This is a genomic window from Streptomyces sp. NPDC028928 (assembly GCF_055564915.1).
Map to the genome: position 1 here is coordinate 115,344 of NZ_JBVHVI010000002.1, position 54,295 is coordinate 169,638.

The 54,295-nt window shown below is 71.0% G+C and carries 55 protein-coding genes, 1 tRNA gene and 1 riboswitch (1 of these 57 running past the window's edge); of the genes, 33 read left to right on the forward strand and 23 right to left on the reverse strand.

Features of this window, described 5'->3' with window-relative positions; translation table 11 throughout:
* Nucleotides 1–1,022, reverse strand: partial view of a tetratricopeptide repeat protein gene (locus ACZ4U1_RS06335; protein ID WP_467900297.1) — the 5' portion only. 457 nt of this gene lie to the left of the window's left edge; the window shows 1,022 of its 1,479 coding nt (coding positions 1–1,022); the start codon lies at nt 1,020–1,022; its stop codon lies off the left edge, out of view.
* 92 nt (nt 1,023–1,114) lie between these two features.
* On the opposite strand from ACZ4U1_RS06335, the gene ACZ4U1_RS06340 reads away from it, so the two are divergent.
* Nucleotides 1,115–2,521: an FAD-binding oxidoreductase gene (locus ACZ4U1_RS06340; protein ID WP_467900299.1), complete on the forward strand. Its 1,407-nt coding sequence runs from the start codon at nt 1,115–1,117 to the stop codon at nt 2,519–2,521.
* Nucleotides 2,522–2,538: 17 nt separating this feature from the next.
* On the opposite strand, the gene ACZ4U1_RS06345 is transcribed toward ACZ4U1_RS06340, so the two are convergent.
* On the reverse strand, nt 2,539–2,952 hold the full coding sequence (locus ACZ4U1_RS06345) for an SsgA family sporulation/cell division regulator (protein WP_467900301.1): 414 nt from the start codon (nt 2,950–2,952) through the stop codon (nt 2,539–2,541).
* Nucleotides 2,953–3,187: 235 nt separating this feature from the next.
* Between ACZ4U1_RS06345 and ACZ4U1_RS06350 the strand changes: the two genes are divergently transcribed.
* Together ACZ4U1_RS06350 and ACZ4U1_RS06355 are read left to right on the forward strand one after the other, a co-directional pair.
* Complete coding sequence (locus ACZ4U1_RS06350) at nt 3,188–4,801, forward strand: RDD family protein (protein ID WP_467900303.1); 1,614 nt, start codon at nt 3,188–3,190, stop codon at nt 4,799–4,801.
* Nucleotides 4,802–4,867: 66 nt separating this feature from the next.
* Nucleotides 4,868–5,494 (forward strand): RDD family protein, encoded by a 627-nt coding sequence (locus ACZ4U1_RS06355; protein WP_467900305.1) that lies wholly within the window; start codon nt 4,868–4,870, stop codon nt 5,492–5,494.
* A 124-nt stretch (nt 5,495–5,618) separates the two neighbouring features.
* Here the strand turns inward: ACZ4U1_RS06355 and ACZ4U1_RS06360 are convergent, their stop codons facing one another.
* Nucleotides 5,619–5,855, reverse strand: a complete 237-nt coding sequence (locus ACZ4U1_RS06360) for a hypothetical protein (RefSeq protein ID WP_467900307.1) — start codon at nt 5,853–5,855, stop codon at nt 5,619–5,621.
* A gap of 365 nt (nt 5,856–6,220) precedes the next feature.
* Between ACZ4U1_RS06360 and ACZ4U1_RS06365 the strand changes: the two genes are divergently transcribed.
* Together ACZ4U1_RS06365 and ACZ4U1_RS06370 are read left to right on the forward strand one after the other, a co-directional pair.
* Nucleotides 6,221–8,578: an immune inhibitor A domain-containing protein gene (locus ACZ4U1_RS06365; RefSeq protein WP_467900309.1), complete on the forward strand. Its 2,358-nt coding sequence runs from the start codon at nt 6,221–6,223 to the stop codon at nt 8,576–8,578.
* Between the two features lie 121 nt (nt 8,579–8,699).
* Nucleotides 8,700–9,020, forward strand: coding sequence for a hypothetical protein (locus ACZ4U1_RS06370; RefSeq protein WP_467900311.1), 321 nt, complete (start codon nt 8,700–8,702; stop codon nt 9,018–9,020).
* A 4-nt stretch (nt 9,021–9,024) separates the two neighbouring features.
* Here the strand turns inward: ACZ4U1_RS06370 and ACZ4U1_RS06375 are convergent, their stop codons facing one another.
* On the reverse strand, nt 9,025–9,618 hold the full coding sequence (locus tag ACZ4U1_RS06375; protein WP_467900313.1) for an isochorismatase family protein: 594 nt from the start codon (nt 9,616–9,618) through the stop codon (nt 9,025–9,027).
* Between the two features lie 109 nt (nt 9,619–9,727).
* Nucleotides 9,728–11,074: a nicotinate phosphoribosyltransferase gene (locus tag ACZ4U1_RS06380; protein WP_467900315.1), complete on the reverse strand. Its 1,347-nt coding sequence runs from the start codon at nt 11,072–11,074 to the stop codon at nt 9,728–9,730.
* Nucleotides 11,075–11,139: 65 nt separating this feature from the next.
* Between ACZ4U1_RS06380 and clpS the strand changes: the two genes are divergently transcribed.
* The 8 genes from clpS to ACZ4U1_RS06420 all read left to right on the forward strand — a co-directional run bounded on the left by clpS (nt 11,140) and on the right by ACZ4U1_RS06420 (nt 16,435).
* On the forward strand, nt 11,140–11,448 hold the full coding sequence (clpS, locus tag ACZ4U1_RS06385; protein ID WP_467396984.1) for an ATP-dependent Clp protease adapter ClpS: 309 nt from the start codon (nt 11,140–11,142) through the stop codon (nt 11,446–11,448).
* A 10-nt stretch (nt 11,449–11,458) separates the two neighbouring features.
* Entirely contained in the window at nt 11,459–12,064 is a 606-nt protein-coding gene (locus ACZ4U1_RS06390) for a DUF2017 domain-containing protein (RefSeq protein WP_467900318.1), read from the forward strand.
* A 330-nt stretch (nt 12,065–12,394) separates the two neighbouring features.
* Nucleotides 12,395–13,828 (forward strand): amino acid permease, encoded by a 1,434-nt coding sequence (locus ACZ4U1_RS06395; protein ID WP_467900320.1) that lies wholly within the window; start codon nt 12,395–12,397, stop codon nt 13,826–13,828.
* Nucleotides 13,829–13,976: 148 nt separating this feature from the next.
* Entirely contained in the window at nt 13,977–14,399 is a 423-nt protein-coding gene (locus ACZ4U1_RS06400; protein WP_467900322.1) for a M67 family metallopeptidase, read from the forward strand.
* Nucleotides 14,400–14,476: 77 nt separating this feature from the next.
* A complete protein-coding gene (locus ACZ4U1_RS06405; protein WP_311737150.1) occupies nt 14,477–14,572 on the forward strand; it encodes a putative leader peptide in 96 nt (31 codons plus the stop codon).
* 84 nt (nt 14,573–14,656) lie between these two features.
* Nucleotides 14,657–14,935, forward strand: coding sequence for a MoaD/ThiS family protein (locus ACZ4U1_RS06410; protein WP_356149907.1), 279 nt, complete (start codon nt 14,657–14,659; stop codon nt 14,933–14,935).
* Between the two features lie 17 nt (nt 14,936–14,952).
* Nucleotides 14,953–15,903, forward strand: coding sequence for a PLP-dependent cysteine synthase family protein (locus ACZ4U1_RS06415; protein ID WP_467900325.1), 951 nt, complete (start codon nt 14,953–14,955; stop codon nt 15,901–15,903).
* Between the two features lie 67 nt (nt 15,904–15,970).
* Nucleotides 15,971–16,435, forward strand: a complete 465-nt coding sequence (locus ACZ4U1_RS06420) for a hypothetical protein (RefSeq protein WP_467900328.1) — start codon at nt 15,971–15,973, stop codon at nt 16,433–16,435.
* Here the strand turns inward: ACZ4U1_RS06420 and ACZ4U1_RS06425 are convergent.
* Nucleotides 16,432–16,890 (reverse strand): type II toxin-antitoxin system PemK/MazF family toxin, encoded by a 459-nt coding sequence (locus ACZ4U1_RS06425; RefSeq protein ID WP_467900330.1) that lies wholly within the window; start codon nt 16,888–16,890, stop codon nt 16,432–16,434. The two genes, ACZ4U1_RS06420 and ACZ4U1_RS06425, sit on opposite strands and share 4 nt — an antisense overlap.
* Nucleotides 16,891–17,127: 237 nt before the next feature.
* Between ACZ4U1_RS06425 and ACZ4U1_RS06430 the strand changes: the two genes are divergently transcribed.
* Nucleotides 17,128–17,880 (forward strand): MBL fold metallo-hydrolase, encoded by a 753-nt coding sequence (locus ACZ4U1_RS06430; RefSeq protein WP_467900332.1) that lies wholly within the window; start codon nt 17,128–17,130, stop codon nt 17,878–17,880.
* 60 nt (nt 17,881–17,940) lie between these two features.
* On the opposite strand, the gene ACZ4U1_RS06435 is transcribed toward ACZ4U1_RS06430, so the two are convergent.
* Nucleotides 17,941–19,206: a PTS transporter subunit EIIC gene (locus ACZ4U1_RS06435; RefSeq protein WP_467900334.1), complete on the reverse strand. Its 1,266-nt coding sequence runs from the start codon at nt 19,204–19,206 to the stop codon at nt 17,941–17,943.
* A 178-nt stretch (nt 19,207–19,384) separates the two neighbouring features.
* Nucleotides 19,385–20,671, reverse strand: coding sequence for a PTS transporter subunit EIIC (locus tag ACZ4U1_RS06440; RefSeq protein ID WP_467900336.1), 1,287 nt, complete (start codon nt 20,669–20,671; stop codon nt 19,385–19,387).
* 164 nt (nt 20,672–20,835) lie between these two features.
* On the opposite strand from ACZ4U1_RS06440, the gene ACZ4U1_RS06445 reads away from it, so the two are divergent.
* From ACZ4U1_RS06445 to ACZ4U1_RS06455, 3 genes are all read left to right on the forward strand, one after another.
* Nucleotides 20,836–21,069 (forward strand): PTS sugar transporter subunit IIB, encoded by a 234-nt coding sequence (locus ACZ4U1_RS06445; RefSeq protein WP_467900339.1) that lies wholly within the window; start codon nt 20,836–20,838, stop codon nt 21,067–21,069.
* A 78-nt stretch (nt 21,070–21,147) separates the two neighbouring features.
* Nucleotides 21,148–21,882, forward strand: coding sequence for a ribonuclease PH (gene rph / locus ACZ4U1_RS06450; RefSeq protein WP_189294511.1), 735 nt, complete (start codon nt 21,148–21,150; stop codon nt 21,880–21,882).
* A 113-nt stretch (nt 21,883–21,995) separates the two neighbouring features.
* Nucleotides 21,996–22,397, forward strand: coding sequence for a prefoldin domain-containing protein (locus tag ACZ4U1_RS06455; protein WP_467900342.1), 402 nt, complete (start codon nt 21,996–21,998; stop codon nt 22,395–22,397).
* A 6-nt stretch (nt 22,398–22,403) separates the two neighbouring features.
* Here the strand turns inward: ACZ4U1_RS06455 and ACZ4U1_RS06460 are convergent, their stop codons facing one another.
* From ACZ4U1_RS06460 to ACZ4U1_RS06475, 4 genes are read right to left on the reverse strand one after another with little or no spacing between them, the layout of a single operon-like run.
* Complete coding sequence (locus ACZ4U1_RS06460; RefSeq protein ID WP_467900344.1) at nt 22,404–23,054, reverse strand: DUF1707 SHOCT-like domain-containing protein; 651 nt, start codon at nt 23,052–23,054, stop codon at nt 22,404–22,406.
* Between the two features lie 9 nt (nt 23,055–23,063).
* Nucleotides 23,064–24,026, reverse strand: coding sequence for an ABC transporter ATP-binding protein (locus tag ACZ4U1_RS06465; RefSeq protein WP_467900346.1), 963 nt, complete (start codon nt 24,024–24,026; stop codon nt 23,064–23,066).
* A gap of 1 nt (nt 24,027) precedes the next feature.
* Nucleotides 24,028–24,855 carry an ABC transporter permease gene (locus tag ACZ4U1_RS06470; RefSeq protein WP_467900348.1) on the reverse strand — a complete coding sequence of 276 codons (828 nt, stop codon included), beginning with the start codon at nt 24,853–24,855 and terminating at the stop codon, nt 24,028–24,030.
* Nucleotides 24,848–25,648, reverse strand: coding sequence for an ABC transporter permease (locus tag ACZ4U1_RS06475; protein ID WP_467900351.1), 801 nt, complete (start codon nt 25,646–25,648; stop codon nt 24,848–24,850). The genes ACZ4U1_RS06470 and ACZ4U1_RS06475 overlap by 8 nt, the downstream gene beginning before the upstream one ends.
* 1,171 nt (nt 25,649–26,819) lie before the next feature.
* On the opposite strand from ACZ4U1_RS06475, the gene ACZ4U1_RS06480 reads away from it, so the two are divergent.
* Nucleotides 26,820–29,699: a transglycosylase domain-containing protein gene (locus ACZ4U1_RS06480; RefSeq protein WP_467900353.1), complete on the forward strand. Its 2,880-nt coding sequence runs from the start codon at nt 26,820–26,822 to the stop codon at nt 29,697–29,699.
* Between the two features lie 10 nt (nt 29,700–29,709).
* On the opposite strand, the gene ACZ4U1_RS06485 is transcribed toward ACZ4U1_RS06480, so the two are convergent.
* The 3 genes from ACZ4U1_RS06485 to ACZ4U1_RS06495 all read right to left on the reverse strand — a co-directional run bounded on the left by ACZ4U1_RS06485 (nt 29,710) and on the right by ACZ4U1_RS06495 (nt 30,896).
* Nucleotides 29,710–30,030, reverse strand: a complete 321-nt coding sequence (locus ACZ4U1_RS06485) for a DMT family transporter (protein ID WP_467900355.1) — start codon at nt 30,028–30,030, stop codon at nt 29,710–29,712.
* 35 nt (nt 30,031–30,065) lie between these two features.
* Nucleotides 30,066–30,138: riboswitch (guanidine-III (ykkC-III) riboswitch) on the reverse strand.
* A gap of 46 nt (nt 30,139–30,184) precedes the next feature.
* Nucleotides 30,185–30,544 carry a GroES family chaperonin gene (locus ACZ4U1_RS06490; RefSeq protein WP_171155827.1) on the reverse strand — a complete coding sequence of 120 codons (360 nt, stop codon included), beginning with the start codon at nt 30,542–30,544 and terminating at the stop codon, nt 30,185–30,187.
* Between the two features lie 22 nt (nt 30,545–30,566).
* Nucleotides 30,567–30,896 (reverse strand): DUF3618 domain-containing protein, encoded by a 330-nt coding sequence (locus ACZ4U1_RS06495; RefSeq protein WP_467900357.1) that lies wholly within the window; start codon nt 30,894–30,896, stop codon nt 30,567–30,569.
* A 114-nt stretch (nt 30,897–31,010) separates the two neighbouring features.
* Between ACZ4U1_RS06495 and bcp the strand changes: the two genes are divergently transcribed.
* Entirely contained in the window at nt 31,011–31,478 is a 468-nt protein-coding gene (gene bcp, locus ACZ4U1_RS06500; RefSeq protein WP_467900359.1) for a thioredoxin-dependent thiol peroxidase, read from the forward strand.
* Between the two features lie 221 nt (nt 31,479–31,699).
* A tRNA-Leu gene (locus ACZ4U1_RS06505) sits at nt 31,700–31,784 on the forward strand.
* Between the two features lie 41 nt (nt 31,785–31,825).
* Here ACZ4U1_RS06505 and rdgB read toward each other — a convergent pair.
* A complete protein-coding gene (rdgB, locus tag ACZ4U1_RS06510) occupies nt 31,826–32,428 on the reverse strand; it encodes an RdgB/HAM1 family non-canonical purine NTP pyrophosphatase (RefSeq protein WP_467900362.1) in 603 nt (200 codons plus the stop codon).
* 48 nt (nt 32,429–32,476) lie between these two features.
* Entirely contained in the window at nt 32,477–33,811 is a 1,335-nt protein-coding gene (locus tag ACZ4U1_RS06515) for an SGNH/GDSL hydrolase family protein (RefSeq protein WP_467900364.1), read from the reverse strand.
* Nucleotides 33,812–34,076: 265 nt separating this feature from the next.
* Between ACZ4U1_RS06515 and ACZ4U1_RS06520 the strand changes: the two genes are divergently transcribed.
* Nucleotides 34,077–35,339, forward strand: coding sequence for a DUF445 domain-containing protein (locus ACZ4U1_RS06520; RefSeq protein ID WP_467901442.1), 1,263 nt, complete (start codon nt 34,077–34,079; stop codon nt 35,337–35,339).
* Between the two features lie 63 nt (nt 35,340–35,402).
* On the forward strand, nt 35,403–36,884 hold the full coding sequence (locus tag ACZ4U1_RS06525; protein ID WP_467900366.1) for an MFS transporter: 1,482 nt from the start codon (nt 35,403–35,405) through the stop codon (nt 36,882–36,884).
* Between the two features lie 15 nt (nt 36,885–36,899).
* Here the strand turns inward: ACZ4U1_RS06525 and ACZ4U1_RS06530 are convergent, their stop codons facing one another.
* On the reverse strand, nt 36,900–37,391 hold the full coding sequence (locus ACZ4U1_RS06530; protein WP_467900368.1) for a hypothetical protein: 492 nt from the start codon (nt 37,389–37,391) through the stop codon (nt 36,900–36,902).
* A gap of 153 nt (nt 37,392–37,544) precedes the next feature.
* Here ACZ4U1_RS06530 and ACZ4U1_RS06535 point away from each other — a divergent pair, with 153 nt between their 5' ends.
* Entirely contained in the window at nt 37,545–38,495 is a 951-nt protein-coding gene (locus ACZ4U1_RS06535) for a GlxA family transcriptional regulator (RefSeq protein WP_467900370.1), read from the forward strand.
* Nucleotides 38,496–38,579: 84 nt separating this feature from the next.
* On the opposite strand, the gene ACZ4U1_RS06540 is transcribed toward ACZ4U1_RS06535, so the two are convergent.
* Nucleotides 38,580–38,885: a hypothetical protein gene (locus ACZ4U1_RS06540; protein ID WP_467900372.1), complete on the reverse strand. Its 306-nt coding sequence runs from the start codon at nt 38,883–38,885 to the stop codon at nt 38,580–38,582.
* Between the two features lie 149 nt (nt 38,886–39,034).
* Here ACZ4U1_RS06540 and ACZ4U1_RS06545 point away from each other — a divergent pair, with 149 nt between their 5' ends.
* Nucleotides 39,035–39,460 (forward strand): Hsp20/alpha crystallin family protein, encoded by a 426-nt coding sequence (locus tag ACZ4U1_RS06545; protein ID WP_467900374.1) that lies wholly within the window; start codon nt 39,035–39,037, stop codon nt 39,458–39,460.
* A 318-nt stretch (nt 39,461–39,778) separates the two neighbouring features.
* Nucleotides 39,779–40,258 carry a DUF2267 domain-containing protein gene (locus ACZ4U1_RS06550; RefSeq protein WP_467900376.1) on the forward strand — a complete coding sequence of 160 codons (480 nt, stop codon included), beginning with the start codon at nt 39,779–39,781 and terminating at the stop codon, nt 40,256–40,258.
* A gap of 72 nt (nt 40,259–40,330) precedes the next feature.
* On the opposite strand, the gene ACZ4U1_RS06555 is transcribed toward ACZ4U1_RS06550, so the two are convergent.
* Nucleotides 40,331–43,474: a DEAD/DEAH box helicase gene (locus ACZ4U1_RS06555; protein WP_467900378.1), complete on the reverse strand. Its 3,144-nt coding sequence runs from the start codon at nt 43,472–43,474 to the stop codon at nt 40,331–40,333.
* Nucleotides 43,475–43,569: 95 nt separating this feature from the next.
* Between ACZ4U1_RS06555 and ACZ4U1_RS06560 the strand changes: the two genes are divergently transcribed.
* Nucleotides 43,570–44,643 carry a YDG/SRA domain-containing protein gene (locus tag ACZ4U1_RS06560; protein WP_467900381.1) on the forward strand — a complete coding sequence of 358 codons (1,074 nt, stop codon included), beginning with the start codon at nt 43,570–43,572 and terminating at the stop codon, nt 44,641–44,643.
* On the opposite strand, the gene ACZ4U1_RS06565 is transcribed toward ACZ4U1_RS06560, so the two are convergent.
* Nucleotides 44,640–45,653: a hypothetical protein gene (locus ACZ4U1_RS06565; RefSeq protein ID WP_467900383.1), complete on the reverse strand. Its 1,014-nt coding sequence runs from the start codon at nt 45,651–45,653 to the stop codon at nt 44,640–44,642. The genes ACZ4U1_RS06560 and ACZ4U1_RS06565 overlap by 4 nt on opposite strands.
* Nucleotides 45,654–45,771: 118 nt before the next feature.
* Here ACZ4U1_RS06565 and ACZ4U1_RS06570 point away from each other — a divergent pair, with 118 nt between their 5' ends.
* Both ACZ4U1_RS06570 and ACZ4U1_RS06575 read left to right on the forward strand, forming a co-directional pair.
* Nucleotides 45,772–46,797 carry a permease gene (locus ACZ4U1_RS06570; protein WP_467900385.1) on the forward strand — a complete coding sequence of 342 codons (1,026 nt, stop codon included), beginning with the start codon at nt 45,772–45,774 and terminating at the stop codon, nt 46,795–46,797.
* Complete coding sequence (locus tag ACZ4U1_RS06575) at nt 46,794–47,501, forward strand: TIGR03943 family putative permease subunit (protein ID WP_467900388.1); 708 nt, start codon at nt 46,794–46,796, stop codon at nt 47,499–47,501. Before ACZ4U1_RS06570 ends, ACZ4U1_RS06575 begins: the two co-directional genes overlap by 4 nt.
* Nucleotides 47,502–47,516: 15 nt before the next feature.
* On the opposite strand, the gene ACZ4U1_RS06580 is transcribed toward ACZ4U1_RS06575, so the two are convergent.
* Complete coding sequence (locus ACZ4U1_RS06580; protein ID WP_467900391.1) at nt 47,517–48,989, reverse strand: glycoside hydrolase; 1,473 nt, start codon at nt 48,987–48,989, stop codon at nt 47,517–47,519.
* A gap of 245 nt (nt 48,990–49,234) precedes the next feature.
* On the opposite strand from ACZ4U1_RS06580, the gene ACZ4U1_RS06585 reads away from it, so the two are divergent.
* Nucleotides 49,235–50,023 carry a class E sortase gene (locus ACZ4U1_RS06585; protein ID WP_467900393.1) on the forward strand — a complete coding sequence of 263 codons (789 nt, stop codon included), beginning with the start codon at nt 49,235–49,237 and terminating at the stop codon, nt 50,021–50,023.
* A 4-nt stretch (nt 50,024–50,027) separates the two neighbouring features.
* Here ACZ4U1_RS06585 and ACZ4U1_RS06590 read toward each other — a convergent pair whose 3' ends face one another.
* Nucleotides 50,028–51,425: an MFS transporter gene (locus ACZ4U1_RS06590; RefSeq protein ID WP_467900395.1), complete on the reverse strand. Its 1,398-nt coding sequence runs from the start codon at nt 51,423–51,425 to the stop codon at nt 50,028–50,030.
* Between the two features lie 100 nt (nt 51,426–51,525).
* On the opposite strand from ACZ4U1_RS06590, the gene ACZ4U1_RS06595 reads away from it, so the two are divergent.
* The 4 genes from ACZ4U1_RS06595 (at nt 51,526) to ACZ4U1_RS06610 (ending at nt 54,230) form a co-directional block, all read left to right on the forward strand.
* Nucleotides 51,526–52,074, forward strand: a complete 549-nt coding sequence (locus ACZ4U1_RS06595; RefSeq protein ID WP_467901443.1) for a winged helix-turn-helix transcriptional regulator — start codon at nt 51,526–51,528, stop codon at nt 52,072–52,074.
* 30 nt (nt 52,075–52,104) lie between these two features.
* Nucleotides 52,105–52,428: a DUF6412 domain-containing protein gene (locus tag ACZ4U1_RS06600; protein WP_467900397.1), complete on the forward strand. Its 324-nt coding sequence runs from the start codon at nt 52,105–52,107 to the stop codon at nt 52,426–52,428.
* A gap of 97 nt (nt 52,429–52,525) precedes the next feature.
* Nucleotides 52,526–53,236, forward strand: a complete 711-nt coding sequence (locus tag ACZ4U1_RS06605) for a YidC/Oxa1 family membrane protein insertase (RefSeq protein WP_467900399.1) — start codon at nt 52,526–52,528, stop codon at nt 53,234–53,236.
* 136 nt (nt 53,237–53,372) lie between these two features.
* On the forward strand, nt 53,373–54,230 hold the full coding sequence (locus ACZ4U1_RS06610; RefSeq protein ID WP_467900402.1) for a fumarylacetoacetate hydrolase family protein: 858 nt from the start codon (nt 53,373–53,375) through the stop codon (nt 54,228–54,230).
* Nucleotides 54,231–54,295: the final 65 nt, after the last annotated feature.

The following is a 54,295-nucleotide window of genomic DNA, read 5'->3' on the forward strand; positions in this document are numbered from 1 at the left end:
CGGGGCTGGTCCAGCGACTCGTACAGCTCGCCCAGCTCCAGCAGGTCCCCGGGGTCCGGCCGGTGCGCGACGACGGCCCGGTACGCGGCCAGCGCCTGAGTCGTACGCCCCTGCGCGGCCAGGGTCCGTGCCCGCCCGGCCGCCGCCGTCCGCTGGTCGGGGTCGAGCCGCAGCGCGGCCTCGAAGTGCCGCAGCGCGTCCGGAAGGTCCCCGCGCTCCCACGCCAGCTGTCCCACCCCGGCCAGCCAGGCGGCCTGCTCGGCGGGGGTGCGGGCGGCGGCCGCCGCGTCGGTCAGCTGGGCCACCGCGTCCTCGCGCCAGCCCCGGTCCCGGTACACCGCCGCGGCCCGCGCCATCACGGCCGGCCGCTCCGCCGGGCCGGTGCGCAGCCCCATCAGCCGGTCGAAGGTGGCGCGGGCCTTCTTGTAGTCGCCGAGCCCGGTGTACGCGTCGATCAGCGGCGGATACGCCGACCACCGCTTCGGCGCCGCCTTCAGCGCCTGCTCGCCGTAGCTCTTCGCCGTCGGGAAGTCCCGGCGCGCCAGCGCCAGCGCGGTCAGGCCGTCCAGCGCCTCGGTGTTCCGGCTGCCGCGCACAGCGAGCGAGGTCCGCAGCGCCCGCTCGGCTTTCGGATAGTCCGCCGCGTCACCCGCCCGGCGCCCCCGCTCCACGTACGCGTGCCCCAGCACCGCCCACGCCCGGGCGTCCTTCGGCCGCTCCCGCACCCGCTGCTCCTGCCGCCCGATCAGCGCCGTCAGTCCGGGCAGCGCGGCCGGCACGCCGTAGGTCACCGTGGTCAGCGCCTGCTGCCGGACCCGCGGCGCGGCCTGCGGACCGGCGGCGGGCGGCCGGACCGGCCGGGGCCGCTGCCGGGGCTCCTGCGGCAGCAGCACCAGCGCCCCGCCCGCGAGGACACCGCCCGCCAGCGCGGCGACCAGCACCCGCCGCAGCACCCGCCGGGACCGGCGCGGCGCCGGGGGCTCGGAGATCAGGGACGTACCCACGCACTGTCGGTTGTCCATGGCGCTCACTGTGCGTCAGTACGACGAGCACATCCGGGTGGCCCAAGGACGGCACGGGCGGGGTTCACACCGATGGCCGCGAGTGCCACGCTGTGATCATGAGCCGTATCGAAGCACCGCGCGACGAGCACACGGGCAACCTCACCGACCGGCTCCTGGCCGGCCTGCCCGCCGAGGCCGTCCTGACCGACCCCGACGTCACGGCCTCCTACGGACACGACATGGCGAGCTTCTGCCCGGCCGGCAACCCCGCCGTCGTCGTCCTCCCGCGCACCGTCGAGCAGGTGCAGCACGTCATGCGCACCGCCACCGAGCTGCGCGTGCCCGTCGTCCCGCAGGGCGCCCGCACCGGCCTGTCCGGCGGCGCCAACGCCACCGACGGCTGCATCGTGCTGTCCCTCACCAAGATGGACCGCATCCTGGAGATCAGTCCCGTCGACCGGATCGCCGTGGTCGAACCGGGCGTGGTCAACGCGGCCCTGTCCCGCGCGGTCGGGGAACACGGCCTGTACTACCCGCCGGACCCCTCCAGCTGGGAGATGTGCACCATCGGCGGCAACATCGGCACGGCCTCCGGCGGCCTGTGCTGCGTCAAGTACGGCGTGACCGCCGAGTACGTCCTCGGTCTGGACGTCGTCCTCGCCGACGGCCGCCTGATGTCCACCGGCCGGCGCACCGCCAAGGGCGTCGCGGGCTACGACCTCACCCGGCTCTTCGTCGGCTCCGAGGGCTCCCTCGGCATCGTCGTCCGCGCCGTCCTGGCGCTCAGGCCCAAGCCGCCCCAGCAGCTGGTGCTGGCCGCCGAGTTCGCCTCGGCGGCGGCCGCCTGCGACGCGGTGTGCCGCATCATGGCGGGCGGACACCTCCCGTCCCTCCTCGAACTGATGGACCGTACGACCGTCAAGGCGGTCAACGACCTCGCGCACATGGGGCTGCCCGAGACCACCGAGGCCCTGCTGCTGGCCGCCTTCGACACCCCGGACCCGGCCGCCGACCTCGCCGCCGTCGGCGCCCTGTGCGAGGCCGCCGGCGCCACCCAGGTCGTCCCGGCCGAGGACGCGGCCGAGTCCGAGATGCTGCTGCAGGCCCGGCGGCTCTCGCTGACCGCGCTGGAGGCGGTGAAGGGCACGACGATGATCGATGACGTGTGCGTACCCCGCTCCCGGCTCGGCGCCATGCTGGAGGGCGTGGAGCGGATCGCCGCCAAGTACGACCTCACGATCGGCGTCTGCGCCCACGCGGGCGACGGCAACACGCACCCCACCGTCTGCTTCGACGCCCGCGACCCCGAGGAGTCCCGCCGGGCCCGCGAGTCCTTCGACGAGATCATGGCGCTCGGCCTGGAGCTGGGCGGCACCATCACCGGCGAACACGGCGTCGGCGTGCTGAAGAAGGAGTGGCTGGCCCGGGAGATCGGCCCGGTCGGGGTGGAGATGCAGCGGGCGGTGAAGCAGGTCTTCGACCCGCTGGGCATCCTGAACCCGGGCAAGCTCTTCTGACCCTTCCCCGGGGCCGTTCACTGGGCGAGCAGCTGGTCGAGCGCGTCGTCGATGCCGAGCTGCCCGCCCTCCGCGCCCGGCGGCACCGCCCGCAGCGTCCGCTCCAGCCAGGCCGACACCTGCGGCACCGGCGCCTCCAGCAGCGCGTCGCCGTCCGGCGAACTCAGCGCCATCAGGACGACACTGCGCCCGTCCACCTTCGTCGGCCACACCCGCACGTCCCCGTGCCCGCACGGCCGGAACACCCCCTCCACCAGCAGATCGCGGGCGAACGTCCAGTGGACGGGGTGCTCGGAGTTGATGTGGAAGGCGATGTGGACGGCGTACGGGTCGTCGGAACGGTAGCCGAGCCGGGCCGGGACCGGGACGCTCCGCTCCGGCGACAGGATGAGCCGCAGCTCCAGCTCGCGCTCCACCACGGTGTGATGCATGACCGGCGTTTCCTTTCTGGTCGGGGCCGCTCGGACTGGGCCCGTACCGGGGGAGAGGGGGCGGGGGCTGGGCCGTTACGCGGGTTCGGGGAAATTTTTTTCGCAGACGTGCCAGAGCCCGGTACGGCGTTGCCCGGAAAGGGGTGGGTACGGCGGGACTGGCGCTGCGGGCTGCCCCGGTCTGATAGATGTGGAGGCCCCCATCCCACCCCCGAGCAGATACGGGACGACGGACATGAGCGCCCCAACCCCGGCCCCAGGTGACGACCGGCCCCGCGAGGGCTACTACCCGGACCCGTCCATCCCCGGCTACGTCCGGTACTGGAACGGCGCCTCCTGGGTGCCCGGCACCAGCCGCCCGGCGCCCAAGGACGGCGAACCGCTCACCCCGCCCCCCGGCGTCCGCCCCGCCCCCGCGCCCGCCGCCGTCGAGGAAACGGGCCCCCACTTCTTCGACGAGGACCCACCGGGCTTGGACCAGCAGGGCGCCGCCGGCCGGCAGGGTGCCGCGGGCCAGGCCGCCGGCCAGTGGGGCCAGGCGGGCCCGGCCGCGCAGGCCGGTCAGGCGGACCAGTGGGCGCAGACGGGCGCGGCCGGCCAGGCCGCGCAGGGTGCGCAGTGGAGCCGGTCGGGTCAGCCCGCCGGTGGAGCCGCCCAGTCGGGCCAGTCGGGCCAGCCCGGTCAGCCCGGTGGGGCCGGTGGGGCCGCCCAGTCGGGCCGGTCCGCTCGGCCGGCCCCGGCCGGTCAACCCGGTGAGCCGGTACCCCCCGGCGAATCCGTGTCCCCCGCCCAGCCCCGGCAGGGTGCCGGTGGCTGGGCTGCCGACCCCCGGGTGCCGGTGGAGGCGCCGGGACCGGCCGACGGGCAGGCCACCAGCCGTACCGACGGCACCGCGACGATCCCCCCGGCGGAGGACGACGCCCCGGACCCGGGCACGTTCGTCTTCCGCCGCCCGATCCCGGGCCCGGCGGCAGCCGCCCGTACCGACGACGGCACGATGACGATCCGCCCGGTACCGTCCGGCCCCGAGAGCGGAGGCCCGGCCGGCTTCGGCACGCAGGGGCCCGTCGGCCCGCCCGCGAACTCCGGCTTCGGCGCCGGGAAGGCCGCCGCTGCCGCCGCCGCGCAGACGCCCCCGTCAGCCCCGGCACCGCAGCCCTCCCCGGCCGCCCCCGCCGCCGTGGCCCCCTCGGTGCCGCAGCAGGCCGCCCCGCCCGCCACCCCCCTGACGAGCGGCCCCGGCGGCGGGCAGGCCTCCTGGGCGCAGCAGGTGCACCAGCTGGCCGGCGGCGGTGACGAGCAGCCCGTCGCGCCGTGGAAGCCGCCGGTGGAGGACCTCTTCCAGGCCGCCGCCCGCCGGCAGGCCGCCGCCCGCCCCGCCGGACTCGGCAAGCGGCTGGCGGCGCGGCTGATCGACCTGCTGGCCATCGGCGCGATCACGGCCGCCGCGGCGGTCCCGCTCGGCATCCGGGCCGTGGACCACGTCCAGCAGAAGATCGACGCGGCCCGGGTCTCCGGCCACGAGGTCACGGTCTGGCTGCTCGACGGCACGACCGGCACCAGCCTCGGCATCGTCCTCGCCGTCCTGCTCCTGGCCGGCGTCCTGTACGAGGTGCTGCCCAACGTCAAGTGGGGCCGCACCCTCGGCAAGAAGCTGTGCGGTCTGGAGGTGCGGGACATCGAGGCGCACGAGCCCCCGACGTTCGGCCCGGCGCTGCGCCGCTGGCTGGTGTTCAGCGTGCCGGGTCTGCTGGTCGTCGGGATCGTGGGCGTGCTGTGGTGCCTGTTCGACCGGCCCTGGCGCCAGTGCTGGCACGACAAGGCGGCCCGCACCTTCGTCGCGGGCTGACGCGCGCGTACTCCGTCCGGCCGTCTGCCGGATGCGGAGCCGGGGGGTTCGGGTTCCACTCGGGCCATGAGCAGCGAACCGCCCCCCGGCTCCGGAGAGCAGCCCCCCGAGGGCGACCCCTTCAGGAAACGGCCCCCGTCGGACCAGGGGCCGGGCTCGCCGTACGACACCCCGTACGGCGGCGCCCAGCCGCCCCCCTACGGCGGTGACCCGTACGGCGGCCATCCCGCCGACCCGCTGGCCGGCATGCCCCCGCTCGCCGACAGCGGCAAGCGGACGCTGGCGCGCATCATCGACATGATCCTGGTCGGCATCGTCGTCGGGCTGCTCACCTGGGCGTTGGGCATGGGCGACTACACGCTCGACGCCGAACGCATGCAGCGCGGCAGGTCCGTCGCCCGGGCCTTCGTCGTGGCCGTGCTCTACGTCGCGTACGACACCGTCATGATCAGCAGGTCGGGGCAGACCCTCGGCAAGAAGTGGCTCGGCATGCGCGTGGCCAACCTCGAGAACGGCGCCACCCCCTCCGTGCAGGCCTCGCTGAGCCGCGCGCTGGTGCTGTGGGTGCCGTTCGCCTTCTGCTGCGCCTGTATCTGGACGGCCGTCTCGGGCGGATGGAGCTTCTTCGACAAGCCGTACAAACAGGGCCTGCACGACAAGGCGGCCAAGACGGTGGTGGTCAGCACCGGTTGAGCGACGGGGGTGGGGGTGGCGTACGACAGCGGGGGGGGGGGGGGGGGGCCCCCCCCCCCCCCCCCCCCCCCCCCCCCCCCCCCCCCCTGTGCCGGCGTCGCCCTGCTGACTCACGGGCCGTGTCTCACAGGGTCGTCGGGACCCGCTCCTCGTCCGCCGCGGGCTCGGCGGGGGCCGGGGCCGTGCGCGTCCCGGGGGAGGGGACCGTCAGGGCGACCAGCAGACCCAGCGCGAGGGCCGCGAGGGCGATGACGGCGATCCCCGGTCCCGAACTCGTCTGCGACAGCAGCAGCATGGCGAGCGTCGAGAAGATCACGGTGCAGGAACCGTAGGCGAGCTGTGCGGCGGTCGGACGAGGCATGGCAATCGTGTCCTCGGCAGTCTTCGGAAGGTGGGGGTGCCATTCGACTCTCTTGGCCTGCATGCCCGAGCGGAACGCCGGGTAAGCGTGACCTGACCCACGGTACCGGTGCACGGGGGGCGCATGGAGTCACCGGTCCCGCCGAACGGCCGTTCCCCTGCGCCCGTTGGCAGGTCGACACGTGTCCGTAAAGCGAACGTCTCCTCCGCATAGTGCACTTGTCCTGCTCAAGTCAAGGTCTGTCTTTTCTTCTAAACCTCTAGTCAAATGTCGTCACTTGATTACACGCGTTGATCGTGCGCGCACGGATCCCTCCATGACCCGGAACCCCCTGTCCGTGTGCGCGGCGCGGGGGAGGAACTCAAGTGACCAGCAGATCCTGGACGTTCAGAGCGGCCGCCATCGGTGTGACGCTCGCGGCGGTCTCCGCCACGTTCGCCACCTTCGCCGTCGCGGAAGCGAGCACCCAGGCCCAGTCCGCCGCCGCCAACCGGCACGACCCGGCCCCGGTGAAGCAGCGGAAGCACAACCTGGACGGCCCGCTGAGCAAGACCCAGGAGGCCCAGCGCGAAGAGGCCCTCAACCAGCTCATATCGGGCAAGGTCACCGCGCAGGAGCGCAACGGCTCCAAGGTCGTCAAGCTCAAGAGCCGCAAGGGCCAGAGCAAGTACGTCGAGCTGAGCCGCGAGAAGACCGACAAGATCTTCACGATCCTGGTGGAGTTCGGGGACCAGACCGACCCCAAGTACGGCGGCACCCCGGGTCCGCTGCACAACAAGATCGCCAAGCCGGACCGCAAGAAGGACAACTCCACGGCCTGGCAGAAGGACTACAGCAAGAAGCACTACCAGGACCTCTACTTCGGCACCGGCAAGACGACCGAGTCGCTGAAGAAGTACTACGAGAAGCAGTCCTCGGGCCGCTACTCGGTCTCCGGTGAGGTCACCGACTGGGTCAAGGTCCCGTACAACGAGGCCCGTTACGGCAACAACGCCTGCGGCCAGACCAACTGCCCGAGCGTGTGGAACGTCGTCACCGACGGCCTGAACGCCTGGGTCGCCCAGCAGAAGAAGGCCGGCAAGACCGACGCCGACATCAAGAAGACCCTCGCCAAGTACGACCAGTGGGACCGCTACGACTTCGACGGCGACGGCAACTTCAACGAGCCGGACGGCTACGTCGACCACTTCCAGATCGTGCACGCCGGTGAGGACGAGTCCGCCGGCGGCGGCGCGCAGGGCAAGGACGCGATCTGGGCCCACCGCTGGTACGCCTTCGGCACCGACGCCGGCGCCACCGGCCCCGAGAACAACAAGCTCGGCGGCACGCAGGTCGGCACCACCGGCGTCTGGGTCGGCGACTACACCATCCAGCCGGAGAACGGCGGCCTCGGTGTCTTCGCCCACGAGTACGGCCACGACCTGGGCCTGCCGGACGAGTACGACACCGCCGGCGGCGACAACTCCACCGGCTTCTGGACGCTGATGTCCTCCGGCTCCTGGCTGGGCACCGGCAAGGAGTCCATCGGCGACCTGCCGGGCGACATGAACGCCTGGGACAAGCTGCAGCTGGGCTGGCTGAACTACGACACCGCCAAGGCCGGCAAGCAGTCCACGCACAAGCTGGGCGTCGCCGAGTACAACACCTGGGACAAGCAGGCCCTCGTGGTGAACCTGCCGGACAAGGCGGTCACCACCACCATCACCCAGCCCGCGCAGGGCTCGACCCAGTGGTGGAGCGGCAGCGGCAACGACCTGAAGAACACGCTGACCCGTTCCGTGGACCTGACCGGCAAGTCCTCGGCGAAGCTGGACCTGGACGGCTGGTGGGCCACCGAGGCCGGCTACGATTACGTCTACACCGAGGTCTCGACCGACGGCGGCGCCAACTGGACGGCCCTGGACGGCACGGCGGACGGCCAGGCACTGCCGAAGGACGCCAGCGGCAAGCCGGCGCTGAGCGGCTTCTCGCAGACGCACAAGAAGCTGTCGTTCCCGCTCGACGCCTACGCGGGCAAGAAGATCGACCTGCGCTTCCGCTACGCCACCGACGGTGGTGTCGCGGAGAACGGCTTCACGGCCGACGAGATCACCGTGACCGCCGACGGCACGGCGCTGTTCTCGGACGACGCCGAGAGCGCGGACGCCGGTTGGACCGCGGCCGGGTTCTCCCGCATCGGCGCGTCCTTCACCAAGGACTACAAGCAGTACTACATCGCCGAGAACCGGCAGTACGTGTCGTACGACAAGACGCTGAAGACGGGCCCGTACAACTTCGGCTTCGCGTCGCGTCCGGACTGGGTGGAGCACTACCCGTACCAGAACGGCCTGCTGATCTGGAAGTGGGACACCTCCCAGGCGGACGACAACACGAACGAGACCAACGGCCACCCGGGCACCGGTCTCATCCTGCCGGTCGACTCGCACTTCAAGGCGCTGAAGTGGGCCGACGGCACGCTGCTGCGCAACCGCATCCAGGCGTACGACTCCCCGTTCAGCCTCTACGGCACGGACGGCATCACCCTGCACAAGGCCGACGTCGCCCTGAAGATCAAGGCGTCGAAGGGTGTCTCCGTCTTCAACGACCACACGAGCACCTACTGGGACCCGAAGAACCCCACCGGTGGTGTGAAGGTCACTGACACCAACACCAAGATCACGATCGTCAAGGAGGCCAAGGACGGCTCCACGATGCAGATCAAGGTCGGCCCCGCGGTGAAGTAGTCCACAAAACCGCAGGTCAGGCGCGTATCGGCGGCAACCCCTTGGCGGGTTGCCGCCGATCGTGTTTAGGTGCGTCCTGTGGACCGCTTATTGACACCGACCGAAACGGGGATGTGACCGCATGGCCGCAGGAGGCTTCTGCAAACTGCCGAACGGCACGGTGGTCGTCGCGCTGAACCTGCCGTACGGCTCCGCCGCGGTGCGGGTGCTCGTGCACGCCCAGAACCGCGCCCGGGCCCTGACCAGGCTCCGCAATCTGGGGCTGCGGGCGATCTACCTGCGGGGCAACGCCGCGCCGCCCACGCCGGACGAGATCACGGCGGTGCTGCACCACCCCGACGGGCTGATATGGCGGACGGCCCCCGTGGACAACGGTGTCATCGTGACGGAGCTGTGGCATCCCATCCGCGCGCTGCTTCGCGGGTCGGCGGTGGTCCAGTAGGGTCCTAGCCGCTGACGACCGGCTTGCCGGTGAGTTCGACGCCCGCCTCGCGCAGCTCCTCCAGGGCCCGCTCGGTGGTCTCCGGCGCCACGCCCGCCGTGAGGTCCAGGAGGACCTGGGTGCGGAAGCCCTCCCTCGCCGCGTCCAGGGCGGTGGCCCGTACGCAGTGGTCCGTGGCGATGCCCACCACGTCGACCTCGGTGATCTCGCGGGCGCGGAGCCAGTCGGCCAGCGGGACGCCGTTCTCGTCGGTGCCCTCGAAGCCGCTGTAGGCGGCCGAGTAGGCGCCCTTGTCGAACACGGCGTCCACCGCGCCGGAGGCGACCGCGGGCGCGAAGTTCGGGTGGAAGCCCACGCCCTCCGTGCCCGCGACGCAGTGCGCGGGCCAGGAGCGGACGTAGTCGGGGTTGTCCGCGAAGTGGCCGCCGGGCGCGATGTGGTGGTCGCGGGTGGCCACCACATGCCGGTACCCGGTGCCCGCCGCCTGGCCGATCAGCTCGGTGACGGCGGCGGCCACGTCGGCACCTCCGGCCACCGCGAGGCTGCCCCCCTCGCAGAAGTCGTTCTGCACGTCTACGACGATCAAGGCGCGGCGCATGGTGGGTGTCCTTCGACTGTGAGTGAAGTAACTGAGCCTAGAGACTTCCGGGCCCGGACGGGAGGGGGCCGGGCGGGAGGGGGGCGAGGGGGCGGACGGCGGTCCCGCTCTAGCTACCCGAGCGCCCGGTGACGTACTCCGTCGGAATGACGGGTTCCCCCCTGGACAGCTGGGTAGCGGACAGCGGCAGATTCGCGCGGGCCGCGATGTGCCGGTCCCGCGGCACGTCCAGCGGCTCGCGGGCGATCACCTCGCCGCCCTTGACCAGCTGCACCAGCAGCTGCCGGTCGGCCAGCTCGGCCGGGACCGGCCCGGTGCCGACGACCTCGGCCTCCGCTATCCCCTCGGGGTCCAGCCGGCGCGCTGCCCACTTGCGTCCGCCGATGGACGTCTTGCCGCCGCTGGACTTCTTCGCCACCGGCACCAGCGGCGCCTTCGGGTCGCCGGACTCGGCGCGGGCGACCAGCTTGTAGACCATGGAGCAGGTCGGGTGCCCGGAGCCGGTGACCAGCTGGGTGCCGACGCCGTACGCGTCCACGGGCGCGGCGGCCAGCGAGGCGATGGCGTACTCGTCCAGGTCGGAGGTCACGATGATCTTCGTGTTGGTCGCGCCCAGCTCGTCCAGCTGCTGCCGCACCCGGTGGGCCACCAGCAGCAGGTCGCCGGAGTCGATGCGGACGGCGCCCAGCTCGGGTCCGGCGACCTCCACCGCCGTACGGACCGCCTCGGCGACGTCGTAGGTGTCCACGAGCAGGGTGGTGCCCCGGCCGAGGGTCTCGACCTGGGCCTGGAAGGCGTCCCGCTCGCGGTCGTGCAGCAGGGTGAAAGCGTGCGCGGAGGTGCCGACGGTCGGGATGCCGTAGCGGAAGCCGGCGGCCAGGTCGGAGGTGGTGGCGAAGCCGCCCACGTAGGCGGCGCGCGCGGCGGCCACCGCCGACAGCTCGTGGGTGCGGCGGGCGCCCATCTCGATCAGCGGGCGGTCACCGGCGGCGGAGGCCATCCGGGAGGCGGCCGCGGCGATCGCGGAGTCGTGGTTGAGGATGGAGAGGATCACCGTCTCCAGCAGGACGCACTCGGCGAAGGTGCCCTCGACGCGCATGATCGGCGAGCCCGGGAAGTACACCTCGCCCTCGGGATAGCCCCAGATGTCCCCGCTGAAGCGGTAGTCGGCGAGCCACTTCAGGGTCTCCTCGTCGACGATCTTCCGCTCGCGCAGGAAGCCGAGGACGCCGTTGTCGAAGCGGAAGTTCTCCACCGCGTCCAGGACGCGGCCGGTGCCGGCCACCACGCCGTAGCGGCGCCCGTTGGGCAGCCGCCGCGTGAAGACCTCGAACACGCTCCGCCGTTCGGCCGTACCGGCCTTCAGGGCGGCGCGCAGCATCGTCAGCTCGTACTGGTCCGTGAACAGCGCTGTCGAGGGAACGTCCACCGGCAGCCCAAGGTCCGCTGTGTTCATGACGAGGAATCGTACTCCCTTTTCGTCGGTGTGACGATTTATGGAGGCCGTGGCAGCATGGCTGTGTGACGTCACCCGCGCCCGTAGAGATCGAACGCACCGAGTCGGCGGAGGAGGTCTTCGCCGTACCCGAGCCCGACGTCCCCTGGGTCACGATCGTCCACAACGACCCGGTCAACCTCATGAGCTATGTGACGTACGTCTTCCAGACGTACTTCGGCTACACCAAGGACAAGGCCACCAAGCTCATGCTCGACGTCCACCACAAGGGCCGGGCGGTCGTCTCCAGCGGGAGCCGCGAGGAGATGGAGCGCGACGTGCAGGCGATGCACGGCTACGGTCTGTGGGCCACCCTCCAGCAGGACCGGAAGTAAACGCACCTAGATGCCCGGACACTTCGAACCGCTCCCCGGCGGCGGCGCGGCCGTCGCGCTCGACGACGTCGAGATCTCCATCATCCGGTCGCTGGCCGTCCAGCTGCTGGAGCTGATCGGCCCCGGCCCGGGTGCCGACGCCCCGGACGACCCGCTCGCCGAGCTGTTCGCCGAGGGGCCCAGCGAGCCGCCGGCCGACCCGGTCCTCAGGAGGCTCTTCCCGGACGCCTACAGCGACCCGGAGCACTCCCCGGACTCCCCGGCCGAGGCCGAGGAGCGCCGGGCGCACTCCGCCGAGTTCCGCCGCTACACCGAGAACGACCTGCGGGCCGGCAAGCGGGAGAACGCGCTCGGCGTGATCCGCTCGCTGGACGCGCTCGCCCCGGTGGACGAGGGCGGGGCGGTGCTCAAGCTGTCCCCGGAGGAGTCCCGGCAGTGGCTCGGCGCCCTCAACGACCTCCGGCTGGCGATCGGCGCCCGGCTGGAGATCACCGACGAGGACGACACCGACCTGCTCTACCGGCTGCCGGAGGAGGACCCGCGCAAGCCGATGGTGCTGGCCTATCTGTGGCTGGGCGGGCTCCAGGAGACCTTGGTGTCGACCCTTATGCCCTGATTCACTCTGGCTTGTTCTCGGCGGATGTTCGCTCAGAGGACGCTCAAATCCGGATAACGATCCCGTCACCTTTGTGGCCGGGTTTGACGCATTCGAGCGCTCTTTGTCCGCTTTTACCTGTGTGATGCGCCACAACCCGCCCCTGTGATCAATATTGCGGCCGTGATAAATCTTCACGACCGCCCGGCCAACACCACCCATGTTCGGCCGGGTGCGCCACCGAGCCGACGACCGTCGGCCAGGCAGACAGCTCCATCAATCCGGGGGGATCGAGACCCGATCCGAGGCCGACGAAAGGCCCGGGTCGGCATGGAGAAAGGCGCACCACACATGACCTCAGCGCAGGTCGACCAGCATCGCGACGGCAATGAGGCCGTGCGTGCGGAGGGCAGCGAGGGCGAGGGTTATCAGCGCGGGCTCGGCGCCCGGCAGATCCAGATGATCGCCATCGGCGGTGCCATCGGCACCGGCCTGTTCCTCGGCGCGGGCAAGGGTATTTCCAAGGCCGGTCCGAGCCTCATCCTGGCGTACGCCGTCGCTGGCCTCGTCATCTTCTTCATCATGCGGGCACTCGGCGAGCTGCTGATGTACCGCCCGGTGTCGGGCTCCTTCTCGGAGTACGCGCGCGAGTTCATCGGCCCGTTCGCCGGTTTCGTGACCGGATGGACGTACTGGCTGTTCTGGGTGGTCACGGGCATCACCGAGGTCACGGCCGCGGCCGCCTACATGACGTACTGGTGGGACATCCCGCAGTGGGTGTCGGCCCTGGTCTTCACGATCATCCTGTACGGCGCCAACCTGATCTCCGTGAAGCTCTTCGGTGAGCTGGAGTTCTGGTTCTCCATGGTCAAGGTCACCGCCATCATCGGCATGATCCTGATCTGCGCCGGCATCCTCACCATCGGCTTCTCCGACGCCGGTGACACCGCCTCCGTCAGCCACCTGTGGAGCGACGGCGGCTTCTTCCCGCACGGTGTCGGCAACACGCTGATGACCCTGCAGATGGTGATGTTCGCCTTCCTCGCCGTCGAGCTGGTCGGTGTGACCGCGGGCGAGTCCAAGGACCCGAAGACCGTGCTGCCCAAGGCGATCAACACCGTGCCGTGGCGCATCGCCGTCTTCTACGTCGGCGCGCTGATCATGATCCTGTCGGTCGTGCCGTGGACCAACTTCCACCCGGGCGTGAGCCCCTTCGTGGCCGCGTTCCAGAAGATGGGCCTGGCGGCCGGCGCGGGCATCGTGAACTTCGTCGTGCTCACCGCGGCGCTGTCCTCCTGCAACTCCGGCATGTACTCCACCGGCCGGATGCTGCGCGACCTCGCGCTCAACAGCCAGGGTCCGAAGATCTTCACCCGGCTGACGCCCAGCGGCACCCCGCTCGTCGGCACCACGTTCTCCGCCGCGCTGATGCTGGTCGGCGTCTGGATCAACTACCAGTGGCCGGGCAAGGCGTTCGACTACGTGGTGTCCTTCGCGACCATCTCCGGCATGTGGGCCTGGATCGTCATCCTGCTCTGCCAGATCCGCTACCGCGCCAAGTCCGACCGCGGCGACCTGCCCCGCTCGGAGTTCCGCGCCCCCGGCGCCCCGTTCACCAGCTGGTTCGCGCTCGCCTTCATCGGCATGGTGATCGTGATGATGGGCATCGACAAGGACGCCCGGGTCTCCCTGTACTGTGCGCCGCTGTGGGGTCTGATCCTCGGTGTCGCCTACCTGGTGCTCAAGCGCCGCAACCCGGAGGCCGCGGCCTTCCGCAAGCGCTGACCCAGGCCCCCGGACCCTCCGGAAAGGACGTCCGGCCGCCGGGAGCACTCGTGGCGCCCCCGGCGGCCGCCGCTCAGGACGTCCAGCATGTGGGCCGTCCCGTACCATCCCTCGGTACGGGGCGGCCCCACTGCTTATCCTGACCCCCATGCTGACCATCACCCAGGCCCTGTACGACCAGATCGTCGCCCACGCGCGCAAGGACCACCCCGACGAGGCGTGCGGCGTGGTGGCGGGCCCGGCGGGCTCGGACCGCCCCGAGCGCTTCATCCCCATGCTGAACGCGGCGATGTCGCCCACCTTCTACGAGTTCGACTCGGGCGATCTGCTGAGGCTCTACCGCGAGCTGGACGACCGCGACGAGGACCCGGTGGTCATCTACCACTCCCACACCGCCACCGAGGCCTACCCCTCGCGCACCGACATCTCCTACGCCAACGAGCCGGGCGCCCACTACGTCCTGGTCTCCACCGCCGACACCGACGGCCTCGGCGAGTTCCAGTTCCGCTCCTTCCGGATCGTGGACGGCGAGGTCACGGAGGAGGAGGTCAGGGTCGTCGAGGCGTACTGACCGTGATGCGGTCGGCGACCATCCACGATGCGAGATCACACTCCGGGATCCGGACCGGGAATCGATACGATGAGCCCATGGTTCTGAACGACGTGAGCGACAAGGCGCCGAGCGTGCTGCTCGTGGCGCGGCTGCACGTCGACCTGTGCAGGCTGAACAGCGCCATCTGTTGACGTTCCCTGCCGCCGTACGGCCGTGAGCCGCGGCGCGCCGCCGTGTGCTCAGACCCGAATCCTTTCCGACAGGAGCCCGCAATCATGGCCATTGAGGTCCGCATCCCGACCATCCTCCGCCAGTACACCGACGGTCAGAAGGCGGTGGAGGGCAACGGCGAGACCCTCGCCGAGCTGTTCGCCGACCTCGAAACCCGGCACGCGGGCATCCAGGCCCGCATCGTGGAGGGCGACCAGCTGCGCCGCTTCGTCAACGTCTACCTGAACGACGAGGACGTCCGCTTCCTGGACGGCATCAGCACCAAGCTGTCCGACGGCGACAACGTGACGATCCTGCCGGCCGTCGCCGGCGGCATGCGCTGATCGGTCGCTGAGCAGCGATGCGCTACGACTCCCCGCTGGCCGCGGTGGGCAACACCCCTCTGGTGCGCCTGCCGCGGCTGTCGCCGTCCCCGGACGTCCGGATCTGGGCCAAGCTGGAGGACCGCAACCCCACCGGCTCGGTCAAGGACCGCCCCGCCCTGCACATGATCGAGCAGGCGGAGAAGGACGGCCGGCTCACCCCGGGCTGCACCATCCTGGAGCCCACCTCCGGCAACACCGGCATCTCCCTCGCCATGGCGGCCAAGCTCAAGGGCTACCGCATGGTGTGCGTGATGCCGGAGAACACCTCGCAGGAGCGCCGGGACCTGCTCGGCATGTGGGGCGCCGAGATCATCTCCTCGCCGGCCGCCGGGGGTTCCAACACCGCGGTGCGCGTGGCCAAGGAGCTGGCCGCCGAGCACCCCGACTGGGTGATGCTCTACCAGTACGGCAACCCGGACAACGCGGGCGCCCACTACGCCACCACCGGCCCGGAGATCCTCGCCGACCTGCCCTCGATCACCCACTTCGTGGCCGGCCTCGGCACCACCGGCACCCTCATGGGCGTCGGCCGCTACCTGCGCGAGCACAAGCCGGACGTGAGGATCGTCGCCGCCGAGCCGCGCTACGACGACCTGGTCTACGGGCTCAGGAACCTCGACGAGGGCTTCGTCCCCGAGCTGTACGACGCCTCGGTCCTCACCTCCCGCTTCTCGGTCGGCTCGGCCGACGCGGTCACCCGCACCCGCGAACTCCTCCAGCAGGAGGGCATCTTCGCGGGCGTCTCCACCGGTGCCGCCCTGCACGCGGCGATCGGCGTCGGAAGGAAGGCCCTCAAGGCGGGCGAGAGCGCCGACATCGTCTTCATCGTGGCCGACGGCGGCTGGAAGTACCTCTCCACCGGCGTCTACACCGCGGCCACCACGGAGGAGGCCATCGAGACGCTCCAGGGCCAGCTCTGGGCGTAGGGGGATCCGCGCGCGCCGGTGGTACGTCACATCTGCACCAGCACCTCTGCAGAAAGGCGGACCCCCCATGCGCCGTACGACGCCCCTCGCCCTCGTGGCGGCAGCGCTGCTCCTCGCGGGCTGCGGCTCCCAGCAGGACACCGGGAGCGGCGGCAAGGTGTCGGCGCCGCCGCGCGGCGGGACCACCCCGTCGCCCAGCCGCTCCGCCGGCGACTGCACCGGGCACGTGGAGCTGACGGCCGCCGATCACGGCCGTACCGTCTGCGTGACCAAGGGCGGCGAGGTCCGGCTGACCCTGGACGGCACCAAGGCCCGCCCGTGGAAGCCGGTCACCACGAGCGGTACGGGACTGGAGGCCATCAACGCGGGCTTCGTCCTCCGACCGGGTGACGCCACCGCCGCCTACCGTGCCGTGGCCGCCGGCACCGTGAAGCTCACCTCGTCCCGCCCGCTGTGCGCCGAGCCCACCGCACCGGGCCAGGTCTCCTGCGAGGGCATCGAGGACTGGACGGTCACCGTCCGGGTGAACTAACCCGCCAGGTGCCGTACCTGGTCCCACAGGACCGGGTCGACCACGCCCACCCGGCGGCGGAAGCCGCTCACCGGTACCTCGCGCAGCTCGTCGGTCTCCAGGAAGCTGGGCCGGCCCTGGGCGTCGCCGACCGCGCCGGGCGGCAGCGGGATCACCCCGCAGCGCTCGTCGTGGTACTTGCTGGTGATCTTCGCGACGGTGGCCCGGTTCCCGCGCACCGCCAGCACCAGGCAGGGCCGGTCCTTCACGCCGGGCCGGTCCTCGAACGGGACGTCCGCCCACCAGATGTCCCCGGGGGACGGCCGTACGGCGTGGGCGGTCCGCGGGCCCGGCCGGCCCGGGGGCCGCAGGCGTCGTCCGCCGGGCCGGCGACCGCGGCCCCAGCCGTCGACCAGCGTGGCGACCAGCGCGAGCAGTACCACCGCGGCGAGGGCCAGCCACCAGGACGTGTCCATACGACGACGTTACCGGCGCGCGCCGCACCTCGCGCGCCCTCTGCCGATCCTTGTGCGCCCCACGTCCAGCCGAACCGGTGACAGCACAGGTGAGTTCGCCCACAACGGCCCCTGGCGGAGGAGCGACCCGTGCTTTTGCGCCTTACGCTCGACAAACCGCACGACCCCCGACAGCCCTCATGTCCGAGTGGTTCCTCGTCCCGACCATCGCTTTCCGCCAACGGAGGTTTCTGCTTCATGAAGCTCACCGTCGTCGGCTGCTCGGGGTCGTTCCCGTCCGCGGAATCGGCCTGTTCGAGCTACCTCGTCGAGGCCGACGGCTTCCGGCTGCTCCTCGACATGGGCAACGGCGCCCTTGGCGAGCTGCAGCGCCACTGCGGTCTCTACGACCTCGACGCGATCTTCCTCAGCCATCTGCACGCCGATCACTGCATCGACATGTGCGCGTACTTCGTGGCGCGCTACTACCGCCATGACGGCGGCCGGTGCGACCCCATCCCGGTCTACGGCCCCGAGGGCACCGAGCACCGCCTGACCACGGCCTACGCGGACACCCCCTCCGCCTCCTCCATGAGCGAGGTCTTCGACTTCCACACGGTCAAGCCGTCCACCTTCGAGATCGGCCCCTTCGCCGTGCACACCGAGCGGGTCCGCCACCCCGTGGAGGCCTACGGCATCCGGGTCGAGCACGGCGGGAAGTCCCTGACGTACTCCGGCGACACGGGCGTCAGCGAGGCGCTGGACGCGCTGGCCCGGGACACCGACCTGTTCCTGTGCGAGGCGGCGTTCACGTACGGCAAGGAGAGCATCCCCGACCTGCACCTCAACGGGCGCGAGGCGGGGGAGACGGCCGCGCGCGCGGGCGCGCGGCGGCTGGTCCTCACCCACATCCCGCCGTGGACCGACGCGCAGGTCAACCTGCGGGACGCGCGGGAGGTGTTCGGCGGACCGGTGGAACTGGCCGCCCCGCGCACGACGTACGAGATCTGACCCCGGGCACGCGCAAGGGCCCCGGAACCGACGAGGTTCCGGGGCCCTTGCGCTGACTGGTTACTTGGCCTCTGCCTTCTGCAGTTCCGCCAGTTCCTCGTCCGACTCGCGGCCCGGGGTCGGCAGGTTGAACTTGGTGATCGCGAAGCGGAAGATCACGTAGTAGACCGCCGCGAAGCACAGCCCGACCAGGACCAGGCCCCACGGGTTGCTCGCGATGCCCAGGTTCAGACCGAAGTCGACCGCGCCCGCCGAGAAGCCGAAGCCGTCCTTCATGCCCAGCGACCAGGTCAGCGCCATCGAGACACCGGTGAGGACCGCGTGGATCGCGTACAGGACCGGCGCGATGAACATGAAGGTGAACTCGATGGGCTCGGTGACGCCGGTGACGAAGGACGTCAGCGCCAGCGAGAACATCATGCCGCCGACGACCTTGCGGCGCTCGGGCCGGGCGCAGTGCACGATCGCCAGGCAGGCGGCCGGCAGGGCGAACATCATGATCGGGAAGAAGCCGGTCATGAACTGGCCCGCGTGCGGGTCGCCGGCCAGGAAGCGCGCGATGTCACCGCTCTTGCCGTGGTACTCGCCCGCCTGGAACCACGGGAACGAGTTGAGCAGGTGGTGCATGCCGATCGGGATCAGCGCACGGTTGGCGACACCGAAGATGCCCGCGCCGACCGCGCCCGACTTCACCAGCCACTCGCCGAAGTTGTGCAGACCCGTGCCGAGGACCGGCCAGATGTAGCCGAAGACGATGCCGAGGACCAGGCCGGCGAAGGCCGACAGGATCGGGACGAGCCGGCGGCCGCCGAAGAAGCCCGCCCAGTCGGGCAGCTTGGTGCGGTAGAAGCGCTGGTACAGCAGGGCCACGACGATGCCCATCACCACACCGCCGAGGACCTTCGCGTCCACCGGGGCGTTCTGCATGACGATCTTGCCGTCGACGACGGTCGCGACCTTCGGCAGGTTCTTGTCGGTGAACGTGCCGAGCACGTTCTTGAAGACCAGATAGCCGACGACCGCGGCGAGGGCCGTGGAGCCGTCCGACTTCTTCGCGAAGCCGATCGCGATGCCCACGGCGAACAGCAGCGCCATGTTGTCGAGGATCGCGTTGCCGCCGGCCGCCATGAACGACGCTATCTTCGTCAGGAAGGTCGGGAAGGACGGGCGGCCCAGCATGTCGGTGTTGCCGAGGCGCACCAGGAGGGCGGCGGCGGGCAGCACCGCGACCGGCAGCATGAGGCTGCGGCCGATGCGCTGGAGCACAGCCATCGCCCCGGCGCCCTTCTTCTTCTCGGCCGCGGGAGCGGCGCTGGCCGTGGTCACAAGTTCCTCCATCGGGCAAGGCGCCGCCCGGGAACCAAGGAAGGGACGGCAGCGTCTCTGGTCTACACCACCTGTGGTGTAGACCTGTTGTAGCACGATGAAGGCGGCATAAGGAACCCGCGAATCCGCTACCACGGCGCTACACGCTGTGTGCCCCGCCGTGCCGGACCGGGCGCCCTCAGACCTTGGTGACGTCCTCGACCTCGTCCACCGGCTCCCGCCCCGGTGTCTTCAGGTCGAACCTGGTGATCGCGAAGCGGAAGACGGCGTAGTACACGGCCGCGAAGCACAGACCGATCGGGATGATCAGCCAGGGTCTGGTCGCCAGGTGCCAGTTGATGACGTAGTCGATCAGGCCCGCGGAGAAGCTGAAGCCGTCGTGCGACCCGAGCGCCCAGGTCACCGCCATCGAGACACCGGTGAGCAGCGCGTGGACGGCGTAGAGCGCGGGCGCGATGAACAGGAAGGAGTACTCCAGCGGCTCGGTGATGCCGGTGACGAACGAGGTCAGCGCGACCGACAGCATCAGACCGCCGACCTCCTTGCGGCGCTCCGGCCGGGCGCAGTGCGTGATGGCCAGCGCGGCGGCCGGCAGCGCGAACATCATGATCGGGAAGAAGCCCGAGGTGAACTGGCCCGCGTTCGGGTCGCCCTGCAGGAACATGTTGATGTCGCCGTGCACCACCGTGCCGCCCGGCTTGGTCCAGCTGCCGAACTGGAACCAGATGGGCACGTTCAGGAACTGGTGCAGGCCTACGACGAGCAGCGCGCGGTTGGCGACACCGAAGACGCCCGCGCCCCAGGGGCCCGCGTCCCGCAGCCATGCGCTGAAGCTCTCCAGGGCGTCACCGACCGGCGGCCAGACGAACAGGCACACCACGGCGAACAGGATCGCCACGAAGGCCATGATGATCGGCACCAGCCGGCGCCCGTTGAAGAAGCCCAGCCAGTCGACCAGGCGTGTGCGGTGGTAGCGGGCCCAGAAGAAGGCGGCCAGCAGGCCCATGACGATGCCGCCGAAGACGCCCGGGTTCTGGTAGGTGAACGCGGACACCGTGCCGTCCGCCGCCTGACAGCCCGTGACGACCACCTTCGCGCCTGCCGGGCAGTCCTGCGGGAACTGGCGCAGGACGCCGTAGTAGACGAGGAAGCCCGCCACCGCCGCGAGCGCCGTCGAACCGTCGGCCTTCTTCGCCATGCCGATCGCGACGCCCACGCAGAACAGCAGTGGCAGCCCCAGCTGGCCGTCCAGCAGCGCGCCGCCCGCCCCGCTCATCACCTTGGAGACGTTCGTCCAGCCCAGGCCGTCCCGGCCGAACACGTCCGGCTGCCCCAGCCGGTTCAGGATGCCGGCGGCCGGCAGCACGGCGATCGGCAGCTGGAGGCTGCGGCCCATCTTCTGCATGCCCTGGAACAGGCGGTTCCAGCGGACCCTCGCCGGGCTCGCCGTGCTCTGTGCACTCATGGGTTTGGCGACCTTCCCCACGGTGGTGTAGACCAGTCGACGGACGGTTCCGCTGTCGTGATCGCCATCATCCGGCACGGTCGGCATGACCGCTCGCGAAGTTGGGCCGACTGTGGGTTACTGCGACAAAGCGGTTCGGATCAGGGAATTCAGGGAGACAGGACATGGCCAGCAAGGCTGAGAAGATCGTCGCCGGGCTCGGCGGCATCGACAACATCGAGGAGATCGAGGGCTGCATCACCCGGCTGCGCACCGAGGTGTCCGACCCCGAGCTGGTCGACGAGGCCGCCCTGAAGGCCGCCGGCGCCCACGGCGTCGTCAAGATGGGCACCGCCATCCAGGTCGTCATCGGCACCGACGCCGACCCGATCGCCGCGGAGATCGAAGACATGATGTGAGCCGGCCGGCTCACCGGAACAGGGGCTCTTCCCGACGCGGGAGGAGCCCCTTCCGCATGGACGGCTAGGCTCGTCCGCATGTCTCGCATCGACGGCCGTACCCCCGAACAACTCCGCCCGGTCACCATCGAACGGGGGTGGAGCAAGCACGCCGAGGGCTCCGTCCTCGTCTCCTTCGGCGACACCAAGGTCTTCTGCACCGCCTCCGTCACCGAGGGCGTCCCGCGCTGGCGCAAGGGCAGCGGCGAGGGCTGGGTCACCGCGGAGTACGCCATGCTGCCCCGCGCCACCAACACCCGCGGCGACCGCGAGTCCGTCAAGGGCAAGATCGGCGGCCGGACCCACGAGATCTCCCGGCTCATCGGCCGCTCCCTGCGCGCCGTCATCGACTACAAGGCGCTCGGCGAGAACACCATCGTCCTCGACTGCGACGTCCTCCAGGCCGACGGCGGCACCCGCACCGCGGCCATCACCGGCGCCTACGTCGCCCTCGCCGACGCCGTCGCCTGGGCCCAGGGCAAGAAGCTGATCAAGGCCGGCCGCCAGCCGCTGACCGGAACGGTGAGCGCGGTCTCGGTCGGCATCGTCGGCGGCGTCCCGCTGCTCGACCTCTGCTACGAGGAGGACGTGCGCGCCGAGACCGACATGAACGTCGTCTGCACCGGCGACGGCCGCTTCGTCGAGGTCCAGGGCACCGCCGAGGCCGCGCCCTTCGCCCGCGACGAACTGAACGCCCTGCTCGACCTCGCCGTGGCCGGCTGCACCGACCTGGCCGCGGTCCAGCAGGCCGCGCTGGCGGGCACGCGCGCGTAAAGAAACCTTCAAGGCCCGGGCAACCCGCCGGCCCTCTGCGGCGTCCCTCTGGGTACGGGCGCACCGCTCACCGGCGGGCGCCCGGCCAGCCGTACCAGGGGAGGGAACCCACCATGGCCGCCAGCCGACGCCGAGGCAGGCTCACCGCCGTCGCCGCCGCCGTAGCGACCGCCGCGCTCACCGCCGGCCTCACGACCGGCTGTGACGCGGTCGGCAAGGCGCTGGACTGTGTGCAGACCGCCGACGCCATCGCCGACAGCGTCACCGAACTCCAGCAGGCCGTGGAGAACGCCGCGAACGACCCCTCCCAGGCCGACGCCTCCCTCGACTCCATCGACAAGAGCCTGCGGAAGATCGGCGACAAGACGGACGACGCCGACGTCAACAAGGCTGTGGACGACCTGACCAAGGCGGTCGACAACGTGCGTACGGCCATCAAGAACGGCGACGAGACACCCGACGTGAGTCCGGTGACGGACGCGGCGGGCGAGTTGACGAAGGTGTGCACGGCGTAGGGGCGTCTAGACCGCCCCGCGCCCCTTCCGGACGCGTTTCCCCCTGGGGAGTTTGCGTTCCACGCCCACCCCGCCCCAGAACGCGAAGCCGGTGATGATCACGCGGGGGGCGCCCGGCTCGGGCGGTCCGTCGTCCCTCGGGTGTTCGAAGGCGCCCATCACGCCGATGCCGCGCACCACGACCTCGACGCCCGGCGGCACGGTCACCTGGACGCCGCCCATGATCGCCACGCAGTTGATCTCGACCTCCCGGTCGGCGAAGTCCGCCTCGCGCAGGTCGAGTTCACCGCCGCCCATGAAGGTGAAGCAGGAGAACCGCTTCGGCACCGTCCAGCGGCCCTTGCGCTCGAAGCCGGACATGACGGCCACCGCGCCCGTCGAGGACCCCTCGCCGCCGGTGATCCGGCCCGCCCAACCGCTGCTCGCCACAGGGTCCTTCGCGAAGGAGACACGCGGGACCACCGCACCGGCCGCCGGCAGATCGCGGGTCAGCGGCGCCAGCTCGCCGTACGTCCGCGCCTTGTACGCCGACTCCAGCCGCTCCTCGAACTCCGCCATGTCGAGCCGCCCCTCGGCCAGGGCGTCCCGCAGCACCTCGGCGACCCGGTCCCGGTCGGCGTCGGACGCCCGGAGGTCCGGGACTGCGTCGTCGCTCATGGCAGCAGCCTACGAGACCGCCTTCTCGGCGTACATCCTGGCGATGACGGCCTCGATGTCCGGCTCCCGCACCGACAGGTCCACCAGCGGATACCGGGCCGCCAGATGCGCGACGAGCGGCGCCGCCGACTGCCCCGCCGGGAACGCCAGCCACTGCCGCGGCCCCTCCACCCGCACCACCCGCGCCGACGGCACCTCCACCGGCGGCAGCTCCCGCTCCAGGTCCACCACCAGCGTCCGCTCGCTCTCCCCGGCCTCGTGCAGCCCCGCGAGCGGGCCGTCGTACACCAGCCGCCCGTGGTCGATCACCATCACCCGGGAGCACAACTGCTCGATGTCCTGCAGGTCGTGCGTGGTCAGCAGCACCGTCGTACCGCGCTCGGCGTTCACCTCCCGCAGGAACTCCCGCACCTTGGCCTTCGACACCACGTCCAGGCCGATCGTCGGCTCGTCCAGGTACAGCACGTCCGGATCGTGCAGCAGCGCCGCCGCGATGTCCCCGCGCATCCGCTGCCCCAGCGACAACTGCCGCACCGGTACCTCCAACAGGGCACCCAGCTCCAGCAGTTCCACCAGACGGTCCAGGTTCTGCCGGTAACGGGCGTCCGGGATGCGGTACATGCGGTGCGCCAGCCGGTAGGAGTCGATCAGCGGCAGGTCCCACCACAGCGTGGTCCGCTGGCCGAACACCACCCCGATCCGGTGCGCGAGCCGCGACCGCTCCCGCGCCGGATCGATGCCCGCCACCCGCAGCCGCCCGGCGCTCGGCGTCAGGATCCCCGTCAGCATCTTGATCGTGGTCGACTTCCCGGCGCCGTTCGGCCCGATGTACCCGACCATCTCCCCGCGCCCCACGGTGAACGACAGCGCGTCCACCGCCCGCACCTCGCGCCGCTCCCGCTTCAGGAACCCGGTCTTCCGGCGCACCTCGAAGACCTTCTCGACCTTCTCCAGCGCGATGAAGTCACTCATGTCAGCTCCCTGTGCTGCGGTACGAACGAAGTCCCGCCCGCCAGGCCAGCCCCGCGAGCGCACAACAGGCCACGGCCACCAGCGGGGGCGTGAACGCCGTCCACTCCGGCAGCCCCAGCGGATACGGCCGCCCCAGCACATAGGTCGCCGGCAGCCAGTTGACGAAGGCCAGCGGCAGCACGAACGTCACCCCGCGCACCAGCTCCTTCGCGAACACCGTCGGCGGATACTGCAGCAGCGTCGTACCGCCGTAGGTGAACGCGTTCTGCACCTCCGAGGCGTCCTGCGCCACGAACTGGAACGCCGCCCCGGCCACGAACACCGCGCAGAAGATCCCGCAGCCGCTCACCACCATCACCGGCATCAGCAGCAGCCGGCCCGCCGTCCAGTCGATCTCCACCCGGGTCAGCGCCCAGCCCAGGACCAGCGCGCCCTGGGTCACCCGGCCCAGCCTGCGCAGCGCGAACCGGTCGGCCGCCACCTGCGCCAGCACCGGCGCCGGCCGCACCAGCAGCGTGTCCAGCGTGCCGTCCCGCACCCGCCGGCCCAGCCGGTCCATCGACCCGATCACCAGGTCCGCGAGCCCGAAGGAGGTCGCGGACAGCCCGTACAGGAACGCCACCTCCGGCAGCGGCCAGCCGCCCAGCGCGTCCACCCGGGAGAACATCAGCATGATCGCCACGAAGTCCAGGAAGGTCGCCGCGAAGTTCCCGAACGTGGTCATGGCGAAGGACGCGCGGTACGCCATCGTGGACCGCACCCACATCCCCGCGACCAGCCGGTACGCCCGCACCCCCTCGGCCAGCCGCTCGGCCCGCCCCTCAGCCACCCTGCACCACCACCCGGCGCGTCGCCGCCGACTGCACCAGCCGCCCGGCACCCAGCAGCACCACCGCCCAAGCGGCCTGGAAGAGATAGGTGGGCAGCGGGTCCGCCTGCCCCAGCAGGACGTCCGCCGGCGCCTGCAGCAGCGACGACCAGGGCAGCGCCCGCACGACCTCGCCGAGCGCGCCCGGGAAGACGTTCAAGGGGAGCAGCATCCCCGAGCAGAAGAACCCCAGCAGCCACGCCATCTGCGCCACCCCCGTGCCGTCCAGCAGCCAGAACGCGCTCAGCGCGACCAGGTAGCGGATGCCGAAGCCGACCAGCATGGCGAGCACGACGGCGATCAGGAAGGCCGCCCAGGTGCCGGCGTCGGCCGGCAGGTACGCCGGGAAGCAGAGCGCGCCGAACACGAACGGTACGACCCCCCGCCCCAGCAGCTGGAAGAGCGCCCGGCCGACATCCGCCGACAGCCACCACAACTGGAGATCGGCGGGCCGGAACAGGTCGACGGCCACATCCCCCGTACGGATGCGTTCCATCAACTCGTCCTCGACGCCGCCACCCCCGATGGCAAGGGTCGAGAGAAAAGCCTGCCCCAGCCAGACGTAGGTGATGGCCTGCGCCTGGTCATACCCCCCGAGATGGGGCTTCTCGTCCCACAGCGCGCGGTACGTGTAGACCAGAATGAGACCGAAGACAGTGTTCGTGAACACCCCTGCCGCAGTGGCGGCCCGGTAGGTCGCGTACCGTCGGAACCCCCCTGCCGCGACCGCCGCGTACAACCGTCCCGCGCCCACGCAAGTCGACCTCCTCGGACTGCTCGACACCGAAGCGCAGGAGCCTAGTCCGGAGGCCCGGTGGCCGGCCACGCGTTTTCCGCCGGAAGCGTGCCGGAATCCGGGAACGGAACGCCAGGTGCGAGAGTCTTCAAACAGGGGGAGCGCAGAAGCGTACGAGGCGTACGGGAACGTACGACGCTGAAAACAGGAGTCCGTGCACGACATGAGCGACGAGCCGCAGCCGCAGCAGCCGAACGACGGCGTGGCACCGAAGAGGCCGCTGCCGGCTGAAGGGCCCGGGACCCCGGGGGGCCACAAGCCGCACAGCCCGACACCAGACCCCAGCGAACCCCCTGCCCGGGGGGCCGGCAGGCCCGCCGGGCGCCCTGGCGGCAGCGGGAAGCCGCAGAGCGCCGAGGGACCCGAGCGGGTCCCGGGCGCCGGGCGCACCGCCGAGGACACCCGCGGCGCCGGGACCGGGGGCTCCCGGTCCGACGCCGGCCGGGCGGCTTCGGCGTCCCGGGACGGCTCGGGCGCGGCGGGTTCGGCCTCTCGGGGTGGGTCCGGTGCGTCGGGCTCGGTGCCCGCGGAGCGGTCTGGCGCGGCGGGTTCGGTGTCTGGGGAGCGGTCTGGCTCGGCGGGTTCGGTGCCCGGGGAGCGGTCTGGCTCGGCGGGTTCGGTGTCCGGGGAGCGGTCTGGCTCGGCGGGTTCGGTGTCCGGGGACGGCTCCGGCGCGGCGGACTCAGGGGCTCCGGACCGCACGGCTTCCATGGCGCGGGCCCGCCAGGCGGCCCGTGGCGCCCGGACGGAGCAGACGGGGCCCATCGGCACCGGTGCGGGCGCGACGTCCGGCGGAGCTTCGGCGCCTGGGCGTGGCCCGGGGTCCGGGGGTGCTTCGGGCACCCGTGGGGACTCGGGAGCCGGTGACGCTTCGGCTTCCGGTCGTGGTCCGGTGTCCGGGGGTGGTTCGGCTGTGGGCTCCGGCGGTGCTTCGGGCACCCGTGGGGGCTCGCGGGCCGGTGACGCTCCGGGCTCCGGGCGTGGCCCGGTGTCCGGCGGCGGTTCGGCGTCCGGTGCTGCTTCGGCCGCCGGTGGCGGAGCCGCCGGCGGCAAGGGTTCCGGTGGCAAGAAGCCGGCCGAGCCCAGTGGCCCGGGTGGGGCCGGGCAGGCGCCGGCCGAGAGTACGCAGGTGCTTCGGCGTATCACCCCGCCCAAGGGGCCGCAGGCCGCGAACGCGGGCGATGCCGCCCAGGCGCCCGAGACCACGCAGGTGCTCCGGCGGATCAACGCGCCCCGCGCGGGTGAGCCCAGCGGTCCCGGTGCCGCCGCCGCCAAGCCGGACCCCTCCGGTCGTACCCCTCGCCCCACCGTGCCCCGCCCCGGTGGCCCGAACCGTGCCACCGAGGCCGGTGCCGGTGCTGCCGCCGGTTCCTCCCCGGCTGCCGCCCGTGCTGCCCGTGCCGCGCGTGCGGCCGGCACCGCCGGCGCCGCCGGAGCCGGTGCCCAGGCCGCCGCCGCCGCGTCCGCGTCCGGTGCCGCGTCCGGTGCTGCCGCCGCGTCCGGTGCCGGTGCCGCCGCCGGTTCCTCCCCGGCCGCCGCCCGTGCCGCCCGTGCCGCCCGTGCGGCCGGCACCGCCGGTGCCCAGGCCGCCAAGCCCGACGCTGCCTCGCCCGAAGACCGGACCACCCTCCTCGCCGCAGCCGACGCCGACACCGCCGGAGGCAACGGCAAGGCCAAGGCCAAGGCCAAGAAGGGCAAGCGGCCCAAGCGGACCGGGTGGCGGCGGATCATCCCGACGTGGCGGATGGTGCTCGGCACCTTCTTCGTCGGGGTACTGCTCGTCATCGGCCTGTTCTTCCTCGGCTACTCCCTGGTGAAGATCCCGCCGGCCAACGCGTTCGCGACCAAGCAGAGCAATGTGTACCTGTACGCCGACGGCTCGCAGCTCGCCCGTGACGGTGAGGTCAACCGGGAGAACGTGAGCCTCGCCCAGGTCTCCAAGGACGCCCAGCACGCCGTACTGGCCGCCGAGGACCGCGACTTCTACACGGAGTCGGCCGTCGACCCCAAGGCGATGATCCGAGCCGCCTGGAACACCGCGACCGGCAAGGGCAAGCAGTCCGGCTCGACGATCACCCAGCAGTACGTGAAGAACTACTACCTGGCCCAGGAGCAGACGGTCACCCGCAAGGCCAAGGAGTTCTTCATCTCGATCAAGCTCGACCAGAACAAGTCCAAGGACGAGATCCTGGAGGGCTACCTCAACACCAGCTACTTCGGCCGCAACGCCTACGGCATCCAGGCCGCCGCCCAGGCCTACTACGGCAGGGACGCCGCCGACCTCGACCCGGCCCGCGCCGCCTACCTCGCCGCGCTCGTCAACGCGCCGAGCGAGTACGACGTCGTAGCGCACCCGGAGAACAAGAAGGCGGCCGTCGCCCGCTGGAACTACGTGCTGAACGGCATGGTCACCAAGGGCTGGCTCAGCGAGTCCAAGCGCGCCGGCATGAAGTTCCCGATGCCGAAGGAGCAGACGATCTCCACCGGCATGTCCGGCCAGCGCGGCTACCTCGTGGAGGCGGTCAAGCAGTACCTCACCACGAACAACATCATCGACGCCGACCACCTCGCGCTCGGCGGCTACCGCATCACCACCACCATCCAGAAGAACCGGCAGGACGCCTTCGTCAAGGCCGTCGACGACCAGCTGATGTCCAAGCTGGACAAGAAGAACCGCAAGGCCGACAGCTACGTCCGGGCCGGCGGCGCCTCCGTCGACCCCAAGACGGGCAAGGTCGTCGCGATGTACGGCGGCATCGACTACGTGAAGCAGTACACCAACGGCGCCACCCGCGGTGACTTCCAGGTCGGCTCGACCTTCAAGCCGTTCGTGTTCACCTCCGCCGTGCAGAACGGGTCCACCACCCAGGACGGCCGGACCATCACCCCGAACACCGTCTACGACGGCACCAACCAGCGCCCCGTCCAGGGCTGGAGCGGCGGCGCCTACGCCCCCGAGAACGAGGACCAGCGGTCGTACGGCCCGATCACCGTCCGCAAGGCCACCGACCTGTCGGTGAACTCGGTGTACGCCCAGATGGCCGTCGACGTCGGCCCCGCCAAGGTCAAGCAGACCGCGATCGACCTCGGCGTCCCCTCCGACACCCCGGACCTCCAGCCGTACCCGTCGATCGCCCTCGGCACCGCCACCGCCAGCGTCCTGGACATGGCGGAGGCCTACGCCACACTCGCCAACCACGGCAAGCACGGCACGTACACGCTGGTCGAGAAGATCACCAAGGAGGGCAGGGAGGAGATCGAGCTGCCCGACGAGCCGGTCAAGCAGGCCGTCAGCCGGGAGGCCGCCGACACCACCACCTCCGTCCTGCAGAGCGTGGTCCAGAGCGGCACCGCCACGGCCGCGCAGGCCGCGGGCCGTCCGGCGGCCGGCAAGACCGGCACCGCGGAGAGCGACACCGCCGCCTGGTTCGCCGGCTACACCCCCGACCTGGCCACGGTGGTCTCCGTCATGGGCCAGGACCCGGTGACGGCCAAGCACCAGCCGCTGTACGGGGCGCTCGGCCAGGCCCGCATGAACGGTGGCGGCCCGCCCACCCAGATCTGGGCGCAGTACACGCGCAACGCGCTGAAGGGCAAGCCGGTCAGCGAGTTCGACCTCCAGCTGGAGCAGGGCGCCGACGTGGTCCAGGAGCCGCCCGCCACCAGCAGCGCCCAGCCGGGCACCGACGGCGGCACGGACGACGGTGGCGCGACCGCCACTCCGACCGACGGCGGCGCGACCGCCACCCCGACCGACGGCGGCACCACCGGCACCCCGGCCGACGGGGGTGCCACCGGCACTCCGACCGACGGCGGCGCCACCACGGACGGGGGCGCCACGACCACCGGCGGCGGTACCACCACGGACGGAGGCACCACCACGGGCGGCGGGACCACGGGCGGCGACGCCGCCGGCGGCGGGGCGGCGACCGGTGGCGGTACGACCACGGACGGAGGCGGCGGAACCACCGGCACCGACACGGGTTCCGGAGGATTCCCCGGCACCTGACACGCCGGTGTCAGTGGCCGCCGGTCGCCTTCAGCCCCACGACGGCGACCAGCAGCAGACACACGAAGAAGATCCGGGCGGCGGTGACCGGCTCACCCAGCACCACCATGCCGAGCACCGCCGCACCGGCCGCGCCGATGCCCACCCACACGCCGTACGCCGTACCGATGGGCAGGGACTTCGCGGCGCACGACAGCAGGACCATGCTGGCGACGATGCCGGCGCCGGTGAACAGGCTCGGGACGAGACGGGTGAAACCCTCGCTGTACTTCATCCCGATCGACCAGCCGACCTCCAGCAGACCGGCGACGACGAGCAGAACCCAGGCCATGACGGCACCTCCGAGACACGGTGACTCTTCTTCGGGGTGCGTCGTCTTTGCCTTCGACCCGGTACGGCGCGTCTCGTCGGGTTCCTCCCGAACATAACAAAGGCATGCGGAAGAGGGCCGGTGACGATGGTCACCGGCCCTCTCGCAGTGCGTTCTACAGGTACAGCCCCGTGGAGTCCTCCGACCCCTCGAACCGGTCCGCGGCGACGGCGTGCAGGTCGCGCTCGCGCATCAGCACGTACGCCACGCCCCGCACCTCGACCTCCGCCCGGTCCTCCGGGTCGAACAGGACGCGGTCGCCGGGCTCCACCGTCCGGACGTTCTGACCGACCGCGACGACCTCGGCCCAGGCCAGCCGCCGCCCGACCGCCGCGGTGGCGGGAATCAGAATGCCGCCCCCCGACCGCCGCTCGCCCTCACCGGTCTCCTGCCGCACGAGAACCCGGTCGTGCAGCATCCGGATGGGGAGCTTGTCGTGGTGGGGAGTGCTGTGCTGGTTTCTGTTGGCGCTCACGCCTTGAACCTACCTGCCCCGATCAGTCCCTGCGCCGCCGGGCCCCGAGGGCCAGCAGCCCCACGACCCCGACGACGACGAGGGCGACGGGCACGACCCGCTCCAGGCGAGGCGCCCCCTCGTCATCCACGAACCGCGCCCGTACATCGCTCACGACGCGGTTGACCTGCACGTACGCCCGCCCGACCGTGTGATCGACATTCGCGATCACCTTGGCCTTGGCGTCCCCGACGATGGTCTTCGGATGCACGCGCACCCCGATCTCGTCGAGCGTCTCGGCCAGCACTTCACGGCGGCGCCTGATGTCCGCCTCGATCTGCGCCGGGGTTCTGGTGTCCGACGTGTCCGCCACCGTACGGCCTCCGAAGTCTGCCGAAGTCTGCTGATGCTGGTTGATGGTGTTCTCGAACAGTCTGTCAGCTCGCGGCCGGACCGCACCGCAAGGCCCCCCGGTTACGCTAGTCCGATGAGCGAGCGACTCCAGCCCGGGGACGTGGCCCCCGCCTTCACCCTCCCCGACGCCGACGGCAACGAGGTGTCCCTGTCGGACCACAAGGGCCGCAAGGTCATCGTCTACTTCTACCCGGCCGCCCTGACCCCCGGCTGCACCAAGCAGGCCTGCGACTTCACCGACAACCTTCAGGTCCTTGCCTCCGCCGGCTACGACGTCATCGGCATCTCGCCGGACAAGCCGGAGAAGCTCGCGAAGTTCCGCGAGAAGGAGTCCCTGAAGGTCACCCTGCTGGCCGACCCCGACAAGCGGGTCCTGGAGGCGTACGGCGCCTTCGGCGAGAAGAAGCTCTACGGCAAGACGGTCGTCGGCGTCATCCGCTCCACGGTGGTCGTGGACGAGGACGGCAAGGTGGAACGCGCCCTGTACAACGTCAAGGCCACCGGTCACGTGGCGAAGATCCTCAAGGACCTCGGCATCTGAGCCACCTCTGCAGCGACGGCCCGCCCCGGCTTCTTCCCGGTGCGGGCCGCTCTCCGTTTCCGGACGGCACTGCCGATAACCGGTTCGTTTCAGGTGGGCGATGACGGCCGAGGGGTCGTCGTCCGCTCTCGCTGGAGAGCCGAGGGGGGCGTACGGAGAAAGGCGCAGCCCCGTACACTGAGCGAGGCAAAACGGCCTGTAAATAAAAAGTCCGTTTTGGGGCGGCCGTGGCGAAATAGGCGATACGCGCGGGTTTTAGGTGCCCGTGGGAGAAATCCCGTGTGGGTTCGAGTCCCACCGGCCGCACACGTGAGGGGACGTCCATCCGGACGGCCCCTCGGTTGCTCTCAGCCCAACAATTCCCGCACCACCGGCACCAGCGCCCGGAACGCCTTCCCCCGGTGGCTGATCGCGTTCTTCTCCTCGGGGCTCAGCTCGGCGCACGTCCGCGTCTCGCCCTCCGGCTGGAGGATCGGGTCGTAGCCGAAGCCGTTGGTGCCGGCGGGGGCGTGCCGCAGGACCCCCCTCAGCTGCCCCTCGACCACCCGTTCCGTGCCGTCCGGCAAGGCGAGGGCCGCCGCGCAGGCGAAGTGGGCGCCGCGGTGTTCGTCGGCGATGTCGGAGAGCTGGGCCAGCAGCAGCTCCAGGTTGGCCTGGTCGTCGCCGTGCCGGCCGGCCCAGCGGGCGGAGAAGATGCCGGGGGCGCCGTTCAGGACGTCCACGCAGAGGCCGGAGTCGTCGGCGACCGCGGGCAGACCGGTGGCCTGGGCGAGGGCGTGCGCCTTGAGCAGGGCGTTCTCGGCGAAGGTGACGCCGGTCTCCTTGACGTCGGGGACGTCCGGGAAGGCGTCCGCGCCGACGAGTTCGTGGGGGAGTCCGGCTTCGGCCAGGATGGCCCTCAGCTCGGTGATCTTTCCGGCGTTGCGGGTGGCGAGGATCAAGCGGGTCATGCCCGCCAGTATTCCCCGCCCGCCCGCTCCCGCCGTTCGCCGCCCCGGCTACAGCTCCGCCTGGCCCGCGCCCTTCAGCGTGCGCAGGTCGAAGACCTCGGCCATGGTGCGGTAGCCCAGGTCGCTGGGGTGCAGATGGTCGCCGGAGTCGTACTCGGGGCGCAGCCGCCGCGGGTCGTACGGGTCCCGGAGGGCCTTGTCGAAGTCGACGACGGCGTCGTAGACCCCGCCGGCCCGGATCTCGGCGTTGACCTGCTGCCGTACGGCCTCCCGGGCGGGGGTGTAGCCGCGGTGGCCCTGGAAGGGCATCAGGGTGGCGCCGACGACCTTCAGGCCGCGGGCGTGGGCCTGGCGGACCAGTGTGCGCAGCCCGGTGACGATGCGGTCGGGGTCGGCGAGCTTGCGGTTGCGCAGGATGTCGTTGACGCCGAGGTCGATGACGACGACCTTGACGCCGGTGCGGGAGAGCGCGTCGCGGCCGAAGCGGCCGAGGCCGCTCTGGTTCTCGGCGGGCCGGCCGAGGCCGTCGGCGAGGACCTGGTTGCCGCTGATGCCCTCGTTGACGACGCTGTAGCGAGGCAGTTGTTGCCCCTCCTCCAGTGCGCCGCGCAGCCGCCCGGAGAGGACGTCGGGCCAGCGGCGGTTGGCGCCGGTGGTGGAGGTGATGCCGTCGGTTATGGAGTCGCCGAACGCGACGACGGTGCCGGCGGCTTCGTTGCTGAGCACGTCAAGGGCGGTCAGGTACCGCCAGTACGGGGTCTGTCCGGTGTAGGGGGTGCCGGTCGTGTCCTCGGTGCGGTCGCCGTCGGCGACGTACGACACCTGCCGGGCGTGCGGGTGGTAGGTGACCGGACCGGACGGGGTGGGGGAGTAGGTCGTGACCAGCACGTCGGCGCCGTGCGGGACGGTGACGCGCACGGCGTCGCTGACGGCCTGTCCGCCGGCGGGTATGACGACGCCGGTGCTGCCGTTGAAGGTGAGCCGCCGCATCGTTTCCGCATCGGCCGCCGCGGTGCCGTCGCCGGTGGCGAGGGCGAGCGAGGCGTGCGTGATGGTGAGGGCCGACTGGCCGTAGAGATTGGACAGCGTGACGCGGGCACCCGTACCACCGACGCTGGTGTGCACCACGTTGCGGACCGAGCGGTCCGCGAGGCCCGCCGTCTCGGTGCCGGGCTCGCCGCCGACGGGGGCGGTGGCCCAGGCGCCGACCCAGGCGCCGGTGGAGGCGGGGGCGGCGTGGGAGTCGCGGTGCGGGCGGCCGGCCGCGAGGGTGCCGCGGGGGGTGCCGTCGTCGGCGGCCACGGTGACGTATATGCCGGCGGACAGTGCGATGACCAGGGCGACCAGCGCACCGAGCACCGCATAACCATGACGCTTGGCCACTCTTGTGTTGTTCTCCTCGGGAGATGGGAGCCCGAGGCTCCGATCTTGCTGAGCCCATGATGCGTCATGGGCCGGAGGGGTCTGACAGGACCCTGCCACTACCCCCCTCCAGACAGACGCCGGGAACTCCCGTTCCGTTCCGGGAGTCGGTCAGGAAGGGACAATTGTGTGCGGGATCACCGAACGGGTGGAGCTGATGGAACCTACCGAGACGGGAACACCGGGGCGGGTCGCGTCACCGGAGCGGGTCGCGTCGTACAAGTCGATGACGGCGTTCACCCCGGCCGACGAGGAGCGCCGGCGCGGGGTACGGCGGATGAAGCTCACGGCGACGGGCATGCTGCTGTTCGTCGCGGTGGTCTACGTGCTGGCGAAGGCGGCCGGCGGCGCGGGCGCCGGGCCGTGGACGGACTATGTCGCGGCGGCGGCCGAGGCCGGCATGGTCGGCGCGCTCGCCGACTGGTTCGCGGTCACGGCCCTCTTCCGGCACCCGCTGGGGCTGCCCATCCCGCACACCGCGATCATCCCCACCAAGAAGGACCAGCTGGGCATCTCGCTCGGCGAGTTCGTCGGGGAGAACTTCCTCTCCGAGGACGTCGTACGGCAGCGGCTGCGCGCGGTCGGTATCGGCAGCCGGCTCGGCGTCTGGCTGGCGGAGCCCGAGCACGCGGACCGGGTGACGGCGGAGCTGGCGACCGCGCTGCGGGGTGCCCTGACCGTCCTGCGGGACTCCGATGTGCAGGCGGTCGTCGGCGAGGCGATCACCCGGAGGGCCAACGCGCAGGAGATCGCGCCGGGCCTCGGCAAGACACTGGAGAAGATCGTCGCCGACGGCGGGCACCGGCGGGTGGTGGACCTGGTGGTGTCCCGGGCGCACGACTGGCTGGTGCTGCACCGGGACGACGTGATGGTGGCCGTGGAGGGCGGCGCGCCCGGCTGGACCCCGCGGTTCGTGGACCGGAAGGTCGGCGAGCGGGTCTACAAGGAGCTGCTGCGGTTCGTCACCGAGACGCGGGACATGCCCTCGCACCCGGCCCGCGGCGCGCTGGACCGCTTCCTCACCGACTTCGCCTCCGACCTGCAGTCCGACACGGACACCCGGGCCCGGGTGGAGCGGCTCAAGGGCGAGGTGCTGAGCCGCGGCGAGGTGCAGGACCTGATCGCGTCCGTGTGGACGGCCGTACGGTCCATGATCGTGACGGCGGCCGAGGACGAGCGCAGCGAGCTGCGGCAGCGGGTGCGGGCCGCGTTGCTGTCCCTGGGCTCGCGGATGGCGACCGAGCCCAAGGTGCAGGACAAGGTCGACACCTGGGTGGAGGGCGCGGCGGTGCACGTCGTGACGACGTACCGCAAGGAGATCACCTCGCTGATCACGGACACGGTGGCGGGCTGGGACGCCGAGCACACCACCCGCAAGATCGAGGCGCACATCGGCCGCGACCTGCAGTTCATCCGCATCAACGGCACGGTGGTGGGATCGCTGGCGGGGCTGCTGATCTACACCGTCTCGCGGGGCCTGGGGGCGTGAGCGGACTGTTCCCGGCAGGTCAGGGCACCCGGTACTGCATCCTTCGACGCGGAGGGAGCGCCCATGAGCACAGCCGAGGCCGGGACCGGCCGGACCCTCACCACGGACATCCCCGCACGACTCGACCGACTGCCCTGGTCCCGCTGGCACTGGACGATCGTCATCGGCCTGGGGACCGTATGGATCCTGGACGGCCTGGAGGTCACGGTCGTCGGCAACATCGCCTCCCGGCTCGCGGAGCCCGGCAGCGGCCTGTCGATCACCTCCGGGCAGATCACCGGCGTCGCCGCCGCGCTGTATGTGGCGGGCGCCTGCTCGGGCGCCCTGTTCTGGGGCCGGCTGACCGACCGCTTCGGCCGCAAGAACCTCTTCATGATCACCCTGGCGGTGTATCTCGCGGCGACGGCGCTGACGGCCGTCTCCTGGGAGGCGTGGTGGTTCTTCCTGTTCCGCTTTCTGACCGGCTTCGGCATCGGCGGTGAGTACGCGGCGATCAACTCGGCGATCGACGAGCTGATCCCGGCGGCCTACCGCGGCCGGGTCGACCTGGTCATCAACGGCAGCTTCTGGCTCGGCGCGGTCGGCGGCTCCCTGCTGTCGATCGTCGCGCTCGACACCGACCTGCTGGCCGCGAACGTCGGCTGGCGTCTGACCTTCGCGCTCGGAGCCGTCCTCGCCCTGGTCATCCTGCTGGTACGGCGGCACGTCCCGGAGAGCCCGCGCTGGCTGCTGATCCACGGCCGGGACCGGGAGGCGGAGCGGATCGTCTCCGGCATCGAGCGCAGGGTCGAGGAGGAGAAGGGCGAGCCGCTCCCGGAGCCCGAGGGCGAGCTGGAGATCCACCAGCGCGGGAGCGTGAGCTTCCTGGAGATCGCCCGCACCGTCTTCGGCCGCTACCGCAGGCGGGCGGTGCTCGGCTTCTCCCTCTTCATCGGCCAGGCGTTCCTGTACAACGCGATCACCTTCGGCTTCGGCGCGATCCTGACCACGTTCTACGACGTGCCCTCCGACCACACCGGCTACTACTTCGCGGTGATCGCGGCCGGTAACTTCTGCGGCCCGCTGCTGCTCGGCAAGCTCTTCGACACGGTGGGCCGCAGGGTGATGATCTCCTCGACGTACCTGCTCTCGGGCCTGCTGCTGTTCGGCACGGCCTGGCTGTTCGACCGCGGCTCGCTGAACGCGGGCACGCTGACGGCCTGCTGGTGCGCGGTGCTGTTCTTCGCCTCGGCGGGCGCCTCCAGCGCCTACCTCACCGTGTCCGAGATCTTCCCGATGGAGACGAGGGCGATGTCCATCGCCTTCTTCTACGCCCTCGGCACCGCGGCCGGCGGCATCAGCGGCCCCCTGCTCTTCGCCGACCTCACCGGCACCGGCAAGGTCGGCGACACGGTCCTGGCCTTCTCCATCGGCGCGGCGCTGATGTGCGCGGCGGGCCTGGTCGCGGTGTTCCTGGCGGTACGGGCCGAGCGCCGCTCCCTGGAGGACATCGCCCGCCCGCTGACGGCGGTGCCGGGCCGGGCCAGGGCGGCGGCGCAGCCGTGAGGACGCCCGCGCCGCTCACGCGCCCGTCGTGGATCCGGGCCGGACGATCATCAGGACGGTCACGGCGGCCCACAGCAGGTTGAACAGCCCGGTGAACATGGCGAGCCGCGCGGTTTTCGCGGGCTTCCCTTCGAGGAGGGCGGTCTGGGCCGGCAGCACCAGCGCGACGAGGACGAGGGCGGCGAGAGCGGTGAGGGCGATCGACACGATCAGCCAGGCACTGCCGAGCACACCCATCTCGCTCGCCGTGGCGAACCCGAAGACGGGGACGACGACGCCCACGACGGCGTAGACGCGGCAGATCCGGTGCAGCAGCCGGAGCGTCCCGGTGGCGTCGGGGTCACCGGGGACGCCGGTGGCGTGGGGGTCACCGGGGACGTCGGTGGCGTCGGGCCCGGCGGTCAGGGCGCGGCGGGCGGCGGGCGGGAACATGCTGGCGGCGACGGCGACGGGACCGATGGCGAGGATCGCGGCGATGACGTGGACGGCGAGGAGGAACTTGGTCACAGGGGGACGGTAGGGGCGGCGGAGATCACGGAGGAGTGGCGGGAGTGCCAGCCTCCGACGGATTCTCGCCAGAGGGCCGAAGGGCGGACCTGCTCGGGGCTGCTCCTGGGCCCCTGTGTCGGCGTGATCCCACCGCACCCCTACCCTCTGGCCATGCACACCGTGGCCGTACTGGCGCTGGACGGCGTCATCCCGTTCGACCTCTCCGCCCCCGTCGACACCTTCGGCTGGGCCCGGCTGCCGGACGGCCGGGAGCCGTACCGGATCCGGGTGTGCTCGGTGCGGGAGGAAGTGAGCGCGGGTGCCTTCACGGTCCGGGCGCCGTACGGCCTTCAGGCGCTCGCGGAGGCCGACACGATCATCCTGCCGGGGGTCGCGGACCCACCGGAGACACTGCCGCCCGGGGTCGCCGAGGCGCTGCGGGCGGCGGCGGCGAACGGCACGCGGATCGCGTCGATCTGCGTGGGCGCGTTCCTCTTCGCGGCGACGGGCCTGCTGGACGGCCTGCGCGCGACGACCCACTGGATCGCGGCCCCGGACCTGGCCCGGCGTCACCCGGAGGTGACGGTGGACCCGAACGTCCTGTACGTCGACAACGGCCAGTTCCTGACCTCGGCGGGGGCCGCGGCCGCCCTGGACATGTGCCTGCACATGATCCGCAAGGACTTCGGCTCGGCCGTGGCCGCACACGCGGCCCGCATGTCGGTGATGCCGCTGGAACGGGAGGGCGGCCAGTCCCAGTTCATCGTGCACGACCTGCCCCCGGCCCCGGCCGGCACCACCCTCGAACCCCTCCTCGCCTGGCTGGAGGACCACTGCGACCGCGACCTGACACTGGCCGAGATCGCGGCGAAGGCCGGCATGAGCACCCGTACCCTCAACCGCCGCTTCCGGGAACAGACGGGCACCACACCACTCCAGTGGCTGCACCGGGCGCGGATCCGGCGGGCCCAGCACCTGCTGGAGACCACCGCGCACCCTGTGGAACGGATCGCCGGCCAGACGGGCTTCGGCTCCCCCACGGCGTTCCGGGAACGCTTCCGGAGGGTGGTGGGGACGAGCCCGCAGGCGTACCGGAGGTCGTTCCGGCCGGGGGTGTCGTAGCGGGGGGAGGGCGCGGATGCGGCCTCAGTCGCCCCGAGGGTCGGCGGGATGGGTTCGGTCGCCCCCGGGGTCGGCGAGGCGTGCTCAGTCGCCCCGGCGGTCGGCGACGGCCCAGGAGGCGAGGGCGACGGCACCGGCGACACCCAGGACGGACGGCCAGGCGCCGACCTTCTTGGCGAGCGGGTGGGACCCGGCGAACGCGGCGACGTACGCGGCGCTCAGCGCGCCCGCGGCCTTCCCGCCGGCCTGCGCCCGCCACTGCTGCGCGGCGGCGACCCCGGCCGCCGCCAGGACGACCCCGCCCAACTGCCGCTTCTTGGTCCAACGGGCGACGCCGTAGCCGCCGACGAGTCCGGTGGCGGCGACGACCGCGCTGGGAACCTTGGCCATGAGTGCCTCCTCGTATCCGCGTCGAGGCTAACGCGCAGGCGGAAGGGCAGGGGAACCCTGAGTCGAGGGTTGTCAACTTTCCGGCGCAGAGTTATATAAGAAGCCGTAGGGCATCGCATCCCAGTCCCTGAGGAGAGGAGTGACCTGTGATGCTCATGCGCACGGACCCGTTCCGCGATCTCGACCGGCTCACGCAGCAGCTCTTCGGCGCGACCACCCGCCCGGCCGCGATGCCGATGGACGCGTACCGCTCGGGGGACGAGTTCCTGGTCCACTTCGACCTTCCCGGCATCGACCCGGAGTCGATCGAACTCGACGTCGAGCGCAACGTCCTCAACGTCCGAGCCGAGCGCCGCGGCCCCGCTCCCGAGGACGCGGAGATGCTGGTCGCCGAACGCCCCACGGGCACCTTCACCCGCCAGCTGTTCCTGGGCGAGACCCTCGACACGGACCGCATCGACGCCTCGTACGACGCCGGCGTCCTGACCCTGCGCATCCCGGTGGCCGAACAGGCCAAGCCGCGCAGGATCCAGATCAGCGGCGGGGGCGACGACCGCAAGCAGATCAGCGGCTGAGCCAGGCAACCCCGGCACCGCCGGCCACCGGCGGCTCGCCGGGTAGGCCGGCACCCGCCAACCACCGGCGGCCCCGGCACACCCGACACGCACGCGTCCCGCGGCCCGAGCGGGCCCGGGACGCGGCAGCCTGCCGTACGGACCCAGCGACCTCACACCGCGGAGGCCACAGCACACCACATCCAGCCACAGCACCCCCACCCGACAACACGACCTCACCGGCCGCACACATTGGCCGAACTCCCGCTCATGCCCGCTGCGTTACGGGGTAGCCGGGCTTCCGGTGCCCCGAAGTGTCCCGGAGGAGGAGCCAGCACGATGACCGTGACGACCCCGCAGCCCAGAACCACCATCCCCACCCCGTCCCCGCGCCCGCGCGCCAAGGGCGAGGCGGAGGACACCGCCTGGCTGGAGCTGACCGAGGCGGTGCGTGACGCGGGCCAGTACCCGACGCGGGCGGAGGCGGAACGCGTCACCCGCATCGTCCTCTCGGCCCTGGGCGGCCACGTCACCGGCGACGAACGCGTCGCCCTGGCTCAGGCGCTCCCCCGCGAGGCGGGCCGCGTGATCGCCTCCCAGATCCCCGCGACCCACCCCCTGACAGCCCGCGAGTTCGTCGAGTCGGTCGCCACCCGCATAGAGGGCTCGACCCCCGCCACGGCCCGCTGGGACGTCAGCTCGGTCCTGAGTGTCCTGTCGACCCACATCGGCGAGTCCCTGACCACCCGCGTCCTGACCCAACTCCCCCCGGGCTACGCCCTCCTCTTCGGCCGGGCGGACCTGGCACCGACGGCATGACAGCGACGGGCGCCGCACACCTGGGCGGCGCCCGTCAACCCTTGCCCGCGGCATCCCAGACTTATCGCCCCGTCAGCTCGCGGTGATGGCTGAGTACGTCCACACGTCGGCCGGAAGCTCGTGCTTGAGGCGCCAAGTGATGGCCATCGGCTTGCTGCCCGTGTGCGTCACGTAGGTCGCGGGACCAAGGAGCATCCATGGTTGTGGCTTGCCCGTGTCCGTGTTCTTGTAGCGGCGCATGAACAACAGGACCTCACTGCCTCGCTGGGCGTGTTCCCGGTATCGCATGCCGGTGCCGGAGTCAGCGGCCGTCGAGTTCTGGGACTCCCAGTGGAAGAGCGTCGGGCTCAGCGCGTAGTCCTTGTACCGGACAGTCGGGGAGAAGTCCTTCTCGTTCTTCTCCAATGTGATGAGCAAGGCGTCCGTCTGGAGTTCCTCAACCCATTGCACGCCCTGCGCGAACGACCGGGGCATCTGGCCACCGAAGCGGGCCACGCCTAGCGCGGCGAGGATCTCGGAGCGGTTGTACGCGCTGTGGACCATCAGCGGAACGTTGCGGAGCCGGCCCGATAGCGGGATAGGGAAGTGGTCTGCCTGATCGATGACGTACGACAGCACTTGCCGCAGCTCGTCCCGGAACGGCCGCTGGGAACGCAACGACTCAAGGCCCTCTTCGAAGCTGGTGAAACCGCCGGCGTTGTCCCAGACGTTGAAGAACAGCATGCGGGCATACGACTGATCAGTTGGCCCCAGTTCCCCGTACGACGGGGCGTCGTCTTCGAGGAGGCGGAGGTAGGCCTGGGCGCGCTGGGGATCATCCACGTGGAGAAAGGCATGCACTCTCTTGAGTAGTGCCGCTTCACCCGCCGGCGCGACATCCTCGATCAGTCCGGCCCGGCGCAGGACGGTCGTCCAGGAGTTGTCGTTCTTGTACAGCTCCTTGATCTCCCGGCGACTCTCGCGGAGGTAGTCCGCGAGGCGCGGCGTGCTGTAGGCCTTGACCTCGCTCACCAATGTGCGGACGTTTGCGCCCAGTTGGCTCCGGATGTTGTCGAGAATGAGGTCCTTGGACTTGCCTTCCAGCAGGATTTGGCAGCCAGACGGCAGCTGGGGGAAGTCGTGCTCGATGTGCTCGACCAGCCGGTTCCGCGACAGGTTCGTCAGGGCCCGGAACTGTTCCTCGAAGCGGAACTCCGCTCGGTGCTGTCCGATGAAGTCGAGGACCGTGAGAACTGGCTTCCTCTCGGTACGCCTCAGGCCCCGTCCCAACTGCTGAAGAAAGATCTTCGCGCTGTTGGTGGGACGGAGGAGGAGAAGGGTGTCGACGTCGGGGATGTCGAGTCCCTCATTGAACAAGTCGACGGAGAAGATCACCTGCAGCTTGCCGTCACGCAGGTTATTCAGCGCCTGGGTGCGTACGTCAGCGGGCGAGTCGCTGTCCAGCGCCACGGCCTGGAACCCGGCCGTGGTGAAGAAGTCCACCATGAAGCGGGCGTGTCTCTTGCTGACGCAGAAGCCCAGCGCACGCATCGTCGCGGGGTTCGACACCTTGTCTCGGATCTGCTTCACCACAATCCGGGCCCGCGCGTCGTTGCCCGTGTAGAGGTTGTCGAGCTCCTGATCGGCGTACGTGCCCTTCTGCCAGCCCAGGTTCCTTAGATCTGTACCGTCTGGGATGCCGAAGTAGTGGAACGGGCACAGCAAATCGTTCTCGAGGGCCTCCCACAGTCGCATCTCGGCAGCGATGCGTCCCTCGAAGAACTCGTCTTGGACGTTGAGCCCATCCATCCGCTCGGGGGTCGCCGTCAGGCCGAGCAACTCCTTTGGCTTGAAGTGGTCGATAACCCGGCGATATGTGGCGGCGGTGGCGTGATGAAACTCGTCAATGACGATGATGTCGAAGTGATCCGGAGCCAGCTGCTCCAGCCGCCGGATGTTCAGCGACTGAACGCTGGCGAAGACGTGATTCCAATCCCGCGGATCCTGACCTGCGTGGAGCAGTTCCCCGAAGGAGGCGTCGTCCAGTACCTCCCGGTATGTACGCAGGGACTGGTTGAGGATCTCCTTGCGGTGGGCTACGAACAGCAACGTGGGTCGACCGTTGGTCGACTTTCTGCACAGACTGCGGTAGTCCAGCGCAGCCATCACGGTCTTCCCCGTGCCCGTGGCGGCAACAAGCAGATTGCGGCTCCGCCCACGAATCTCGCGTTCGACGTTGAGTCGTTCCAGCATGTCCCGCTGGTGCGGAAACGGGCGTACCTCTAGACCCGAAAGGTTGATCTTCAGGTCTGTGGTCGCAGCAGTGCCGCCTGCCTGAGCGAGCGCGCCATCCAGGCGTTCGCTATGGAAGTCGGGGTCGTACGTCTCGAAGGCGATGTCATTCCAGTACGCGTCGAACGTCGCCTCGAACTTGTCCAGGACAGCTGGTGTGGCGACCGATGACAGACGTACGTTCCACTCCAGGCCATCGAGTAGCGCAGCTTTGGACAGGTTCGAGCTGCCCACATAAGCGGTGTCGAAGCCTGAATGGCGGCGGAACAGCCAGGCCTTGGCATGCAGACGTGTGGAGCGGGTCTCGTAGTTGATTTTGACGGTGGCCCCGAAGTCACGGACGAGGCGGTCAAGCGCGTGACGGTCCGTGGCACCCATGTACGTGGTCGTGATGACCCGGATTTCCACGCCCCGGTCCTTTGCAGCGCGGAGAGCGTCCTCCAGGACCCGTATGCCGTACCACTTCACAAACGCGCAGAGCAGGTCGATGCGGTCAGCCGTGGCCAGTTCAGCCCTCAGTTCGGCCCCGAGACTGGGGTCGTCCGGAGCATTGGTGATCAACGCGGTCTCGGACAAAGGAGTGAGTGGGCGAATGGCGAAGACGCCCGGAGCTTCCTGCTTGGCCAGCGCGAGCAACTGACGAGGGCCCTCCGCGATGGCGCCGACCACCCCATCCTCTTCGGAGTCAGTGGCGTGCGGCGCCAACGAACGCATGATCGCGTTTGCTGCGTCGACCTGCTTGTCGTGCGGAAGTTGGCTCAGGTGGGTGCGGACCGCTTCGGCGATGTGGCGGGCGAGCACGTGCGGAGTGGACTCTTCGCTAACCTCGGCCTCCACCGCCTTCCAGCCGGCTGCGTCCAGCTGCTGCAAGCGGTCCTGCAAGTGACGGGTGACAAGCTCCTCGTACACACCTGCCACCGGCTGAGTCTGGTCTGACTGCGTCACGCCCGCCCCCTTGGTCCCTTTGCGACACGACCAGTTGTAACAGGGGCTACTGACAGCCTGCGCTTGCGTCACATTGCGAATCGAGAGTGACACAAGTGATCGATTTGTTTCAGTATGGCGTCGTGGGAGAACGAAAGATCGGTCACATAGACGGCATCGCTCCGGGGGCGGAGTTTCACCGCCGCGTGCAGGTGAAGCGCAACAACCTGCACAGCGACACCGTTAGGGGCATCTCAACCCTTGCAGATGAGGATGGCAGCCACATAGCGGACGCCATCGTCCTACACGGAGGATACGAGGACGATCACGACGACTGGGACAGCATCCGCTATACGGGCGCCTCACCTGACGTGGACAAGTACAAGATCAAGGGGGTGCCAAGGCTCCGGCGCAGTCAATCCTGGGACTATGCGGACAATGCCGCCCTGAAGCGGAGCTACGAACGCGGCCATCCGGTTCGGGTCATCCGTGGGTGGAAGGGTGACAAACGGTACTCGCCGATCGATTGCTACAGGTACGACGGCCTGTACTTGGTCACGGCCATCCGCACCGCCGTCGCACAGTCGCCGGCCCCCGACGGCGCGCCAGTCGAAATCTGCCAGTTCGACTTGAAGCGTCTCCCTGAAGACCACCAAGATCCGACCTCTCTGGAGCACCAGATCGCCGACTTGCTGGAACGGCGAGACGAACTGCCCGAGGAAAAGGCAGACCACGAGGGCACCGCGGACGAGTCCGAGGAGGAGGCGGAAGCCGAGGAGGAGGTCGCCCAGGGTGAGAAGTTCCCTGAGACGCGGACGGCTCGCGTCCAGCGTCTGGTCCGAGACGACGCAGTGATACGGAATGTGAAGAGGCTCTATGACGGAGAGTGCCAAGTGTGCGGCCTTCGCTTGCTCGGCCCGGACGGCAAGCCGTACAGCGAAGGCGCCCACATCCGGCCTCTGGGCAAGCCTCATCGGGGCCCTGATGTCGAGCCGAACGTCCTGTGCCTCTGCCCCAACTGTCACGTCCGCCTAGACATAGGCGCCATCGTCATCGAGGACGACTGGTCGATTGTCGTACGGGCAGGGGCTTTCGGCGTGGACGTTCGGCCGAAGCTCAAGCGGCACCGACAGCACAAGATCCACCTGGACTACCTCCGCTACCACCGTGAGTGGTGGTTGCGCCGTTAGTCCACCCCGTGACACTCCCCGTAACCCAACGCCGTCCCACACCAACACCCCGCCCCCTTCGGCGGCGGCCACCCCACAGCCCGCCCCCGAGCAGCCAAAGTCGTCGCATACTGCGGCAGCAGCGTCGCGTCCCCCGGGGAGGCTCCCTCCGACGCCGCGAAGGCCTCGTACGACGGGACCGTGCCCGTGACGATGCCGAGGTTGGGGGTGCCCGAGGCGGAGAGTTCGCGGAGGGAGGACTCTATGGTCGACAGGTGCTCGGCGTGGGAGGGGTACTCCGAGGACAGAGCGGGATACGCCGACAGCAGCTCCGACAGTTCCGGGGCCGGCCAGTGCAGCACCGCCACCGGGAAGGGGCGGGAGAGGGCCTCCCTGTAGGCGCCCAGTTCGGCTCGGAGGCGGGAGATCTCCGCCTCCAGTTCCGCCGGGTTGTCCGAGCCCAGGGACCACACGCGTTTCGGGTCGTGGAGTTCGTCCAGGGTGACGGAGGACGTGTGGAGGGTGTCGGCGAGGGTGTCCCAGTCGTCGTGCGGGAGGCCCAGCATGCGGCGGACGCGGTGACGGCCGTAGAGGAGGGGGTGGGTGGCGGGAGGGGGTTCCTCCACAGACCCCAGCAGGAGGTGGGCGGCCTCGCCGAACGTCTCCGCCGCCGCTTCCAGCTCGTCGTGGGATTCGAGGGCCTCGGCCACGATCACCCACGGGGCCGGGTCCCGGGGGGACGTCGTGCGGATGCCCTCGATGATCGCCCTCGCCTCGGCCTCATGGCCGTACTCCCACAGGTTCGACGCCTTCAGGGCGCGGACCAGGGCGGGGTTGTCCAGCCCTTCGGCGGACGACAGCAGGCGGTCGTAGAGGGCCGTCGCCGCGGGGCGGTCGCCGGACAGTTCCAGGTGGGCCGCCGCCCGGAGGAGGAGGGCCTCGGCGTCCTCGGGGTACAGGCCGGCGGTCCGCTCCAGGCGTGCCGCTTCGGCGGTGTGGTCGACGTTCTCGGCAGGCGTGTCGGGGCGCATGGGGGACACCGTACTGCCGGGCGATGACAAAAGTGAGGTGGCCCAGAGCCCCAGGGGCGTGCGATCCGGTAGGGATATCTGGATATCTTCGGTGCCGACATCTACACGCGGAGTCGGTATGCAGAAGACGGGTGCGCCGGTCGAGGACGGCCAGGCCCACGCCATGAGCGAGGCGGACCTGCGTGCCGAGCCGCCCCGCCACTGGCCCCTCCTCCTCGTCGGCGCCGCCGTCGTCCCCGGTGCCCTCCTCTTTTTCTTCGGGCGCTGGGGGGACGCCCCGGCCGTGCAGGCCTGGCGGACCGTGTGTCTGGCCGTCGTCGTGCAGGCGCTGCCGTTCCTGCTGCTCGGTACGGCCCTGTCCGGCGCGATCAACGCCTTCGTGCCGGAGGGGGTGTTCCACAGGATCCTGCCCAGGCGGCCTGTGTTCGCCGTACCCGTGGCCGGGGTCGCCGGGGTCGTGCTGCCGGGGTGCGAGTGCGCCTCCGTTCCGGTCGCCGGCAGTCTCATCAGCCGCGGTGTCACCCCGGCCGCCGCCTTCGCGTTCCTGCTCTCCGCGCCCGCCGTCAATCCCGTCGTGCTGACCGCCACCGCGATCGCCTTTCCCGGGAACCCGGCCATGGTGCTCGCCCGGCTGCTCGCCTCCCTCGCCACCGCCGTCGTCATGGGGTGGCTGTGGCTGCGGTTCGGGCGGGCCGAGTGGCTGCGGCCCGTCGTACGGCACACCGGGCATCAGGAGGGGAACAGCCGCCTCGACGAGTTCCGGCGCGGTTTCCAGCACGACTTCCTGCACGCCGGCGGGTTCCTGGTGCTCGGCGCCGTCGCCGCGGCCACCTTCAACGTCGCCGTCCCGCGCTCCGTGCTCGACACCTTCGCCGCCGCGCCCTGGCTGTCCGTGCTCTTCCTCGCCGGGCTCGCCGTGCTGCTCGCGGTGTGTTCGGAGGCCGACGCCTTCCTGGCCGCCTCGCTGGCCGGGTTCCCGCCGGTCGCGCGGCTGGCGTTCATGGTGGTGGGGCCCATGGTCGACCTGAAGCTCATCGCCCTGCAGGCGGGGACCTTCGGGCGGCCCTTCGCCGTACGGTTCTCCGCCGCCACCGTCGTCGTCGCCGTCGCGTGCAGCGCGCTGATCGGAGGGGTCCTGCTGTGAAACGGTCGCTTCAGGCGGGGCTGCTCGTCCTGTGCGGGCTCGGACTGCTGCACATCTCCCTCTTCACCGACCTCTGCCTGCGGTACGTCAAGGAGGGCATGCGGCCCCTGCTCATCGTCTCGGGAGCCGTCCTGCTCCTGCTCGGCATCGCGGGCGCCGTCCTCGACAGGGGAAAGGGGACCGAGGAGCACCACGGCCACTCCGGCGTGCCCCGGGTCTCCTGGCTGCTGCTCCTTCCCGCGCTCAGCCTCCTCTTCTACGCCCCACCCGCCCTCGGTGCCTACACCGCCGCCCGGCAGCCGGCGAAGGCCGTCGTGCACGACAGCGACTTCGGTCCGCTGCCCCGCACCTCGCCCCTGCCCATGACCCTCTCCGACTTCACCAGCCGGGTGCGGCAGGACCGGGGGCAGGCCCTCAAGGGGCGCACCGTCCGGATGACCGGGTTCGTCACGCCCGAGGGGGACGGGGTCTGGGAGCTGACCCGGATCATCCTCAACTGCTGTGCCGCCGACGCCCAGTCCGTGAAGGTACGGGTCTACGGCGGGCCCGCCCTGCCCGCCAACACGTGGGTGACGGTCACCGGGACCTGGCACCCGGGCGGGACCCTGGGCACCGGCTCCGCGGCGGTCGCGCTGGACGCCCGTACGGTCACCAAGGTGCCCCGGCCCGTGAACGGCTACCAGGACGCCCTGCCCCTGCAGTGAGTCCTCAGCGGCTCCTCACACCGTCACACCGTCCACCTGAAGCGTCTGCACCGACTTCGCCGCGAACGGCACGGACACCGACTTTCCGTTCAGATACGTGTCCGAGTGGGCCGTATAGCGGTCCCCGCCCGTCGTGACCGTGTTCCAGCGCGGGACCAGGCCGCCCGAGCCGCCGGTGACGGCGGTGAAGCGGGAGAGGTCGAAGGTCAGGGTCTGGGCGGCGGAGGAGGTGTTCGCCGCGACGATCACCAGGCGTTTCGCCGAGCGGTCCAGGGCCGCCGCCGCGTAGCTCACTCCGGTGTCCAGGATCGTCATGCCGGGGCGGATGTGGCGGGTGAACTGGGCGAGGACGTAGTACTTCGTCTGGACCGCGCCCGGCTGGAGCGTGTTCGGGTCGTACGCGATGGTCGCCCAGCCCGCGCTCGGGTCCATCACCTGCCAGTACACCCAGGCGGTGGGGTGCAGCCAGCGGAAGTCGTAGAGGAGGTTGCTCGCGGTCGTCATGCCGGTGGCGTCGCTGTCGCCGGTCTCCGAGTTCCACAGGGCCTTGCCGGCCGTGGTCACGACGTCCGTGTGGAGCAGGTCGCGGCGGCCGCCGGAGCCCTGGTAGCCGTGCACGTTGACCCGGTCGACGTAGCTCTTCGTGGTGGCGGAGAAGGAGTTCCAGGTGGTGCGGGCCAGGTCGTAACTCGTCTCGTCCGACGCGGCGATGCGGGTGCCGGTCAGGCCGCGTTTGTCCAGCTCGCTGCGCAGGTACGGCAGTACGGCCGCCTGCGTGCTCGCGTCGATGCGGCAGCCCTCCTGGGTGCCGGTGGCCGTCCACCACGACGAGGACGGCTCGTTGAAGGCCTCCACGGTCGCGAAGGTCACGCCCCAGTGCTGTTTGGCGTACAGGGCGACGGCGGCGAGGTGGGAGGCGTGCTGGCGGTGGTTCCAGGACTGGAGGTTGTTGCCGCCGTCGGCCGCGCCGGACGGGTTGTGGTTGGAACACATCCACCACATGGGCGAGTTGGCGAAGAGTTCGGAGACGGCTCCGCGCTGGGTGGCCTTCACGAGCATGGCCCGCTGGGTCGCGTCCGCCGTCCATTTCCAGGCCGTGGAGGCCGGGTCCTCGTTCGTCCAGTCCTGCCAGTAGCCCTCGATCTGCTTGAAGGAGGGGATGTTGGGGGAGACGGCCATCGACTCGCCGCCCACGCTGTTCCAGCTGCACGCGCCCAGGTTGTAGCGGGCGATGTTCAGGCCGAGGCCGGGCAGCGAGGTGCCGTTGTACGTCGTGTTCCTGGTCGTGAAGAAGATGTCGGCGAAGTCGTCCCGTGCGCCGAAGACGTTCGCCCACCAGGCCAGGGAGGTGCCCCAGCCCTCCCAAGTGCCGTAGGTGGCGGCCGGGTTGACGGCGACTGTCGCGTCCGCCCGGGCGGTGCCCGTGGCGAGTGCGCTGCCGAGGAGGCCGCCTCCCGCGGCGGCCAGCAGTGTTCTGCGTCGGATCATGGGTCGTTCGCTGCCTCTCCGTGCGGCTCGGGCACCGCGTTCCTGGGCGCGGTGCCGACTCGTCGTCCCCCCGGCATGCCAACAGGAAGCATCGGGGGTGCCGGACGGCGTTGTCGAGGGTTGCGACGGCGCTTTCTCGAACCCCTTTCTCAAACCCGTTGAGGAAGCCTGTCCGCCCCTTCTGTATGGCCAGTCGAGGGCGCTGCGCCTATCGTGCGGGCGGCTTTCGGTGGAGGTGGGCGCGGATGCGGACTGCGGCGGGCGTGCGGGTCGTACGGCACAGCGATCGACGCAGGAGCGCCCGGCGCAGACGGGTGCTGTGGACCGGGGGCGAGGTGCTCGTGACGGCCGGGCTGGTGCTCCTGCTGCTCGTCGTGCACCAGGTGTGGTGGACCAACCGGGAGGCCCGGCGCGGGGCGGAGCGCACGGTGGCGGCGCTGGAGCGGGAGTGGGGCAGTGGTACGGCGACTGGACCGAGTGCCTCTCCCGGCCGTTCCGGTACGCCCGCCGCCCCCGAGTCCGCCGTCCCCGGCACCTCCCCCGGGCCCCGGCGTTCGTACACCCCCGCGACCCTGCCCCGGCGCTCCCAGGCGTACGCCGTGCTCACCATCCCCCGGCTGCACCTGCGCGTCCCCGTCGCCGAGGGCGTGAGCAGGGCGGACGTGCTGAACAAGGGGTACGTCGGCCACTACCGCGGCACCCAGCAGCCGGGCCGTGCCGGGAACTTCGCGCTCGCCGGGCACCGGAACACGCACGGCGAGCCCTTCCGGTACCTGCCCCGGCTGCGGCGCGGGGACGCGATCGAGGTGGAGACGCGGTCGGCGACGTACACGTACGACGTCGACCAGGTCCTGCCGCGCACCTCGGCCGGGGACGCGGGGGTCCTCCGGCCCGTGCCGCGCTCGCTCGTCCGGCCCGGGTACGGGTACGACGACCCGGGCTCCTACCTCACCCTGACCACCTGCACCCCCGAGTTCACCTCCCGGTACCGGCTGGTGGTGTGGGCGAAGCTGGTGTCCGTGCGGCCCAGGTGAGCACTCACCCGTCGGTTCGCCCCCGCAGCGCCAGCACGCTCACCGCGCCCGCCACCGCCAGCCCCGCCGACACCAGCAGTGCGCTGTCCGCACCCCGGGCCAGGCCGTCGGCCGAGGTGGCGACGGCGATGGTCAGGGCCACGCCGGCGCAGGAGCCGATGTAGCGGAAGGTCTGCTGGGCGCCGGAGCCCATCGCGGCCCGCCCGGGCGGCACCGACTCGACGGCGAGCAGCGGCAGCGCGCCGTTGAGCAGGCCGCTGCCGAGGCCGCCGACGATCAGGCCGGGCAGCAGGCGGGGCCAGGAGCCGGAGCCGAGGGCGCCGAGCATCGTCACCGCGGCGACCGTGTGCAGGGTGAAGCCGACGGCGAGCTGGGTGCGCGGGGCGATCCGGCCGGCCAGGTGTTTGACCTGGAGGGCGACGGCGAAGCTCAGCCCGGACCAGAGCAGGAACAGCCACGCCGTGGCGAGCGGGGAGAGCCCGAGCGCCTGCTGGAGCAGCGCCGGCAGAAAGCTGAACAGGCCGATCACGGCGAGTCCGGTGAACAGGCCGCCCGCGGAGGAGGCCAGGAAGGGGGTGTGGCGCAGCAGCCCGAGGTCGATCATCGGCGTGCCGGTCCGGCGCTCCACCACGACGAAGGCGGCGACCAGGACGACGGCCGCCGCGAACAGCAGCCCGACCGGGGCGCGCAGCCAGCCGTCCCGGCCCAGGGTGAGGGCCGCGACCAGGGCCACCAGGGTCAGGCCGAAGGTGAGCGCGCCGAGCGCGTCCGGCCGGCCGCCGCGCGGGGCGCGTGACTCGGCCAGCGCCCGGGTGCCGAGCGCGGCCACGACGAGGGCGGCGGCGCCGAGGACGGCGTAGCCGGCCCGCCAGTTCGGCAGGGCGCCCGCGAGCAGCGGGCCGACGGCGATGCCGCCGCTGACGAAGGCGCCCCACACCCCGGTGGCGTGCAGCCGGCCGCGCGGGCTGGGGAAGGCGTGCACGATCAGGCCGAGGGCGCTGGCCAGCAGGGCCGCGCTGGCCGCGCCCTGGGCGACGCGGGCCAGGGTGAACTGCCAGGTCGACGTGGTGAGGGCGCCGAGGGCGGTGGTGAGGCCGAGGCCCAGGGTGCCGGCGAGGAAGATCCGCCGCCGGCCGTGGTCGTCGGCGAGGCTGCCGGCCACCAGCAGGAGGGCGGCGAGGCCGAGGGGGGCGCCGTTCAGCAGCCAGGCCTGGGCGGAGAGCGGGGTGTGCAGGGCCCTCGCGGTGTCCGGCAGCGTGACCATCGGGGCCGTGTACGTCATGAGGGCCACGGCGGTGGCCGCGCTGGTCAGGGCGAGGGTGGCGCGGGGGTGTACGGGGGAGTTCCGGGGGGTGGCGGTGCGTACGGGTGCCGGGGTGGCGGCGGAGTCGAGCCGGGGCATGGCTGTCCTGTCCTGTCGGTTCTGTCATTGAACTGAGCCGTCTCCGGTACCGTAACACCTAAGGTTCGTTCACTGAACCCATGCGCGGCCGGTGGTTACAGTGGAGGGCATGGCACTGGGCAAGGACTACGTGACGCAGGAGTGCTCCATCGCCCGCGCGCTGGAGGTCGTCGGCGAGCGGTGGACGCTGCTCGTCGTCCGCGACGCGATCTACGGCGTCCGGCGCTACAACGACTTCCTCGTCCACCTCGGCATCCCGCGCGCCGTCCTCTCGGCCCGGCTGCGGACGCTCACCGAGGAGGGCATCCTCGAAAAGCGCCGGTACCAGGCGACCCCGCCCCGGGACGAGTACGTCGTCACCGAACGCGGCGCCGCCCTCTGGCCCGTGCTGCGCGCACTCGGCCACTGGGGGCGCGAGCACGTCGACGCGAGCCGGCTGCGCTCCTTCCGGCACGCGGACTGCGGCGGGGAGGTCGAGCCGTACGGAAAATGCGCGGCCTGCGGAACTCCGGTGCCGGTCGGGGACGTTGTCATGGTGCCGGGGCCGGAACTCGACCCCGCCCCGGCGGATCCGGTCAGCAGGGCGCTGCTGCGGCCGAAGCGGCTGCTGGAGCCCCTGGAGACCGATCCGGTGCACCCGGCATACTGACAGAACGTCACAGGAAGGGGGGATGTGCTGATGACCGGCCGCGCCGGCGCCGCGCGCCCCCTCGCCCTCCTGCTGCTCCTGGCGCAGTTGCTGCTACTCCAGGCCGCGCTCCTCGGCACCGGCGGCCTCAGCACCGCCGTCGCCCTCGCCGCGACCGCCACCGCGGCCGCCGCCCTTGCCGCCTGCGCCCTGCTGTCCGCGCGCAGCGTGCCCGCCGTACCGCCCACCCGCGTCCGCACGGCGATACGCGACCGGGCCCGCCGTACGGCCTTCCTGCCCCAGCGCGATCCCGACGCGCCCGGCCGGAGGCGGCCCAGAGCACCCGGGCTCTCCGGTCCGGCGACCGCCGCGTAGGGCACGTCCTCATACCTCTCAGCGCGTGACCCCGCGCGGCTCGTCATGCCGTTCTCCGCTCCTTTCCGGCACGACGAGACCCTCGGAGGGCTCACCCATGTCCGTTTTCGCCCGCCTGGTCGAGCAGCTGGCCGACCTGCTGACCCCGCTCTTCCACGCCTCCGCGGCAGCCGCCGCGATCGTCCTGTTCACCGCGCTCGTACGACTCCTCGTCCACCCGCTGTCCCGGGCCGCCGCCCGCGGCCGGAAGGCCCAGGCCGCGCTCCAGCCGAGAATCGCCGAACTGCGCCGCAAGCACGCCAAGGACCCGCAGCGGCTCCAGCGGGCGGTGCTGGAACTGCACACCCAGGAGAAGGTCTCGCCGTTCTCCGGCTGTCTGCCCAGCCTGCTCCAGCTGCCCGCGTTCTTCCTGCTCTACCACCTCTTCTCCAGCTCCACGATCGGCGGCGAGAGCAACGGCCTGCTCGGTCACCGGCTGCTCGCGGCACCGCTCGGCGGCCGCTGGACCGACGCCCTGACGGACGGCGGGGTGTTCGGCCCGGCCGGACTGGTCTACCTCGGCCTCTTCGTCGTCGTCACGGCCGTCGCCACCGTCAACTACCGGCGCGCCCGGCGCACGACGGCCGTGCAGCCGGTCCCGGCCGGCCCCGCGGGCGAGGTGCCCGCCCTTGCCGCGGTCACCCGGTTCCTGCCGTTCCTGTCCTTCTTCACCCTCGTCACCGTGGCGGTGGTCCCGCTCGCCGCCGCGCTGTACGTCGTCACGAGCACGGCCTGGAGTTCGGCGGAACAGGCCCTGCTGTCCCGCTGAGCGGTGACGGCCGTCCGGTTACGGTCCAGTACGTGAACAGGGTCTTGCGGACTGGACAGGGGAATTGGAGGATCGGCCAGTCCTCCGATGGCTGCACCCATCGGTCGGGCGCCCGCGATCGAGGGAGATTGTGACCATGAAGCTGCTGCGAGTCGGTACGGCAGGGGCGGAGCGCCCCGCGCTGCTCGACGCCGGGGGAACCCTCAGGGACCTGTCGGGCCTCGTGGACGACATCGACGGTGCGCTCCTCGCCGACGACACCGCGCTGGACCGGGTACGGGCGGCGGCCGAGGCCGGTGAGCTGCCCGCGCTGGACGCGGCCGGCCTCCGGATCGGCCCCCCGCTCGGCCGCATCGGCAAGGTGGTGTGCATCGGGCTCAACTACCACGACCACGCCCGCGAGACGGGCGTCGAGCCGCCGCCCGAGCCGGTGGTCTTCCTCAAGGCGCCGGACACGGTCGTCGGGCCGAACGACACGGTGCTCGTGCCGCGCGGCTCGGCCAAGACCGACTGGGAGGTCGAACTCGCGGTCGTCATCGGCCGTACGGCCCGCTACCTGAACTCCGCCGAGGAGGGCCTCGCCCATGTCGCCGGGTACGCGGTGGCGCACGACGTCTCCGAGCGGGAGTTCCAGATCGAGCGCGGCGGGACGTGGGACAAGGGCAAGAACTGCGAGACGTTCAACCCGCTGGGTCCGTGGCTGGTGACGGCCGACGAGGTCCCGGATCCGCAGCGGCTGTCGCTGAAGCTGTGGGTGAACGGGGAGCTGAAGCAGGACGGTACGACGGCCGAGCAGATCTTTCCTGTGGGGGAGGTCGTGCGGTACCTCAGCCACTTCATGACGCTGTACCCCGGGGATGTCATCAATACGGGGACGCCGGCGGGGGTGGCCATGGGGCAGCCCGAGCCGAAGCCGTATCTGCGGGGCGGGGATGTGGTGGAGCTGGAGATCGGGGGGCTCGGTCGGCAGCGGCAGGAATTGAAGCACGCCTGAGGGGGTGGGGGCTGCGCGAGTACGGCGGCCGCGGGCTCGTCGTGGCTTCTCGCGCAGTTCCCCGC

What these genes read in the sequence shown, in the direction of transcription:
- ACZ4U1_RS06455 (WP_467900342.1), top strand. Translation starts at nt 21,996, where the DNA reads ATGGCCGCCAGCCGACGCCGAGGCAGGCTCACCGCCGTCGCCGCCGCC.
- ACZ4U1_RS06550 (WP_467900376.1), top strand. Translation starts at nt 39,779, where the DNA reads ATGACCGTGACGACCCCGCAGCCCAGAACCACCATCCCCACCCCGTCC.
- ACZ4U1_RS06565 (WP_467900383.1), bottom strand. Translation starts at nt 45,653, where the DNA reads ATGCGCCCCGACACGCCTGCCGAGAACGTCGACCACACCGCCGAAGCG.
- ACZ4U1_RS06580 (WP_467900391.1), bottom strand. Translation starts at nt 48,989, where the DNA reads ATGATCCGACGCAGAACACTGCTGGCCGCCGCGGGAGGCGGCCTCCTC.
- ACZ4U1_RS06375 (WP_467900313.1), bottom strand. Translation starts at nt 9,618, where the DNA reads ATGCGCCGCGCCTTGATCGTCGTAGACGTGCAGAACGACTTCTGCGAG.
- ACZ4U1_RS06570 (WP_467900385.1), top strand. Translation starts at nt 45,772, where the DNA reads ATGCAGAAGACGGGTGCGCCGGTCGAGGACGGCCAGGCCCACGCCATG.
- ACZ4U1_RS06585 (WP_467900393.1), top strand. Translation starts at nt 49,235, where the DNA reads ATGCGGACTGCGGCGGGCGTGCGGGTCGTACGGCACAGCGATCGACGC.
- ACZ4U1_RS06460 (WP_467900344.1), bottom strand. Translation starts at nt 23,054, where the DNA reads ATGAGCGACGACGCAGTCCCGGACCTCCGGGCGTCCGACGCCGACCGG.
- ACZ4U1_RS06485 (WP_467900355.1), bottom strand. Translation starts at nt 30,030, where the DNA reads ATGGCCTGGGTTCTGCTCGTCGTCGCCGGTCTGCTGGAGGTCGGCTGG.
- ACZ4U1_RS06445 (WP_467900339.1), top strand. Translation starts at nt 20,836, where the DNA reads ATGGCCAGCAAGGCTGAGAAGATCGTCGCCGGGCTCGGCGGCATCGAC.
- rph (WP_189294511.1), top strand. Translation starts at nt 21,148, where the DNA reads ATGTCTCGCATCGACGGCCGTACCCCCGAACAACTCCGCCCGGTCACC.
- ACZ4U1_RS06610 (WP_467900402.1), top strand. Translation starts at nt 53,373, where the DNA reads ATGAAGCTGCTGCGAGTCGGTACGGCAGGGGCGGAGCGCCCCGCGCTG.
- ACZ4U1_RS06440 (WP_467900336.1), bottom strand. Translation starts at nt 20,671, where the DNA reads ATGAGTGCACAGAGCACGGCGAGCCCGGCGAGGGTCCGCTGGAACCGC.
- ACZ4U1_RS06590 (WP_467900395.1), bottom strand. Translation starts at nt 51,425, where the DNA reads ATGCCCCGGCTCGACTCCGCCGCCACCCCGGCACCCGTACGCACCGCC.
- ACZ4U1_RS06405 (WP_311737150.1), top strand. Translation starts at nt 14,477, where the DNA reads ATGGTTCTGAACGACGTGAGCGACAAGGCGCCGAGCGTGCTGCTCGTG.
- ACZ4U1_RS06600 (WP_467900397.1), top strand. Translation starts at nt 52,105, where the DNA reads ATGACCGGCCGCGCCGGCGCCGCGCGCCCCCTCGCCCTCCTGCTGCTC.
- ACZ4U1_RS06370 (WP_467900311.1), top strand. Translation starts at nt 8,700, where the DNA reads ATGGCCGCAGGAGGCTTCTGCAAACTGCCGAACGGCACGGTGGTCGTC.
- ACZ4U1_RS06525 (WP_467900366.1), top strand. Translation starts at nt 35,403, where the DNA reads ATGAGCACAGCCGAGGCCGGGACCGGCCGGACCCTCACCACGGACATC.
- ACZ4U1_RS06420 (WP_467900328.1), top strand. Translation starts at nt 15,971, where the DNA reads ATGCGCCGTACGACGCCCCTCGCCCTCGTGGCGGCAGCGCTGCTCCTC.
- ACZ4U1_RS06390 (WP_467900318.1), top strand. Translation starts at nt 11,459, where the DNA reads ATGCCCGGACACTTCGAACCGCTCCCCGGCGGCGGCGCGGCCGTCGCG.
- ACZ4U1_RS06345 (WP_467900301.1), bottom strand. Translation starts at nt 2,952, where the DNA reads ATGCATCACACCGTGGTGGAGCGCGAGCTGGAGCTGCGGCTCATCCTG.
- ACZ4U1_RS06360 (WP_467900307.1), bottom strand. Translation starts at nt 5,855, where the DNA reads ATGCCTCGTCCGACCGCCGCACAGCTCGCCTACGGTTCCTGCACCGTG.
- ACZ4U1_RS06400 (WP_467900322.1), top strand. Translation starts at nt 13,977, where the DNA reads ATGCTGACCATCACCCAGGCCCTGTACGACCAGATCGTCGCCCACGCG.
- ACZ4U1_RS06520 (WP_467901442.1), top strand. Translation starts at nt 34,077, where the DNA reads ATGACGGCGTTCACCCCGGCCGACGAGGAGCGCCGGCGCGGGGTACGG.
- ACZ4U1_RS06415 (WP_467900325.1), top strand. Translation starts at nt 14,953, where the DNA reads ATGCGCTACGACTCCCCGCTGGCCGCGGTGGGCAACACCCCTCTGGTG.
- ACZ4U1_RS06380 (WP_467900315.1), bottom strand. Translation starts at nt 11,074, where the DNA reads ATGAACACAGCGGACCTTGGGCTGCCGGTGGACGTTCCCTCGACAGCG.
- ACZ4U1_RS06540 (WP_467900372.1), bottom strand. Translation starts at nt 38,885, where the DNA reads ATGGCCAAGGTTCCCAGCGCGGTCGTCGCCGCCACCGGACTCGTCGGC.
- ACZ4U1_RS06355 (WP_467900305.1), top strand. Translation starts at nt 4,868, where the DNA reads ATGAGCAGCGAACCGCCCCCCGGCTCCGGAGAGCAGCCCCCCGAGGGC.
- ACZ4U1_RS06535 (WP_467900370.1), top strand. Translation starts at nt 37,545, where the DNA reads ATGCACACCGTGGCCGTACTGGCGCTGGACGGCGTCATCCCGTTCGAC.
- ACZ4U1_RS06410 (WP_356149907.1), top strand. Translation starts at nt 14,657, where the DNA reads ATGGCCATTGAGGTCCGCATCCCGACCATCCTCCGCCAGTACACCGAC.
- ACZ4U1_RS06430 (WP_467900332.1), top strand. Translation starts at nt 17,128, where the DNA reads ATGAAGCTCACCGTCGTCGGCTGCTCGGGGTCGTTCCCGTCCGCGGAA.
- ACZ4U1_RS06545 (WP_467900374.1), top strand. Translation starts at nt 39,035, where the DNA reads ATGCTCATGCGCACGGACCCGTTCCGCGATCTCGACCGGCTCACGCAG.
- ACZ4U1_RS06395 (WP_467900320.1), top strand. Translation starts at nt 12,395, where the DNA reads ATGACCTCAGCGCAGGTCGACCAGCATCGCGACGGCAATGAGGCCGTG.
- ACZ4U1_RS06350 (WP_467900303.1), top strand. Translation starts at nt 3,188, where the DNA reads ATGAGCGCCCCAACCCCGGCCCCAGGTGACGACCGGCCCCGCGAGGGC.
- ACZ4U1_RS06465 (WP_467900346.1), bottom strand. Translation starts at nt 24,026, where the DNA reads ATGAGTGACTTCATCGCGCTGGAGAAGGTCGAGAAGGTCTTCGAGGTG.
- ACZ4U1_RS06425 (WP_467900330.1), bottom strand. Translation starts at nt 16,890, where the DNA reads ATGGACACGTCCTGGTGGCTGGCCCTCGCCGCGGTGGTACTGCTCGCG.
- rdgB (WP_467900362.1), bottom strand. Translation starts at nt 32,428, where the DNA reads ATGACCCGCTTGATCCTCGCCACCCGCAACGCCGGAAAGATCACCGAG.
- ACZ4U1_RS06605 (WP_467900399.1), top strand. Translation starts at nt 52,526, where the DNA reads ATGTCCGTTTTCGCCCGCCTGGTCGAGCAGCTGGCCGACCTGCTGACC.
- bcp (WP_467900359.1), top strand. Translation starts at nt 31,011, where the DNA reads ATGAGCGAGCGACTCCAGCCCGGGGACGTGGCCCCCGCCTTCACCCTC.